Below are 57,671 nucleotides of genomic sequence, written 5' to 3' on the forward strand. Positions count from 1 at the left end.
TTAAATTTAGATGTCAATACTCTGAGTATTATTCTGCCTATAAGTGCGTATGATTCGGGTTACTTTACTTTGACTAATATTAAGAGTGTTTGCTACTTTATAGGAGCTTCTTAACTCATTATATAAGCGAATAATGATGGCCTCCTCATCACTTACTTTCAAGAGATTCTTCCATTTCGATAGCTCATCATCCACAAGATTGTTATTGGAGGGGGGGGTCTGAATCTTGAAAATTTTGCTTGGCAAATGCTCGGGTAGTATTTTGCCTTCTGGGATGGTAACGACTAATCGTTCTGCTAGATGATCCATTTCACGGATATTCCCAGGCCAAGAGTAATTTTGGAGAACATCTAGACACCGTGTATCAAATTCATGAGAGTATTTATATTGAGAATCATATTTTTCTAAAAAATAATGTAATAAAGGGATTATATCTTCGTTTCTTTCTCGTAATGGAGGAGGATCGATCTCAACAACGCTTAACCTATAATACAAATCTTCACGAAACTTACCTTCTTGAATGAGTTGAGGTAAGTCTCGATTGGTAGCGGCAATAATTCGAATGTCAATTGTTTTATGTTCTTTTCCACCGACAGGAAGGAAACGGTGTTCTTGGATAAGCTCTAATAATTTTGCCTGAACTCCTAAAGGAATCTCGCCAATTTCGTCGAGAAATAGAGTGCCACCATGGGCTAATTCCACTAAACCTACCTTACCGTATTTGTCTGCCCCTGTAAATGCACCTCGACAATAACCGAAAAGTTCAGATTCTAAAAGATGTTCTGGAATAGTGGCACCGTTAATGCAGATAAAGGGTCCTTCTTTGCGCGGACTCATTTTGTGAATGTCCAAGGCTAAGACGTTTTTTCCTATTCCGGACTCCCCAAGGATTAAGACCGTTGAATTAACTAAGGCCACTCTCTGAACTAAAGCGAGGCATGACTTCATTTTTTGGTTAGAAAAAGAGTAACCTTTAAAATAGCTGACTTGTTGAATTAATTCGTCAACTTTATCTTTATAATGGTTCACCAGTTTCTTAGTTTTATCTAAATCATGTTTTAATTGCTCGATTTGAGTGATATCCCTACTGTTCATGACAATAAAATCAATCTCGCCATGGCAATTAAAGACAGGAGTAGCGGTTACAACAAGATTAATCCCTGACCTAGTTTTTTGTTCTAAGGTAACAATTTTTTTTTCTCGGAAAACAACGGGGGCCAAAGCAGGTGAGTAATATCCTTCGCTGATTAAATGATCGACAGTTTTCCCGATGACCTCAGAAGGATTTACTCCATAGTGTTTTACACAGGCTTCATTGACGTAGGTGACAATGCTGTTGCGGTCTACGACGAAAATCTCATCAAAGGAGTTGTCTAATATCCTTTTTAAATCCTCCCGATTTAAAGTGCTTTCATCACAATCAGGCAAATTTTACGCCTCCTTTGTCCAATTCGAAAAGATTAGTAAGAGATAAAGTTTCAGTATGGTCAGGTATAGATTATCTATTATAGAAGAATATTCGATATAATATGAAAAAAACCTGCAATTATTGCGAAATGTGTTGTATATTGCAGAACTTAATTCGTTAGATTTAACTAGAGTATTATTTTGGAAAATGTCTTTTATATAAATTATATAGGAAGGACTATAAATGTAAATAGTGTTGACCGTACAATTAGAATATTCGTTTTTAGAGGTTGCCATAGTCTTCAAGTTCTAGCAAGTTTCTTGTGTATGGCATAAGAATTGCAGTATACTTATGTATTCAATGACCTTCGTAAATGGGGTGGAGATCAATCCTAGTTCATTCAGCAAATACTGCGACAATTGACTAATTCTAAGAACGCATTCCGCGAAAAGAACCTTGTGGCCATTTTTGTTATACTAAATTAATGGGTTGAAGTAAGATGGTGCAAGTCGGGGGGACTTAGATAAGTCATAATGACTCATCGAGGCTCAGAGTAAGCTGAAATTTACAGCAAACAAGATCAAATGGGGAGGTCGTTATGAGAGGTATAAAAACTAAACTTGAAGTACTGACTAAAGATGATTTGTTAAGAGTTCATGAAGCCACCCTGAAAATTCTTCGAGAAACTGGTGTCGTGTTTCACAGTGAAGAAGCTCTTAGTATTTTCAAAAAACATGGGGCTAGAGTTGAGAACAAAACGGTATTTATTTCTCGTGAACTAGTCGATCAGGCCTTGAGCACTGCACCCAAAACTTTCCGAATGAGAGCCCGCAACGATAAATACTCCGTGACGGTTGGTGAAGGATTCTTAGTACAGCCTAACGTAGGTCCTGTCTATATTCAGGACCTAGATAGGGGACGGCGCGAGGCAACTCTGGAAGACTATGCTAATATCCAAAAAATGTGTCAAGCCAGCGATGTTGTTGACTTGGTGGGGACCATTCCAGTCGACCCAAGTGATGTTGATACTCATGACAAATATCTGATGATGATGTATGAAGCCCTAAAAAACTCTGATAAACCAGTGATAGGTTTCTGTGCTAACACTCATCAAGTTCGAGAACAGTTGGATATGGTTGAGCTTGCTATGGGGAAGCCTGGTTTTCTGTTGGAAAATCATTGCACCGCTGTGTTAGTTAATTCCCTGAGTCCCTTAGGATATGCGCCTGATACCTTGGAAACAATAATTGAATACGCAAAACGCAATCAGGTGATCATGCTTGCACCTTGTATCATGGCCGGAGTAAGTGGACCAATCTCCCTCTTGGGGACAGCGGTACTCCAAAACACAGAAACCATCGCAGGATTAGTCTTGGTTCAATTGATTAATCCTGGTGCTCCACTGGTCTATGCAACAGCTTCCACCTCGGGATATATGAAGGAGGCTACCTTTGCGGCAGGTACGCCGGAAGCAATGTTGATTAATACTGCTAGCTTACAAATGGGTTTGGATTTTTACCACTTACCCGTGAGAACAATGTCTGGAATTACTCATTCTAAAACAGTGGATTGCCAGGCAGGGTATGAAAGCATGCAGAGCTTAATGATGGGAATGATGAGTGGAGCCCATATGTCTGTTCAGAGTCTTGGAGTTTTGGACGCCATCATGACGACTTCTTACGAGAAATTCGTTATTGATGAAGAACTCGTCAGAAGAGTGAGGCGGATTTCACAGGGTATTGATACTTCTGATGAAGCTTTAGCCGTCGAGGTCATTCAAGAGGTAGGGCATACGGGCACCTACTTGTCCCACATGAGTACCTTTGAAAAGTTCAGAACCTTATGGACTCCATCTGTATCGGATTGGGGAAATTATAGTGATTGGAAAAGCGCCGGCTCAGAAGACGTGACAATCAGGGCAAATCGAAAGTTTAAACAAATTCTTCGAAACGCCCCTGAATCTTTACTCGATCCTGATACAGATAAAGCACTCCAAGCCTATATTGTAAGGGCTAAATCGAGCCGTTAAATTGAGTTTTGGACTGAGTTTTGTGAGTTATACCCGGCATAAAAAGTCGGAATTATACAAAGAAATTGATTTAGACTAAGATTAATCTAAGATTAATTTAGATCTATATATCTTAAGGAGGATGTCAAAATGAGTGATTTTGATCAATTGGCCGATTATGTATTCAAAGGTAATGCTGCTGCCGTAAAAGATTTAACCCAGAAAATGGTGGATGGTGGTGGAGATCCCATGGAAATCATCTCCAAGGGGTTGCTGGTCGGTATGGATATAGTTACCCCAAAATTCAAAGCAGGTGATATGTATGTACCTGAAGTCATGATGTCAGCCAAAGCATTATCGGAAGGCATGAAAATTGTGAAACCTCTTCTCACAGGGTCACAAATCGCTGTCACTAAGACCATCCTTATAGGAACTGTTGCTGGAGACCTTCACGACATTGGCAAGAATCTTGTTGTTATGATTATGGAAAGCGGTGGCTTTAATGTTGTCGATCTAGGAGTGGATGTATCGCCGGAAAAATTTGTGGCTGCGATTAAGGAGCATGATGCCCAGATTGTAGGTTTATCTGCTCTCTTAACGACAACCATGCTCAATATGAAAGCGACCATCGAATTAATCACTGAAGAAGGACTACGTGACAAGGTAAAGATTCTGGTTGGAGGCGCACCAGTTTCTCAAAGCTTTGCTGATGAAATCGGTGCAGATGGTTATTGCGCAGATGCTATGGCTGCCAAAGAAATGGCAACCGCAATTTTGAATTAATTAATAATGCAACAAGCGGAGGTGAAATAATTGAGAAGTGAAGTTAAAGCCGGAGTTTCAAAACATGAGGGCTTCGGACTCAATATATTTTCGAATGATGAGCTTTATGACATCCATAATGGAACATTAGAGGTTTTAGAAAAAACAGGGATCAAAGTAGAATCCAAAGAGGCTTTAGATATTTTCGCCGCTGGTGGATGCGTTGTTGATTACGGAACTAAAGTCGTAAAGATTCCTGGCTATATTGTTGAAGATGCTATCCGTTCAGCCCCGAATACTGTGTTATTAGCTGGTAGAGATCCAAAACATGACATCGTCTTAGGTGGCAAAAGGGTGCACTTTATTAATTTCGGTGAAGGTGTTTCCATCATCGATCCGTACACAAAAGAATATCGGAAGACCACTAAGCAGGATGTTGCTGACATAACTAGATTTTGCGATGCAATGAGTGAGATGGATGCTGTATTGCGGCCTGTTGCACCTCAAGATGTACCTGCTGAGGCGTCCGTGGTTCATAACGCTGAAGTTATTTTTAATAACACTACAAAGCACGTTTTCATCGGCACTGAAGGTGGAAAAAACTTTGAGAAAGTTTTAAGAATGGCCACAATAATTGCTGGTAGCGAGGAAAAGTTCAGAGCACGCCCACTTTTCTCATGCAATGTTTGCCCAACAAGTCCTTTACAATTAGTTGGCCATTGTACTGAAGTTATTATCGCGGGTGCACGTGCTGGCGTGGCAGTGAATGTATTGTCCATGGCTATGGCTGGAGCTACTTCCCCGATTACCTTAGCGGGTTCACTAGTCACGCACAATGCTGAAGTTTTGAGTGGCATTGTCTTAGCCCAACTCACCTGCAAAGGTGCACCATCGATCTATGGTAGTTCTACAACGATCATGGATTTACGGTTTGCCACTGCTCCGGTAGGATCTCCCGAATTGGGAATGATCAATGCTGGAGTGGCAAAACTTGCTCAGTTCTATTTACTGCCTAGCTGGGTAGCTGGTGGCTAGGTAGATAGTAAAGTCCCTGATGGCCAAGCAACTCATGAGTTCACGATTACCGCTATGCTGACTGCGTTGGCAGGGTCCAACCTGATCTATGGTGCGGGAATGTTAGAACTCGGTATCACCTTTGACTATGCGCAAATGGTGATGGATAATGAGATGGCTAGGATGATTAAACAATCTGTTTGTGGAATTAGTGTGACGGATGAAACCTTAGCTGTAGATGTTATTAAGCAGGTAGGTACCGCTGGTAACTTTATTAGCGAAGAGCACACATTCAAACACATGAGGACTCAATCTAAGACTAAAGTCATCGATCGTCGGATGAGAGATGTTTGGCTTGCAGACGGAGGTAAGGATTTCGCGGAGAGGGCGTATGACGAGGCTAGATCCATTTTAGAAAACTACAAGCCTCAGCACCTGTCTGAAAAAGTTCAAGCAGAACTTCGAGAGATAGTTGTTGAGACAGAAAAAGAGTACGGTGTCAGTTCTAAGTAACTCCTCCATGTAATCTAACAGCTAGTTCCAGGGCGAATATTTGTTAGGAACACTTGGCGGTTACTTACACATTGATTTCACTTCTCATTAGATTAAATTGCGAGGGGGACTGGATTTCAGTGCCCCTCGTAACTGCAGATATGATATGTAGTTTCTAGACATACTTAAAAAAATTTCATATTCATTCAAGGCTCAAAACAAAACTCGATATATTATAAATCAAAGGTTAAGTAAAGGAGTGATCACTTAAGTGAAAAGAGATGCATTAACTCAGAAATTATTGGTATTAGGGGTAGACGGGATGGATCCCAAATTATCCCGGAAGTTCATGGACGAAGGAATAATGCCAAACTTACAAAAACTTCTTGCAAAAGGCTCAGCAAGAGAAGACATGGGTCATTTAGGTGCCATGCCAACGATTACTCCTGCATGCTGGACAACTTTAGCAACGGGAGCCTATCCTGGAACACACGGTATTACCTGCTTTTGGCGACAATCACCACATAGCCTTGACGCAGTAGTATATAATATGGATTCCAGAAACTGTGAAGCTGAACAGTTATGGAATATAACTGCTGAGGCCGGTCTGAAAACTTTAGTATGGCATTGGCCCGGTTCTGCTTGGCCTCCCACCAGTGACAACCCAAATTTAAGCGTTGTTGATGGAACACAGCCCGGTTCGGTTAACATGGGTGTGGCACAACTTGATTGGGAAAAAATTATCTTTGCAAGTGAGGAAATTAAAGAATTACAATATGCTCCAAAACTTGAACGTCCTGCTGGTACCGGCTGCATGATTTCCGATCTGAGTGCTATTACTGAAGAAAAAGAACCAACTACCGATATGATGGAATTATGGTATGGTGAAGCTGCCATGACAGGTAGTGAAATCCGTGAATATATCATGGGACCAGAAAATATGGAAATGGTTATTGAATCTATTCCTCATTATGATGTCGTCAATTCCCCGTTGAAAGCGGCAGAAAGATGGGCAGCTGCACCGGCAGATGCCAAAGAATTTACTGTTTTAACGTCTGATGGTATTGTAAGCCGACCCACCCTGATTTTGAAGAATGCTGATGGCATCTATGACCGTGTAGCAATTTATAAAAATAAGAAGGCTGAGAGTCCAATTGTAGTGTTGGAAGTCGGGAAAATGGTTTCCGGTATTGTGGATGACATTAATAAAGAGGGTGTATTAAAACCTGCATGTCGTACTATGAAAGTCTTAGAACTTTCTCCTGATGGCACATCGGTGAAAATGTGGATCAGTAATGCATTGGATATTGCCCAGGACAAATTATGGCATCCCAAAGAGTTGTTAAAAGATATCGTAGAAAACGTTGGACCGGTTCAACCTGTTAGCTTGGTTGGGGGAGAAGACGCTTACCTGGTTGAGAAGGTTTATGAACCAGCCTGGGATACGTATAGTCAATGGCAAGCAAAGGCTTTAAATCATTTAATTAAGAACCGGGATTTCCAGATAGTATTTACTCATTTGCATAATGTTGACTGTGCAGGTCATATGTTTTGGCATTTAGCTAAAAATCTGGAGCGCTGGACCCATTGTGACGCTGAAGTAAATCAAGACTTTATTCGGAAGTTTTACATTCAGACAGACAAATATATCGGTGAATTCTTACACCTGTTAGATGAAGGATGGACAGTGCTGCTTTTAGCTGACCATGGTTTACTGGTCGGGGAAGAATTTCCACCACAAATTGGTGAATATGGTGGTATGAATGTACAAGTAATGCAGGAACTAGGTTATACCGTTATGAAAAAAGATGAAAACGGTAAAAACCTCAAAGAAGTCGATTGGGAAAAGACAACAGCTGTCCAGTCTCGAAGTAACTATATTTATATCAACTTAAAGGGACGTGATGCCCATGGCATTGTTGACCCAGCGGACAAATATGAACTGGAAAGAAAACTTATTTCTGACCTTTACTCCTATAGATATAAAGGACAGCGTGTTATTGGGCTTGCAATGCGGAATAAAGACGCTGTTGTATTAGGAACAAACGGTCCCCAGTGCGGTGATATCACCTTCACTGTTGATGAGGGATTCAGCCGTCTTCATGGTGATGGGTTATCCACTACAGAGGGTGCTTTCGATACTTCTGTTACCCCAATTTTTATAGCAGCAGGTACAGGAATTAAAGAAAACTTTACAACAGTTAGAACCATTAGACAAGTTGATATTGCTCCGACTATTGCAACATTAGTAGGTGTAAGAATGCCTGCCCAGTGCGAGGGTGCACCAATCTATCAGATTTTAACCGAAGAATTCTAATATAAAAAGGCAGGCTAATTCACATAACTTGACTTCGTGGAATAGCCTGCCTTTTATTTGAAGGAGTGGAATCTATGTCCTTAGAACAATTAAATGCATATAAGTTCGAAGAAATTATCTATGATAATCAGGAAGCCTGTCTCGTTATTTTCTCCAGAAAAGCCTGTCATGTTTGTAAAGAGGTCGTTCCTGTTTTGGAGGAACTTCAACCGCAATACCAAAACAGGTTTGGATTCTATTACGTGGATGTAGAAGAAGATAAAAACTTGTACCAAAGATTCTCTTTAAAAGGAGTTCCTCAAATTCTTTTCTTTAAGGAGGGCGAATATCAAGCGAAACTGGCAGGGGCTGTTGACGAAGACAAAGTCATAGATAAAATTGCGGAAGTTCTGGAATCCTAATCACTAAAAGAATCTACAGGGAGGGGGTAAACTAGGAAAATGGGAGATGTGACCTACGATTTAATTATTATCGGCGGTGGCCCCGCAGGACTCACGGCAGCTATTTATGGGGGAAGAGCGAAGCTGAGAACGTTGGTAATCAACAAAGGGACGGTTGGCGGTTTGGTCAATACGACACGAGAAATTGTCAATTATCCAGGCTATGCCCAAATCAGTGGACCCGATCTTATGAAAGACTTTAAAAAGCATGCCGATTCCTTCGGTGTTGAATTTTCACGAGATGAAGTTGTGAGTGTAAATTTTTCTCAAGAAGACAAAATCATCCATACGAAAAAAGGTAAAGAATGCACGGCCAAGGCGGTTATCATAGCTTGTGGCAGTGAGCCGAGACTATTAAATATTCCTGGCGAAAGGCGGCTTCAGGGCAGTGGGGTTGCCTATTGTGCAACCTGTGATGCCGAGTTTTTTGAAGGCGAAGACGTTGTTGTCGTTGGCAGCGGGGATCAAGCTATTGAAGAAGGCATGTACATTACCAAGTTTGCTCGTAAAGTCACTGTGATTGTACTCCATGACGAAGGCGTTCTCGATTGCAATAAAGTGAGTGCGGAAAGGGCCTTCCAAAATAAAAAGATGGAGTTCGTATGGAACTCCACCATTGAAGAAGTCCTGGGTGAGGCTAATGTCGAGGGGGTTAAAATCAAAAACTTAAAAACAGGCCGTTCAAGCGAACTTGCTTGCCAGGGTGTATTTTTCTTTGTCGGGATGATTCCTTCGACCCATTTTCTTAAGGAAAGTGGTATTGGGATGGACAGTAGAGGCTATATTCCCGTTAATGACTTGATGGAAACCGACCTCGGAGGGGTATATGCAGTCGGAGACAATCGGGTTAAATATTTAAGGCAAGTGGTTTCAGCTGCAGGGGATGGGGCAACGGCCGCAGTCGTTGCCGAGCGCTATATTGAGGAACTGAAGGGGTTTAGTACGAGTGTACTTAACAGTAACAAAAAAGTTCTCTTGCTTTTCTTCAATGCCTTAGATAATCAAAGCTTGGAGTTTAGCACTTTATTAGAAGAGGCAAATCACGAACTATCGGAACTCTACAAAGTGGTTAAAATCGATACGGCTACTAAGAAAAATCTTGCTCAAAAGTATGATGTCAAAAACGTGCCATCAGTTGTTGTATTGGACAGAGGGCAAGAGATCAAGCGATTGGACTATTCGATGGATAAAGAAAAACTAAAAGCTCAACTAAGGTAAGACAAATCATTAATAGTAAATAGTAAAACAATAGAAGAGCATATTATAATTCTATAACACAAAACACAAGCGGCCTCACTCCACTTTGATAGTGAATAGAGGACGCTTTTTGATTATTGTATCTAATTAGGAGTGAGTTCACTATCTTGCCACGTAATGGTCTGTCGTCAAATCTTTGGCAAGTTTAACAATAGAATCGGCTAATTTAGATAATTCATTAATAGAAGGAGTAATTTCTGTCAGAGCTACAGCTTGATGATCCGACACTAATGCCATTTCATTGACTGCTGCATTGATCTGTTCTACTGCGCCTTGAATCTTATCTAATGTATCTTTGATACTGGATAAAATTTCTTATTAACAGAGAAAAAGGATATAATGGTATGTAAGCTTAGTATTAAGAACGTAAGAAGTAAACGTCATACATTTATAGATGGGATGGATTATTAATGAATACAACCTTCAATCAGCTTGGGCTGGACGAATCTTTGGTTAAGGCCCTTAAACTACAAGAAATTGTTGAACCGACTGCGATCCAAGAACAAACGATACCTTTCATTTTGGCTTCTAGAGACGTATTAGGTCAATCAGAAACAGGAACCGGTAAAACCTTGGCCTTTCTCCTGCCGATTTTTCAGAAAATCGATACTCTAAAAAAAGAAACTCAAGCGATGATTCTCACGCCGACTCATGAGTTAGCTATTCAAATTCAGCGTGAAATAGAAACTTTAGCCAAAAACTCTGGTCTAGCCGTCACGTCCACGGCTATCATCGGAAACGTTAATATTGCGCGACAAATCGAAAAGCTTAAACAGAAACAACACATTATTGTGGGTTCCAGTGGCAGAATCCTGGAGTTAATTCAAAAGAAAAAGATTGTTGCTCAAACCGTGAAGACGATAGTACTTGATGAGGCTGATCGCTTACTGGATGAAAATAATTCCTCGATTGTTAAGTCGGTGATTAAGACAACCTTAAGTCGAACCCAACTTTTATTATTTTCTGCGACCTTACCTCCAACGACTTATCAACGGGCTTCTGAATTATTAAAGACTCCCGAGATCATTCGTGTTACAGATAAAATTATGATTGCGCCCACTGTTGAACATATGTACTTTTTAGGGGAACAGAGAGATAAAATCGAAATTCTGAGGAAGCTAATTCGGAGCATTATTCCTACCCGGGCCTTGATTTTCATTAACAAAAGCGAAGAAATTGAAAAGATGGTAGAAAACCTTAAATTTCATGGTTTGGAAGCTGAGGGGATATACGGTGGAGCTAATAAAGCTGAGCGAAAAAAAGCTATGGATGATTTTAGAAGCGGTAAAAGCAGTTTACTAGTAGCTTCAGATCTAGCTGCAAGAGGATTAGATATCAAAGGGATTACGCATATCTTTAACCTTGATCTGCCTGAGGATCCTCAACTTTATCTTCATCGAGTTGGGAGAACTGGTAGGGCGGGTAAAAGCGGGATTGCAATTTCCATTGTCAACCTTAAAGAAGTATCCTATTTGAAAAGACTAGAAAGCACCTTTGAAATTAAAATTAATCCTAAGGAGATGCTCCAAGGGAAAATTGTTGATCCCAAAAAAGGGGTGCTCAAGAAAAGATAAAGAAACAACTTGGTGAGTCACTTTGGTCGGATAATCTCACGGTTGAACTTTCATTCAATGGTAGTATAATTAGATTTAACTGAGGAAAATCCAAAGAAATGGGGTTTTCTTGTATGACTATGCATCAGACTGTCTGTCACCTGAGGACGGATAGGTCTCATGAAGTAAGGGTATTTAACAGTATTATAGGCATGTTAGGAACTACGCTTAACGTATATGCTTATATGGTGGACGGCATGCTCATCGATAGCGGTCCTCAAAGGATTAGAAGGGGAATTGTGAATTTTTGTCTGCACAACCGACCTAATAAAATAGTGCATACTCATTTTCACGAAGATCATACTGGCAATACGGCATATTTGGTTAAAAAACTCCAAGTTCCTGCTTATATACATCCTGAATCAATAGGTATTTGCCGTAATAAAGGAGATATACCCATCTATCGTTTAGCTTTTTGGGGGCATAGATTGGGCTTCGAAGCAGAGCCTTTGCCGGAGTTTATCGAAAATGAGCATTCTCGATTTGAAGTGATCCATACTCCTGGACATACTTCAGACCATGTGGTTTTTTTGGACAGAGAGAAGGGCAGGTTGTTTAGCGGAGATCTTTTTCTCCATCATAAGACACGGGTTGTACGGCGCAATGAAAATATACCCCTCCTCATGCAATCCCTACGCACGCTGTTGAAGGAGAGTTTTGACACAGTTTATTGTGCTCATGGAGGGGAGATTGAACACGGGTATCGTTTAGTTGAGCAAAAACTAGGGTACCTTGAAGAATTGCAGGATCAAATCCTGAACCTTCATCAAAAGGGATTTGTGATCAAAGCAATTGTCAAGGAGATGTTTCCTCGAACTCCGATTATCTCCTATTTTAGCCTTGGTGAATTTTCTTCTTTTAACTTGGTTCGTTCGCTGATCGAAGATAAAGTGCAAGATGGACCTTAAGGAATGATAGGGAAATTGTTAGGAGACCTTATTTCAAGATGTGGAGGAAAGTTGAGATTATGCAGACATCTCCCTTGGATTTAGCTCAAGAGCTTGAAGAAGAAGGCTATTTAATAGATCAAGATGCAGCGACCACATTATTTCTTGCGTTAGCTTTAGAAAAACCTTGTCTTATTGAAGGACCTGCCGGTGTCGGAAAGACACAGCTAGCTTTGGCATTAGCACGTGTGAAGAAACGAAAATTGATTCGCTTACAATGTTATGAAGGGCTCGATATAAGTAAGGCATTGTATGATTGGAATTATGCAAAACAGCTCTTACGCTTACAGCTTGCCAAGACTGAAAATTGGAATGACATAAAGGTCGATCTATTTTCCGAAGAGTTTTTACTCTCGCGTCCGCTTCTGGAGGCCATCCTGTCTCCAGAACCCGTATTATTATTGATTGACGAACTTGATAAAAGTGATGAGGAGTTCGAGAGTTTTCTCTTAGAACTCCTGGCAGAAAGACAGGTTTCGATTCCTGAGCTGGGAACAATCACATCTAATACCAAGCCGATAGTCATCTTAACCAGTAATAACTCTCGAGACTTTAGTGATGCCTTAAGACGACGTTGTATACATATCTATCTGACTTATCCAAGCATAGAACGAGAGATTTCAATTCTCAGCTCCCATGCGCCTGACTTGTCAGATCAATTACTTAATGATGTTTGTGAGTTTGTTGCCAAGGTAAGGAAGTTACCCTTACAAAAGCTTCCCAGTGTTTCAGAATCCATCGATTTTGCTCGAGCCTTAAAGGCACTTCAACAAGAGGAATTGAACTATGGAACCCTAATGGGGACGCTTAGTGTATTGCTTAAATATCCCAAAGACATTGCCAAATTGGAAGAACGTCTCAAAAAGTGGGAGACTGAGGCATCCCGGCACCATGGTAATTAGGGTAATTGAACTGACAGAATGGGATTGTTGCACTCGAATTACGTACCTCGTGCCTCGAACCTAGAGTAAGGGGATAGAAACTATGGATGGCTGGGTTTTGCTTAGATTAGTTCACGCTCTGAGGGAGGTTTCTATAGCTATTTCCTCACAAGACATTCTTGACGCCCAGACTTGCCTAGTTCGATATCCAGACCTACCTCGTAAACAGATTTTTAAAGCACTGCTTATTCATCGTCCTCAAGATGTTGCCATCTTTGAAACGGTCTGGAGAATTGTAATAGAAAATACAGAATCCTGCGAAGGAGAATATTCGCCGGATGAACCCCTTAAAAAAGAGAGGGAAGAAACTCAAGATCGTCAGGGAATAGGAGGACAAGGAGTCGGACGGGGGTCTGGGGGAATTAGTCTTACTGCCCAAGGAAATATACTGGACCTTTCACACATCTCTAATCTGATTTCATTTTCGCGCATTGAAGAGTTAGCTGGTGGGTTAGAATTTGAAGAGGGTGTTAAAGCAGTATTGGCTGAAATTGACTATTACACTTGGATCAATTCCTTTGATTTAGCTTATCAGCGGGGTACCCTTTGTGAGGCAGATTGGTATTCCCACCAGAACAATCGGGCCACTATCCTACGTGAAATTCGGCAGCGTTTATTAATGCTCCAAGTTACGCTTGATAACAGTTGGGAACCCCTTGTCCGGCAGCACTGGTTATTTAAGCCGTTAAGTTCGTTATCTGAAGAAGAGAAGGAACTTGTGAAGTCAAGTATTCGAAAATGGGCTCGAAATTTAGCCATCAGACCAGGCTATCGGTGGAAATCTTATCACAAAGGGACGCTAGATATCGCCAGAATCATTCAGCAAAGCGTTCAGCGGGATGGTTTACTTTTCCATTTGTGCTACCGACACAAAATCCCCCGGGCCCCTGAATTGGTGGTGCTTTGCGATGTCTCGAATTCTATGGCCTCCTTTGTGGAATTTTTGATTTACCTTGTGACCTCTCTGAGAGCTCGTTTTCGTAAGATACGGGTATTCTTTTTTATCGATTCAGTCTGGAATGTTACTGATTTTGTTTGGGATGATGATCTCAGCGGAGTAAAACAAGAGATAAGAAGCTGGGGTCATAAGGTAAGTTCAGGGTTTTCGGATTATGGAGAGGTGTTTAAGGAACTCGCTGAACACAAACTTAGAGAAGTGTCATCTCAAGCAATTGTCATCATTCTGGGAGATGGAAAAAACAACTATCGTTCTGCTCAAACGGAGTACATTGCCCAGATCTCAGGAAAAGTACGTAAAGTGATTTGGTTAAATCCACTAGAAGGACAGGCGTGGTCTGAGCCGGATAATGTCATGAAAGACTATCAAAAGTATTGCTCGAAAGTCTATCGATGTCGTTCCGCGAGGGATTTGCATAGAATTGTAAAGGATGTTTTTTAGAGGAGGCTATACTCATTTCAATTTTCTTTACGATCATCTTTATAATTATCCTGATTCAGCTCGTCTTCTTAGGCTCCGTAATTTTCTTAGAAAATAGGGACCCGACGAAAACAATCATCTGGCTTTTGATTCTGGGAGCCTTACCGGTTTTAGGCGCTTTACTTTATGTCCTGTTTGGTCGTGTTGTACGGAAACGGCGACTGTCACGCCACAAGCAAGTGAGACAGGAACAAACTGAGGAACTTCTGATGGACAGGCAAGTCAGACCGAGCGCTGAAGATGTCGACCAAGTGGGAGACAGCCCCATGAACAAGAAGTTGGCCAGACTCTTGCTTAATGATGCCGATGCGCCCTTGACCCTCAATAATCGTTCCGAGGTGCTCACCAATGGCAAGAAGACATTTAGGGCACTATTTTCGGCAATAGAAGAAGCTAAGTATCACATTCATTTAGAATATTATATTTTTCATAATGATGCGATTGGTAGGGATATCCTTAACCTGCTGATGCGTAAAGCGTCTGAAGGAGTCAAGGTACGTGTCCTAGTGGATGGGTTGGGAAATCGGTCCTTAGAGAAACGGTTTGGAGAATTGAGGAAAGCAGGGGTTGAGACTGCGGGGTTCTATCCTGTCCGCTTTCCGTTCTTATCAAAAAGGCTTAACCTGCGCAATCATCGTAAAATCGTTGTGGTCGATGGTCGGATAGGCTTTCTCGGAGGATTAAATGTCGGGGATGAATATTTATCACGCAATAAGAAAATCGGATTTTGGCGAGATACTTTCCTTAAGCTGGAAGGAGATTCGGTTAATTTTCTGCAAACGGTTTTTTTGAATGATTGGAATGTAGTGACTCATGAGGATATTAATGGCCCGCTGTACTATCCGCAACCATTGCAGTTGGGAAGTCAACTCACGCAAATCGCGGCTACTGGTCCCGATTCGGATTGGGGATCTATGTTACAAATCTTCTTTGTGGCCTTGACGAGTGCGGAAAGGACAATTTATATCGAAACTCCTTATTTTATTCCGGATGAAGGGTCAGTTATGGCGCTTAAAACCGCTGCCCTCAGTGGTTTAGACGTCAGAATTATCCTCCAAGGAGTCTCGGATCACAAGCTCACCTATTGGGCGTCGCATTCCTATATTGAAGAATTATTAGAATCAGGCGTGAGAATTTATCGTTATACTAAGGGGATTCTCCATGCCAAAGTACTAATTCTCGATAGCGAAATCGGAGTGGTAGGTTCGACTAATTTTGATATCCGAAGTTTTAGTTTGAATTTTGAAATTAGTGCCTTCATTTACGAAACCGCTTTTGCCCATCGTCTAGAACAAGACTTTCATCAGGACCTTGCCGATAGCAAAGAACTTGTGTTGGAAGAGTACAAATTGCGTCCGTTGTCCGACCGTATTAAAGAATCAAGTGCACGGTTGTTTTCACCGCTCTTATAGTGAGCGGATCAATCCTCAAAAAAGATGTCCGTTTTGTCCTTAAGAAAGGGAACATAGCCATTAAAGCTGAATAGATAACAAGCGAAGCCGAAGTTCAATGAACTCCGGCTTTGCCTGAATAGTCAGACTCCTATGCCGCTAAGCGGCAACACTGAATGTAAACCTCGATTATTTGAGTTGACTTTATTACACTTTATTATTTAACTTTATGGAGCTCCTGAGCAAGTAATGCTGCACCCAAAGCGGCAGTAATGACCGGTTCCTGGGATACAAGCAGGGGATAACCTAGCTGCATAGCCAGGGCGTGTACGACTCCTTGGTTATGGGCTACTCCTCCAGTGAACACAATATCGGGCTCCAATCCGGTTCGTCGAGTCATTGAAGCAACTCGGCTGGCTACAGAATCGCAGACACCGGCTAGAATGTCCGATTTAGGTGCTCCTGCAGAAACCTGGGAAATGACTTCGGATTCGGCAAAGACCGTGCAAAAGGAGGAGATTTTGGTTGGGTTTTTTGAGGAAGAGACTATCTCTCCAATATCCTGCCATTCTACTTCGAGGGCTGAGGCCATTACTTCTAAAAATCGACCAGTGCCAGCTGCACATTTATCATTCATGGCAAAGTCAGCAACTTTACCATTGGAGAGTAATTTTATGACTTTGCTATCTTGTCCGCCTATGTCTATAATGGTGCGAGCACTAGGAAATAGATGGTGGATCCCTTTAGCTTGACAAGTAATTTCCGATACGTCACGATCCGCGGGAAAGGTAACCCGTCCATAACCCGTTGCGACTGTGGCCCTGACTGATTGTTCATTCAAACCGGATTCGTTAAGAAGTTGTTCTTTGAGACGGGTGGCTACGTCTCGCCCACTATAGCCTGCTCTGGTTTTGGCCTGTCCGATAATTTCCTGATGACTATTAAGGAGGACTACTTTAACGGTTAACGAGCCAATATCTACGCCTACAAAATACTGCTGCATAATATTCCCCCCTTATTCAAAGGTTTCCAGGAAAGCCTGAACCCGATTGCGGACGGGCTCTTCAGCATATGCTCTTGGGTCGGCCATGTCTGCTTCGATCATTAGCCCGGGAACCCCAGTTTCACGCATCACTTTTCTACGGATCACTTCTTGAACCAATGAATAGGGTTTACAGGAACGATTGGAATGCATGACGAAACCATTGGCCTTGTAGTCCCTGATCAAACAAATCAATTGATTGGCTCTGAACTCGGGGGAACGATTAAGAAAAACCTCAGTGTAGGTTGCCGCTAAGCTTTCCATGGGAGTACCCGGAGCGTGGTCGGTCGCCCATCCCCCACTGTAGGTGTCAGTAACGAAACATGCCCCTTTTTCAGCAAATAGTTTGTAAAAGGTAAATAATTGAGGCCAAATTGCGATGTTGTCCCAGACTAAGCGAATGCGTTCATCGTTGATAGCGCCCTGGGAGAGGTTGACTCGTTCATTAACTTCTGCTTTCAGCTTGCGGTAATAGTCAATTCCTGCTTGTGATCCTCTCAGCACAACGATCGGTGCCATGTGGATAAAGAGATCGGGCGCATTAAGAGGAGAGGGACTGGCTTGGCAGTACTGTCGGGTTTCTTTCCAGAGTGAGGTGATTTCGGCACTCAGGCGCATCTGCTTGGCAAGGCTTTTCTGATTTAATTTTCGACCCGTAATTTTTTCCAGTTCTGCAGCCATAGAGTTTAGTTGCTCCAAGACATAGTCTTTAGCCTGTGGTGTCAATTCTCCCGTCAGATACGGAGTATCAAGAACTAGTAATGGAACATTAAAATGCCGTGCTAAAACTTCATACCACTTAAGTACGGTTCCACAGATGTTATTACAGGCCACCAAGAGGTCGGGCTTAGGCATCCCTCCCAAAGGTGCGAGATCTGGTCTAAGAACTCCTCCAATATTTGAACGGGCGTAAGAGCAGAGGTCTTGGGAATAACCCGCTGTTTCAGCTACTTCACATAAACTCACGGTTGCTTGGCGAGCACTGTAAATAGCTGCATATTGCTCTGGGTAAGCTGAGTGAATTTTAAAAGCGCGTAAGAGTTCGACAGGGGCACCACTAGTGACCCACGCTAAGGGGCGATGCAAGGGTTTGCCCCAGTAGCGATGGTAATTAGTTAAGGCATAGTAACGTCCCATGGTTTTTTGCAGAGCTTTAGTGCTAACCATTGGACGATAATTTCGTTGTTTCACCATAATCACCCCTCCTTTCACAATCCAGGGTCTTCAATTATGCTTTCTAAAAAGGCCTGGAGCCTTGTTCTTTCCTGTCCCCCCACATTAGCCCCTTCTAGTTCCAGCGTTAGAGTGCGAATTCCGCTATTACGGAAATTCTCGGCTAAAGTTACGGCATCCCAAGCATGGGGGTCGCAGTATTTTCGAATAATGATAATCGCACCTTGGGCTTGCCGTTGCTTAGCAAGTTCAGTTAGATAGGCGATTCGTTCATTTAGACTGCGGTGCTTACACGGACAGGGGGGCATTTCAGAGTAACGCTTTACTATATCGGCAAGAGGGTTATCGGATTCGGTTAGGGTGAGGCCAGAATAATGGCGATAACCTGTACAGGTATCATCCGCAACGACTCTCCCTCCCAAATCTTCAATCATTGTGAAAAGGCTATCATTTTCTAACACCGCGCTGCTAATCAGGACTTTCGCCCGCTGGTGAGGTACTGAAGCCATTTCTTTTAATGTTGGGAGGCATTGCTCAAGGGCTTTAACGTAATCTGAACGCGGCATAAGCTGTCCTGCTCTGAGTATGGAAAATACTAGGGGGGAAGGGAGGCCGGGCCTAAGTTCATCAAGTTCAGTCACTAATTTACGAGTCTGAGTACATAACCTCAAGGCGTCCTGAATGGCTTGTTGATTGATCTCTTGCTGAGTTATGTTCGTTAGTTCTTTTAAGAGTGTATTCAATTCAGCAAGATAGTATCGAGCGGCGCCTTGAGCCGTTAACATGACTGGTGGGACAAGATCGACAGTCTTGCTTCGACTGCTAGCGGCCCAGATTCCACTTAGGCATTGCATTGTGTCACAGGTATGGGTAAACCCGATTCCGACAAGGTCTTGCCATTTCTCTCGGATTTCCATATCGAGTGTTCCTCTTGCCAAAGAACAGCTATAAGCTGGGAGTTCAGCAGGAGTTGAGTTTTCGGAATCAGGAAACAGGCGCAGGGGGTCTAGACCAGCCGCTAGGATAAGTTCTTCTGGAAAATAGGAGCAAAAATAACCGAAGAATTTTCGATGAGGATAACGTTGGAAACGACCAGCACCTTTAAGCGTAGATTCTTCCAGGAGTAGTTCAAGTAAATCGTTGGTATCAGAATTCGTATTGATTGCAGACATTAAGGGACTCCTCTCGTTAGCCTTTTAGGGATTGTCCAGGAACGTATTCGGACTGTTGCGGAGTATCGGTGTGAGGTGGACTGGCTGAACTGGTTTGGTCTTCCTCACGCAGGGAGCGTTTTAAGATTTTACCAATAGCTGTCATGGGAAGTTCGGCGCGAATCTCAACTTGTTGGGGTACTTTATAGGGTAGGAGATACTCCCGACAAAAGGTAATTATGGCTTGTTCTTCGACTGTTTCTGCTTCTCTTAAGGTGATAAACGCCTTAACTCTTTCCCCCTTGTAACCATCTGGTATTCCAATAACGCAGGCCTCTTTTACAGCCGGGTGCTGATAGAGGATATCTTCGACTTCACGCGGATATACATTGAATCCCCCGGTAATAATCATATCCTTTTTACGGTCTACAATATAGAAATAACCGTCTTTGTCCATGTAGCCCAGATCTCCGGTGTAGAGCCAACCATTTCTTATGGCATAAGCTGTTTCTTCGGGACGGTTGTAGTACCCAAGCATAATTTCGGGGCCCGTAAGAACAATTTCTCCAAATTCTTGGGGTGGAAGGTCGATCTCTCCGGTTTCAATATCTCTAATCGCCATCCTGACATCCGAAAAAGGCATACCAATACTACCGGTTTTGTTGATGCCCCGATAGGGATTTGCACAGAGCGCAGTAACCGCTTCTGTAAGGCCATAACCTTCCATGAGTTTACTGTCGGTTAGTTCTTCAAACTGTCGCTTAACTTCTGGAGCTAATGGAGCCGCGCCAACAAAACAACCGCGCAGAGAAGAAAGATTAAAGCGTGACAAACGTGGGTGGTTAATAATGCCAATATACATCGTGGGCACTCCTGCGAAGAGTGTCGCTTGATAGCGGTGTATTCCTTTGAGAATGTCATCTATATTGAAGCGTGGAATAAGAACGCAGGAAGCACCAGAAATCAAGGGTGCATTCATACAGACTGACATGCCGAAGCCATGAAAGATTGGGAGGACGGCAAGCAAACGATCATTTTCGCTCATTTGTACCCAAGCGGCTCCTTGGGTAGCATTGGCGACTAGGGCAGAGTGAGAAAGCATGACCCCTTTAGGTTTGCCAGTTGTTCCTCCAGTATAGATAAGTAAGGCTTCATCTCGGAGAAGGTCAAATTCCCTTGTTACATAAGGTTTTGGTTCGCTTTCCAGTAAGGTTTTTAACCAATTGCAGCGTGGTAAGCGGGATTTAGCTTCAGGCGATAACTTGCGCGTAAATGGGTAAAGGGACTTAATGGGATAAGGCATGAATTCATTAAGAGAGGTGTAAAAAGTATGTTCGAGAAGATGATGTTCGCCCGAGTTATGGCAGGTTTCTCGGACGTTTTCCAACCTACCAGCCAAGAGATCGAGACAAATTGCAGAACTGATCTTTCCATCTCGAAAAATATGTAGGAGTTCTGGTTCAGTGCTCAGAGGATTGACCGGAACGACCACGGCCCCAATACTTAAGATGGCATAATAACTGATGACATATTGAGGACAGTTTGGCAACAAAAGGGCAATCCGGTCTCCTTGCTGAATTCCAATTTCCTTCAGTGCAGAAGCTAAGTGGTTGACATAGCGTCCTAATTGCTCGTAACGAATCACCTTCCCGAAAAAAATTAAGGCGCTTGCCTTGGGATGTTTCTCAACACTCCGGCGGAATAATTCATCCAGAGTGACTTCAGGATACTGGAGTGTGATGGGTACCTCAGGATCATAGTGCGTTGTCCAGGGAACATGTGTTTCGGTGGTCGCGGCTTTGTCCATTTACTTGCCCTCCTTATTAATTAGTGCGAGTAACGTTTAGTTAGCCTGCGTCAAAATTGAACCCTTTTTATAGTATTATAGTAAAAATATTGGTCATAGTATAGCGTTTAATTTTAATATTCTGTTAATTGTTCTGGCAAATCAATAGTTTTATAGTAAAATTACCCTATGTATCATATTCCAGTTCAGGAATATGATACATTCAATGATTTGTTATTTATAGCTTTAATTACAAAAAAAGAATATTTACAAGGAGGAGAATTAGTATTTCTGGAGAATACTAGATTAGGTAAAATAATTTGAAAATGGAGGCATGGTTAATGACAAACCTTAGAGAGCTTTATGTTTGTAGTATTTGTGGCAATGTTGTTGAAGTTGTTCATACGGGTGCGACTGCTTTGGTCTGCTGTAATAAACCGATGGATAAACTTGAAGCAGGGACTAAAGATGCTAGTCTAGAAAAACATGTTCCTGTTATTGAGATAGTCAGCGAAGGAATTAAAGTTAAGGTCGGCAGTGTAGCACATCCAATGGAAGAGAAACATTTTATTCGCTTTATCGAAGTCCTAACTAAGGATCAGGTACTTAGAGCAGAACTCGCACCCAACCAGGCGCCTGAAGCTATTTTTAAGCTCGCTAAATCTGACGATGTCGTAGAGGTTAGAGAATATTGCAATATACATGGTCTCTGGAAAGCTGATCTATAAATTGTGTCGTGGAAATTAAAGGATAGGTAGGATTAAATTCTGCCTATCCTTTATTCATGGGTGATTATGGTCTTGAAATTGGCTATAATTAGGAAATAGGAATCAAACGGGGGGAGAACATATGACGTTAGCGTTAGGAAATACGGTTATTGGTTTTATTGGTACAGGGGTTATGGGTAAAAGTATGGTTGGTCATCTCTTAAAGGCTGGTTATCAAGTAGTTGTTTATAACCGCACAAAAGCAAGTGCAGAAGAATTAATCCAGAAGGGAGCTATATGGCAAGATACCGTTGCCGATTTGGCGGCCCAGAGTAACGTGATCATCTCTATGGTAGGTTATCCTAAAGATGTTGAAGAAGTATATCTGGGAGTTGACGGCATAATTAATCATGCCAAAAGTGGAACTTATTTAGTGGATATGACCACTTCAGATCCTGAGTTAGCTAATAAAATTTATGAAGAGGCTAAAGCCAAGGGAATGTACGCTTTAGATGCTCCTGTATCTGGTGGAGACATTGGTGCCAAAGAAGCACGTTTAGCGATTATGGTGGGTGGGGATGAAGAAGTCTATAATGCTATAGTACCTATTTTCAAAATTGTGGGCAAAAATATTATTCTGCAAGGAAAAGCTGGATCTGGTCAACATACCAAAATGTGTAATCAGATTGCAATTGCTTCCAATATGGTTGGGGTTTGTGAAGCGATGGCCTATGCTCAAAAGTCTGGTTTAGATCCCGAAATAGTTTTGAAAAGTATTGAATCGGGAGCTGCTGGGAGTTTTTCATTAACTAATCTGGCTCCACGAATGCTAGCGAACAATTTCGCGCCGGGTTTCTATGTTAAACATTTTATTAAGGATATGACGATTGCTCTGGAATCTGCTCGAAAAATGGGTTTGATCACCCCGGGTTTGGAACTGGCTAAGTCAATGTACGAACAATTAGCGGAACTAGGGGAAGAAGACAGTGGAACTCAAGTATTGTATAAAATGTATTTGCAAAGAGAAAAACTTAACATTGAGACGAACCATGTTGAAAGTGTCGGTCTTTACTCTTTGAAATGCCTTTAGCTGAATTTGCATACTCTATTCAGAATTACTATGGTCAGATAGCGGACATTTTGAAGAACACCATTAAATTCATTTGTACTATTGGACTTTGTAATAAATGTTGTCTTACCCATATTGAGGGAGTTTAGGTGGAGATATAGGCTAACCATAGGTTATACACAATTCCAAACTAAATCCCGCTATAGTAACAAGGACATGATCAAAGGGACAAGCTTGAATTCAGCAGTTTTCAAGAGATACGGGACGGACTTTTGATGGAATTGGCCATAGGATATGCTAATGATGGCATATTGACTTAATATGCCATCAGTGCTAATCTAATTTTAAGAAGATTGTCGGAATACTTTGTGCAAATAGTTACGTTTCGTAAAACATATAAAACTAGTCTTAATTCGATACATTCTATAGTTACTTATTTTTTTGATTGAATATGTGAAAGAAATCATATTCGCTTATCAGTCCATTTCCTTAACAATACTACGAAAGCAATTATCCTTCTATCATAAAAGTAGAAGGAATGCTATAAGGTTAGAACAAGGTAATCCTTGTTCCAACTGCCTCGGTGAACGCCGAGAGTTTATTGACATATAAGGGAGGTAGAAGGATGGCGCATAAGAGTATTTTAGTGGTCGGAGGGGGAGTAAGCGGACTTACAGCCGCTATTGAAGCTTCCGAAGCAGGAAGCGAGGTCTATCTGGTCGAACAGAAATCCTATCTAGGTGGAAGAGTAACCCAGATGAACCAGTATTTTCCTAAGTTGTGCCCCCCGAACTGCGGGTTGGAGATTAACTTTAAACGGATTAAGCAAAATCCCCGGATCAAATTCTTCACTTTGGCTGAAATTGAAAAGATTGACGGTGTAGAAGGGGATTATACAGTAACTGTTAAATCAAATCCCCGTTATGTAAAACAGAGTTGTACGGCTTGCGGGAAGTGCTCGGAAGTATGTCCAGTTGAGAGATCGAATGAGTTTAATTACGGATTGGATAAAACGAAGGCAATTTATAAAGCACATGAGTTTGCTTTTCCTATGAAGTATGTAATTGATGAAAAGGCTTGTCTGGGAGCGGAATGCGCAAAGTGTGTAACCGCCTGCCAATATGATGCCATTGAGTTAGACATGGCAGCTAAAAGTTTTAATTTGAATGTTGGTGCAATTGTCTATGCTACAGGCTGGGAGCCTTATGATGCCAAGAAAGTTGACTACTATGGTTATGGACAGCATCAAAATGTTATTACCAATGTAATTATGGAGAGATTAGCAGCCTCTAATGGCCCTACGGCTGGCAAAATTGTCCGCCCGTCGGACGGTAAAGAGGTTAAAACTGTTGCTTTTGTCCAGTGCGCTGGTTCCCGTGATGAAAATCATCTGCCCTATTGTTCTGGAGTTTGCTGTATGGCTTCACTCAAGCAAGCCACCTACGTCAAAGCAATGAATCCAGATTCTAAGGTTTATATGTTTTATATAGATGTCAGGGCGATGGGTAAACACGAAGATTTTTATACCAAAGTGCAAGATGATATTACCATGATTAAAGGAAAAGTTGGCGAGATCTCTGAGGATCCGCTAACTAAAGATTTAATCGTTCAAGTAGAGAATCAGTTGACCGGCGAAATTATGAAGGAAACCGTTGACATGGTTGTATTGGCGACAGGAATGGTACCAGCTACTTCGAATGTACCTGAGACAATAGCCATTGATGAGGATGGATTTATTCTTTCCAAACTTGGAATTTATGGCGCAGGATGTGTCAAGAAGCCGTTGGATGTTTCCTCATCGGTTAAAGATTCTACTTCTGCAGCGCTTAAAGCCATTCAATCTACGGTGAGGAGGTAGCCCAATGGATAAAAAAACAGGTGTTTATATCTGTACTGGCTGTAGTATCGGAGAATCTCTAAAAATTGAGAGCCTGTCCAAGGTTGCCACCAAGGAGGGCAAGGTTCCGGTATGTAAAACACACCCTTTTCTCTGTGGACCGGAAGGGGTTGCGCTAATCAAGAGTGACATTGAGAGTGAGGGTGTTAATACACTTCTTATAGCTGCTTGCTCCCCACGTGTCAATTACGATGTTTTTGAATTTGACTCTTCATGTATTATGGAGAGGGTAAACCTTAGAGAACAGGTCATCTGGAGCCAACCTGCTAACGATGAAGATACCCAGATGATGGCAGAGGATTATCTAAGAATGGGTCTTGCTAAGGTGAAGCATATCGATCTGCCAGTACCTTACCAAGGCGAAAATATGGTCAAAACCCTCCTAGTAGTAGGCGGAGGCTTGACAGGTATGACAGCGGCGTTAGAAGCTGCCAAAGCAGGGTACAAAGCTGTTTTAGTTGAGAAAAGCCCAGTGCTTGGTGGATGGATGAATGGCTTATTTAAACAAGCTCCTCGGAAGGCGCCTTTTACAACACCTGAAGCGGTTGATATCGCAGAGTTGGTTAGTCAAGTTGAAGCCAACCCTGATGTTACAGTATACACTGGTGCTGAAATCTTAGAAATCGCTGGTGCACCTGGCATGTTCGATGCTTCCATTAACCAAAATGGTACTACTGTTCAGGAAAGAGTCGGTTCGGTGGTTCTTGCTACAGGTGCCGTGCCCTATGATCCTACAAAGCTAGACTATCTTGGTTACGGTAAATATGAAAACGTAATCACTAGTCAAAAAATGGAAGAATTAGCTTCCAAGGGTAAAATTGTACGCCCTGACGGCAAAGAAGTGCAGAGTATTGCCTTTATCCAATGCGCTGGATCTCGCGATCAGGAACACTTGCCCTACTGCTCTGCAACATGCTGTGTGGAGTCTTTGAAACAAGCGACTTACCTAAAGGAACAAAATCCGGAAGCAAATGTCTTCATTTTCTACAAGGACATGCGAGCATCAGGTCAGTATGAACGTCTGTATCAACAAGTGCAAAAAGATGGAGGTATTTTCGTCAGAGGAGATATCAATGGTATCACCGAAGATGGCGAAAAGAATCTGCTTATTGAAGCAACGGATGTTCTATCTGGAGAAACGATCACAACCGAAGGTGTAGACATGGTTGTTCTGGCAAACGGTATGGTGCCTACCACAGCTTTTGGAGAGGATATCGCCAAGGCTGATACAGAAGAAGTCAGTAAAGAGGATGATGGTCCTAAGCCAGAATTTATTCTCAGGTCGAATCTGCTTAATCTGGCCTATCGCCAAGGACCAGAGATGCCTACATTAAAATACGGTTATGCAGATTCCCATTTTATCTGCTTCCCTTATGAAACCCGCCGGACAGGGATTTATGCTGCAGGTAGCGTTCGAGCTCCGATGGATGAGTTATCTACGATTGAAGATGCTACTGGAGCAGCGTTAAAGGCTATTCAATGTATGGAATCAAGCGCGCAAGGTGTGGCTGTACACCCTCGTGTAGGGGATATGTCTTTCCCGGATTTTGCAATGTCAAGATGCACCCAATGCAAACGCTGTACAGTAGAATGTCCTTTCGGTGCTATTAACGAAGATGAGAAATTCAATCCGTTGCCAAATCCTACGCGTTGTCGGCGATGCGGAATCTGCATGGGCGCTTGTCCAGAACGGATTATCTCCTTTAAGAATTACTCAGTACCTATGATTGGTAACGTCCTCAAATCGATTGAAGTACCTGATGAGGATGAAGAAAAACCAAGAATTCTTATCTTTGCTTGTGAAAATGATGCTTACCCAGCCTTGGATATGGCAGGTATTAATCGGCTCAAATATAATGCTTGGGTTCGCGTTATCCCACTAAGATGCTTAGGCTCCTTGAGCTTAGTTTGGATTGCTGATTCGATGTCACAGGGAATTGATGGAATTTTCCTTCTAGGCTGCAAGCATGGCGATGATTATCAGTGCCACTTCATTAAAGGAAGTGAGTTAGCCGAAATCAGGTTATCAAAAGTGTCGGAAACCTTAAACAGGCTGGATCTCGACTCTGCTCGAGTGCGAATGGATCAAGTCTCCATAACGGATTACGACAAGTTACCTGCTATGTTAGATGACTTTGCCGAGAAACTGAATGAACTGGGCCCCAACCCCTACAAAGGGTTCTAAGTAGATCTAAGGAAATAAGGTAAGGGGACACACCTCCTAATTAGATTAAACTCTAGTTTGGAGGAATGTCCCCAATAGATACACCTCTAAATAAGCCTTAAACTCCGGGTGGGAGGAATGTCCCCAGTTGATAAGGTTAAACTCCGAGTAGGGGGTATGTCCCCCATTAGATAGCAAAGGAGCAGCATTATGGATGAAATAAAAGAAATATCTCTGGAGATGAGAGAATATATTATTTCTTCAGGAGCCGAAACGCTTAACTGGTGTATGCAGTGCGGTCTCTGCACCAATCTATGTCCTTACCGACAGGTTCCCGGCGAGCTTAGCGAAGCATTTAACATTCGTAAAATGCAACGTCAAGGCCAGCTTGGTTTAGAAGGTTTCGATGATGAAGACGTTCTTTTTGCCTGTGTTACCTGTGGCATGTGTCAGTCAAACTGTCCACGGAGCGTTGAAATCATAAAAAACGTACGTTCCATGCGCAATACCATAGTTGGAGCTGGCATCTTGCCTGGACATTTACGCCCTGTAGCAGGAAGTCTTCACGCTAATGGTAACCCATGGACTGGACCTCAAGAAAAGAGAGCGGACTGGCTAGAAGGCTTGAATGTCCCAGCCTATACAGAAGACATGGAATATCTGCTCTATGTTTGCTGTACTTCGTGTTATGACACACGCAGTCAAAAGATTGCCAAGAGCGTAGTCAAACTCTTGCAACAAGCTGGAGTAAGTTTTGGAGTTCTAACGGCTGAAGAGAATTGCTGTGGTGAGACCATCCGGAAAATCGGGGATGAGGATCTCTTCACTAAACTAGCCGAATCAAATATTAAGCTGTTCAATGGAAAAGGCGTCAAGAAAATCATTACAACTTCACCTCATTGTCTATATGCTTTCAAAACGGACTACCCCGAACTGGGCGGGGAGTATGAAGTTATGCATTATTCGGAACTTCTGAGTAATCTTTTGAAAGACGGCAAACTTTCTTTACCGGGAGAACAAGCTAAAAAAATCACCTTCCATGATCCTTGTTACTTAGGACGACACAATTTGGTCTATGATGCCCCAAGAGAACTTCTCCAAGCAGTTCCTGGAGTAGAATTTGTCGAGTTAGATCGAGCTAAGAATAAGAGCCTTTGTTGTTCAGGTGGAGGCGGACGGATTTGGGCAGAAGTACCCTTTGGCGAGCGCTTCGGCGAATTGCGAATCAATGATGCCGTGAAGCAAAATGCCGATGTTATAGTCACTGCTTGCCCTTACTGCATCACGATGCTCGATGACGCCTGTGCTGGCTTAGAAAAGGGCGATGTATTAAAAGTCATGGAAATGTCCGAATTCCTTTGTGAATCAATTAAGTAATATAGATACGACCATATACTGCCTAGTTAACAGGTAGTAAATAAGCATCAGATGTTCAGCTAACCTCATGCTAAAAGTGATCGGAATAATTATGGCTTATAGATCTGGGGTTAGCTAACTGATAACTGATATGGTGAAAAAAGGGTCAAGATTTAGTGAAAGGGGGGATGCCAGAAACAATGTTTATGCAGTGTATCGTCCAGCAAATTATTGTTGGTAGTGAGCAGGATAAACACCAGTTTCTGTAGAAGACTCGCAATCATTATTAAATTAATTGAAGGAGGATAAGACGATGTCAAAACTAGTACCACCGCATGGTGGAAAGTTAACACCGGTATTACTCCCTGAGTCACAAAGAGCAGATGCTTTAGCAAAAGCTAAAACATTGCCTGTGATTCGCATGACTTCTAGAGAAACTTCTGACCTATTAATGATTGGGATGGGTGCATTCAGCCCATTGACAGGGTTCATGGACAAAGCTAATTATGAGAGTGTTGTAGAAACAAAACACTTGACCAATGGTTTAGCATGGCCTCTCCCGATTACATTATCCGTTACTCCTGAACAAGCTGAAACTCTTAAGGTAGGCATGGAAGTAGCTTTAGTGGATGATGAAACCGATACTTATTGCGGTATCTTAACGGTTAGTGATAAATATGAGTATGACAAAGTCAAAGAATGCAAAGCTGTTTTCTTTACAGATGATGCTGCCCATGATGGTGTTGTCAAAGTTATGGCTCAAGGGAGTATCAATGTTGGTGGTGAGTTGGTAACCTTTAGCCAACTCGGCTACGCTTCTAAATACGGCGATTACTACGCTACCCCTGCTCAAACCAGAGCGATCTTTGATGAGAAGGGCTGGGCGACTGTTGCAGCTTTCCAAACACGGAATCCGTTGCACCGTTCTCATGAATTCCTATGCAAGATGGGAAATGAAATCTGTGATGGACTGTTCATTCACCCAATCGTAGGAAAACTTAAAGAGGGCGATATTCCGGCTGAAACACGTCTGGAATGTTATGAAGTTCTCTTGAAAAATTATTTCAATGAGAAAAATGCTGTGATGAAAGTTTATCCGATGGAAATGCGTTATGCAGGACCTAGCGAAGCTATTCTTCACTCCATTTTCCGCCAAAACTTTGGTTGCAGCCACATTCTAGTGGGTCGTGATCACGCAGGTGTAGGCGATTATTATTCCGCATATCAGGCACAAGAAATATTTGACTTATTCAAACCAGGCGAGCTTCTCTGCCAGCCTATTAAAGTGACAGCAGCTATGTTCTGTACAAAATGCGATGGTATGACTACAGAAAAAACCTGCCCGCACGGTAAAGAAGATCATCTGAAAATTAGCGGCACTAAGTTAAGAGCAATGTTAGCAGCTGGCGAACTTCCCCCAGGCAACTTCAGTCGTCCAGAAGTCTTAAAGATTCTGCTCAAATACTACGCTTCAAAGTAAGCTTAAGTTCGGTTGAAAATTAAACAAGAGAGATATCTCTCTTGTTTAATTTCAAAAAAATATATGAATGATGGAGGTAAAACGAATGCCAAGTTTTGTAATTGCAGAAAAGTGTGACGGATGTAAAGGGCAAGACAAAACAGCTTGCATGTATGCATGCCCAAATGACCTGATGATGTTAAACAAAGAAGTAATGAAGGCTACAAACCTTGATCCTAGCCAATGCTGGGAGTGCCTATGCTGTGTTAAGGCTTGCCCTCAGCAAGCAATGGACGTTCGCGGCTATGCTGACTTTGTACCACTAGGAGCATCGGTTACTCCTCTCCGTGGTTCCGACAGCATCATGTGGACTGTTAAATTCCGTAATGGCATGACTAAACGCTTTAAATTCCCAATTCGTACTACCGAAGAAGGTTCCGCAGTTCCCGATGCTGGTTATGAAGTAACCACTGACATTAACAGTCACGAGCTGTATACCGAACCTGCTTCAATGCATATGCCAGTATGGACCTATAAAAAGTAAGCTCTTGAAATAAGGGAATAAATAGGGAGGTTAAAATCAATGCCAATGAACTTTGAAACAGTAGAAGTAACTACCGACCTTCTCATTATTGGAGGCGGAATGGGATCCTGTGGCGCAGCTGTCGAAGCTGCTTACTGGGGCAAAAAACACGGACTTAAAGTAACCTTAGTTGATAAAGCATCAATGCCACGTTCCGGTGCTGTCGGAATGGGATTGTCTGCTATTAACCTATATGTAGGACTTGCCAAAGGCAAAAATACCGTAGAAGATTATGTTAAATACGTAAAAACTGACATGATGGGGATTGCCCGTGATGACTTAGTCGCTAACATTGCGCGTCACGTTGATAGCTCCGTCCACATGTTTGAAAAATGGGGACTTCCTTTATGGAAAGATGAAGATGGCGGATATGTTCACGAGGGTCGCTGGCAATTAATGATCAGTGGAGAATCCTATAAAGTTATCGTTGCTGAAGCAGCTAAGAATGCTTTAGGTGAAGAGAACATTTATGAGAGAGTTTTCATCACTGAGCCACTCCTGAAGGATGGTAAATGCGTAGGAGCAGTCGGATTTAGCGTTCGTGAGAACAAAATCTATGTCTTCAAAGCAAAAGCTACTCTTTGTGCTATGGGTGGTACGGTTGGTGTATTCAAACCTAAATCCACTGGAGAAGGCGCTGGCCGTTCTTGGTATCCTCCGTTCTCCACAGGTTCTTCGGCGTACTTCACCATGAAGGCCGGAGCAGAAATGACCTGTCAAGAAGTTCGTTTCGTACCGATTCGTTTTAAAGATGCTTACGGTCCAGTTGGAGCTTGGTTCTTACTCTTCAAATCTCGCGCCACCAATGCATTGGGCGAAAACTACATGGAAACCCGTGTAAGTGAACTGGATAACTGGGGCAAATACGGCAAACAACGTCCAATTCCTGCTAACCTCCGTAACCACCTCGGCTTGCTTGACATCAAAGAAGGCAAAGGACCTCTCTACATGCGTACTGAGGAAGCTATCGCTAACTTAGCCAAAAAATATGAAGATGATGCTAAAGCCTTCAAGAAAAAGATGAAAGAGCTCGAGAATGAAGCATGGGAAGATTTCCTCGATATGACGATTGCTCAAGCTTTACTCTGGGCCGCTACCAACGTTGAGCCTGAAGTTAGATCTTCTGAAATCGCAGCTACCGAGCCATACTTCATCAGTTCTCACTCCGGTTCTTCCGGTGCCTGGGTATGTGGACCAGAAGACCTTTCCGGTGGAACAGACTATTTCTGGGGTTATGCTCAAATGACCACAGTACCTGCACTCTTTGCTGCTGGAGACGCCACCGGTGCTTGCCCTCACAAGTTCTCGTCAGGAACCCATGCTGAAGGTCGTATCGCAGCTAAATCTGCCTGCAAATATATCTTAGAGAACAACACACTGACTGAAGCTGATCCTGCGGTTATCGAAGCTGTAAAAGCTGAGATCGTCAAGCCGCTCGAAATCTTCGAAGCACACAGTGGCTTCAGCACAGATCCTGAAGTTAACCCCAATTACATTATGCCTAAGCAATTCATGTATCGTTTACAAAAACTCATGGACGAGTATGTTGGTGGAGCTAACGTATTCTTCAACATGAACTCAGCTTCCTTGACTCGTGCAGCAGAACTGTTCGAGTTCCTCAAAGAGGACTCCCAAAAATTAGCTGCTAGAGATCTTTATGAACTGTTGAGAGCTTGGGAAAACAAACACAGATTATGGCAAGCTGAATCTCACCTGCGCGCTGTAACCTTCCGTGAAGAAACACGTTGGCCTGGATACTACTTCAGAACAGACAAGCCAACCCTTGACGAAGAGAACTGGCACTGCTTTGTTAACATGAAGTGGGATCCTAACACAAATGAATGGTCAGTCTTCAAAAAGCCTGTTATCGATATGTTCGGTGTTGACTAATACAAGAGTTTTCATTCAGATATTTAGCAAAATAGTCTATAATAATCTGAAATAGTCTAAAAACTTATTCAATGGGGGATGGATGCCAATTCTAGCTATGTCTACAAATAGGAATTGGTATCCTTCCCCGACTTTGGACATCGTAAGCATGCTTATTAAAAACATAGCAGGCTTACGATGTTTAACTCAAATGTAAATTCTCCTTTAAAATTTTAGGGGTAATAAATGGACAAGATATATTTGTTGGATTACACTTGAACGAATATTATAGTAATTTAAAGGAGGAATATAGTAATGGATAACGAGGAACTCATGCAAAAGAGTATTGAACTTGGTAAAGCAATCGCATTGACTGAAATATACAAGGAATTTAAACAGGCTGAGTATGAACTTTTTCATAACCCTGAAGCTCGCAAATTAGTAGAAGATCTACAAAGAAAGAAACAAGAATACCAAGGTAAGCAAATGGCTGGCATTGAATTAACTGAAGAGGAAAAGAATGCCATGCAAGATCTTGAGAAGTCGTGTATCAGGAATCGTCAGGTACTTCATTCTAATACTGCTAACACAAATTTTCAAGAGTTTATGGAGAAAATCTCGGCTAATATTAAAATCGGAATTAAGAGTGTGGAAAAATAGTTAGATTGTAAAATCTACTACTGACCATGATTCAAGATATGATAATTATATGTTTAAAGAGTGAAATATGAAAGACTCGCAAGGGAGATCGAAAGTAAACGGTAAATAATGAGTACCTGTCTTAAAATTACTTGTCATGTTAACCTTGAATATATGAATCTCTAAAAACTTGAGAACTTCTAACAGTTTTTCAAGTACTAGAAAAACTATAATCAAGGAGCTGTGCGTATGGACAGTAAAGTGAAATCATTAACTGCTCAGTATCGTTATGATAAGTGGGTTGCTATCATTTCAGAACACAATGCCAGTGGATTAGGCATCAGAGATTGGTGCCGGCAGAATAACGTAAAAGAAACATCTTATTATTATTGGCTTAAGAAAATCCGTCACTCTATCGTCGAATCCATTGATCAAGATGATAGAAATGGTGAGGTCTCTTTTGTTCCAATGCTATCACAACCGAAAACAAACGAATTAAGTCATGTTAAAAATGTTAAAGCTAACTCAACAGGTCAACCAGAAGTTATTATCAAACTCGGTGAAATTACCATCGAGTTTGGAAATCAAACATCGCAAGAGCTAATCTTAAATGTGCTCAGGGGCCTTAGAAATGTTTAATAGTGCCTCTGGATTTGATCAAATCTATATCGTCTGTGGTTACACCGATTTGAGAAGTGGAATAGATGGGCTAAGCGCCCTTATTCAGCAGAAGTTTCAGCTTAATCCCTTCCAAAATGTACTTTTTCTGTTTTGCGGAAGAAGAACCGATCGAATCAAGGGACTGGTATGGGAAAATGACGGTTTTCTAATGCTCTATAAACGTCTTGAGAACGGACAATTCCAGTGGCCACGTACTGAAGAAGCTGCTCGAAACATTACCTTACAACAATTTCGTTGGTTGACAGAAGGTCTCACACTTGACCCCAAGAAAAAGGTTCATCAATCTTCTCCAAAACGCGCAATTTAGCCAAAATACCTGTGGATAAAACGATTTAAAAATGTTAAATTTTAAACTTTTCCACAATTTTAAAAGCAAGCTCATTCCTTCTGTACACTGCATCTTCCGTGTGATAAAGTGAAATCATGGAGAAAAAATTGACCGAAAAACAACTAACTGACTATAGTAAGGAAACCATCGTAACCATGTACATGGCACTTCAGGAAATCACAGAATCCTTAAAGAAAACCAGTGACATGCAGCAGGAGCAGATGAATGTCCTTAACAAAAAGATCGATTTGTTACTGGAACAAGTCGCCCTGGCCAATCAACGACGTTTTGGCAGATCGAGTGAGAAGATCGTTTTAGATGGTCAAATGGAGCTTTACTTCAACGAAGCTGAAGCCATTGTTGACGCTAACGAATCGATCACTGAGCCTGAGCTAGACGAGGTTTATTCAAAACCGACTAAGCGCAAAAAGCAAAAGGGAAAACGCGAAGCAGATCTTAAAGACTTACCTATCAAGGTCCTCCATCATGAAATGAGTGAACTTGAACTAAAAGAGATCTTTGGTGACAAATGGCGTAGGCTACCAGACGAAGTTTATAAAAGACTTGCTTTTCATCCAGCGACTTTTGAAGTGGAAGAACACCACGTCGCTGTTTATTGTGGCGCAGATAATCAGACCATTGTGCGTGCGAAACGCGATAAAGATCTTCTTAGAAACAGCATCGTGACGCCGTCGCTACAGGCGGCGATCTTTAACAGCAAGTATATCAATGCACTACCGCTTTATCGATTGGAGCAAGAATTCAAGCGACATGATGTGAACATTTCTAGGCAGAACATGGCAAACTGGACGATCCAGTGCAGTGAGCGATACCTTTCTTTACTTTATGACAGAATGCATCAGGAATTACTTGAGAGTCCTGTTCTACAAGCGGATGAAACGCCCGTGAAAGTGAGTAAAGATGGCAGAGCTGCAGGAAGTAAAAGTTATATGTGGGTCTATCGCACAGGCAAAATGTACGATAAACAACCAATCATCTTGTATGAATACCAGCGAACCAGAAAGGCAGACCATCCCCGAACGTTCTTAAAGGATTACTCTGGGGTGCTCGTGACAGACGGATATCAGGTTTATCACACGCTGGAAAGTGAACGTGAAAATCTGACGGTTGCAGGTTGCTGGAGTCATGCTCGAAGGCGCTTTGCAGAAGTTGTGAAAGCCCAAGGCGAAGAAAAAGCCAAAGGCACCCTAGCCTATGAGGCTTTAAAGCAGATAGCTGCCATCTATAAACTTGACAATGACCTTTCAGAGTGCTCAAATGAGGAGCGCGTACGGCAAAGGCATCTCATCGTGAAGCCTCAGGTGGAGGCCTTCTTTGCATGGACAAAATCACAGGTTAATGAAGTCCCTGAAAAATCTGAAACGGGCAAAGGTCTTTTATACTGCCTTAATCAAGAGCGCTATTTAAAAGTATTTCTTGATCATGGGGATGTACCACTTGATAACAATGCTACGGAATCGGTGATAAGAGGCTTTTGCATTGGAAAACATAACTGGCACTTAATTGACACGATCAATGGTGCTAAAGCGAGTGCCATCGCTTACAGCATTGCTGAGACTGCTAAGGCCAATAATCTTAAGCCGTATCAGTACTTCAAACATCTACTGAGTGAGATCCCAAAGCATGAAGATGATACAAACTTATCTTTTCTTGAAGATTTGTTGCCTTGGTCAGGTAAGCTACCGGAGGAATGTAAAAAACAGACTAATCTATAATTCACAACGGACCGTCATTTGACGGTTTTTGTTTACTCTATGACGCACTATTTACCGTTTACGATCGAAACCTACTTGTGAGTCTTTTTTATGTGTTCAGATCACTAATGTGTTTGGTCGTGAACCTAATAAATTAAGAGAATGCCTATTAATGGGCTTGAAGATATTTTTCGGGTATGCACTTATATAATTATGTCTTGCACTTAAAACTGTGATTGTACTATTACTTACTATTGAATTACGAGGGATTGATTCTCTCATAGTGGCGTTAATGAACGAAGAATGGCAACTATTGTAGAAACTGATTGTGCGACGATAGGATTGTTTAATGGTTACCATATTGACTAGGAATAACATCAGTGCTACTCTAAATTTAGAGAAATAACATTTATATACTACTAGGATAGATTGTGCATTATGTTACGTACAAGACTGAATCAATTGATGTTCTATCTGTCCAAGAGGGGTAGTAACTAAGTAATATGAGCAGTTAGCAGCTGGAGGTGGTGCCAGATCATCCGATTATATTACAATAGTTTGAGAGGAATGTCTCATAGTCCCGCTAGAGAGGTAGATAATTTAAGGACTGAAAGTACAAAAGAATTATGGGATAATTAGTGAAAAGAATTTCTTTCATTTAATCCAATGCATTCTGTACTTTATTGTTCTTTCAGATGAATATCGGGTGAATGAGTGTTTTGTTCTCTAATGGTTGTCTTTCATTCGTAGCTATTAAATTCGGTAATGAAAATATATATGTTCAATGTTAATGTTAGCCATAGATAAATATTGTAGCAAACATTGATTCTGAAAGGTGGGGTTCAATTGTACTTAACAAGATTTAAATATATTCCTTTAATTGGGACTTTGGGGAACTATAAAAAGGAGTATTTTAGTAAAGACTTAATTGCGGCATTGACAGTGGCTGTAGTAGTTATTCCACAGTCTATGGCTTATGCACTGATTGCGGGTGTTAACCCAGTTTATGGTCTCTATACTGCAATCGTATCCACAATTATTGCCTCAGCCTTCGGAAGCTCGAAACACGCGATTGCTGGTCCAACTAATGCTATCGCTTTGCTCGTTGCTGGTAACATGAGTAAATATATGGGACTAGATAATGCCTATGAAATGCTTTTTCTGATGACTTTTATGGTGGGTGTTTTGCAAATCCTTTTTGGAGTCATAAAGCTCGGTAAAGTAATTAACTTTGTGTCGCACTCAGTCGTTATTGGTTTTACAGCTGGTGCTGGTGTCTTAATTGGGCTTGGACAGCTGAGTACACTTTTGAGTATATCAATTAAAGATTCTTCGCATATGTCCACAATGCAGAAGTTTTATTATGTAATTACCCATTTAAGTGAAACTAATTATTACGCACTCGGAATAGGTCTGATAACTATGGCTATAATCATAGTCTGTAAAAAAATTAGTAAGAGTCTGCCTGGTGCATTAATAGGAATTATTGTTACAATATTACTCATTGTCACTTTTTCACTGGAACAGAAGGGTGTTAAACTTACGGGTTTTATTCCTTCCTCTCTACCTCCCTTTAAAATGATACAATTCGATTTTGTTGCCATGCAAAATCTTTTCGGAGGAGCTTTAGCTATAGCGATCATAGGACTTGTAGAAGCTATCGCAATCTCAAAATCAATTGCCACTACTTCACGGCAAAAAATTGATGCTAATCAAGAATTTATTGCCCAGGGCCTTGCCAATGCAGGTGGCTCATTCTTCCAAGCTTTTGCTGGTTCTGGTTCATTTACGCGTTCAGCCATCAATTATCAAAGTGGTGCAGTTACTAGAATCGCTGGAATGTTGTCAGGTGTGATTGTTGCCCTTGTCCTATTGTTTTTCGCCCCATTTGCCAAATTTATTCCTAATCCTGCCCTAGCGGGTGTGATCCTAGTCATTGCCTATAACATGGTTGATAAAAAAGAAATCAAGCATATTGTAAAAGCAGGTAAATTTAAGTCTGATTCCATTGCTATGTGGGCAACCTGTTTTGCTACAATCTTAATGCCGCACCTTGATCTTGCAATATATTCCGGAATTGCATTATCCATTGCTTTATATCTGAAAGACACTAATAAAGCTCCTATGAAAATTTTAATCCCATCCCAGGTGAATACCTCTCAAATTATTGAGAAGGAAATTAAATCGGTTAAGTCAAAAGTAGATATTTTAATTATCCAATTGGAAGGAAATCTTTACTTTGGCTCATCCGAGGATCTTCAAAGTAAGCTTGACGATTTAGTGGATAAATCGAAAGTGTTCATCCTCAGGATGAAGTATGTTGCTTCTATGGATTTAACGGCCCTGAGTTCAATTAAGATTTTTATCAGGACTGTAAAAGAAGCTGGGGGAATAGTTATCATATGTGGTGTGAAGTCAGAGCTTAACTCATTGCTTACCAATTCAAACGTTATCGCAGATGTTGGTGAGGAGAATATTTTCATGTCAGAAAATGAGATCTTCGCTTCTTCCACCAATGCCTTAGAGAAGGCAAGAGCCGCCCTTAATTGTGATGATAACGGAGAAAAATCTGCTGCATGTACTTTACTTGAGTCAGTTACCAATTTTAATGGAGGTAATAGTACAACGAACAAGAACTCCGCTTCATTATAAAACTGGATTATGAACAATTTAATAGTGGATTGTAGTGATAATCTTATAAAAAAGTGTTAAAATATTGCAATATACAGCATAGGCTGTTACCACAGTTCTAAGACTATATAAGTTAAGTAATTTTGGGAGGGGGTATTGGACATGTTAGAATCAAAGTTTAACGTTCTTCTCTATTCAGATGGATCACAACAGGCTTTGTCGGCGGCCGTTTACACTGCTAATTTGCTTAAGAACATGCCGAATATGCATCTAACTGTTGTACAAGTACAAGAAAGTGATGAAGGTTCAACGGGGGTAGAATATAATTGGAAAGATACTTGGCCAGTTAGCCCTACCACAGAGTGGATGAAACGCGTCATCGATGAATCCGACCCGGTAGCTAATAAATTATATGAGAAGATACTTACGAAAACAAATAAATTATTTCTAGAGCGCTCTGAGGATGTTGGCCACCAAGTTATATATAGCAATCCGAGTATTTCTGATTCGGTAGACGCTTTACTTGAGTATGCAGAGAAGAAACGATTTCAGTTAATAATTATGGGTACAAGAGGATTAACAACTCTAAAAGGCTTGATTTTCGGTTGTTTAGCGCATAATGTGCTGAATAGGTCCCCAATACCAGTCTTATTAGTTAAGAAGCTTCCTCAAGAATTTATTGATGAATATATCTCAGAAACTTAATTTGTAACACTTATAACTTGAATAATTTTGAATTGCGTTGAGATGCCCCATGGATAAATCCATGGGGCATCTCAGCGCAATAGGTACAATATTAACCTAGTAATAATCTCTTATTGTGGATAATGACCCAGACATCAAGAGCAGAGGGAGATATTCATAAACTCCGTCATCAGTATGGGATTAGTTTGAAGTCAAATACCCAAGTATCACTTTGGAAGAAGATTGACACAAGGGTATTTGACTTTAGACTAACATCCTCAAATTGAGCTATAATTTTAGGCCATGTTTATTCATGCGATATAGTAGGGTTGGACGAGAAATTCCAAGATATTTAGCAGCCTTGGTCTGGTTATAATTATGCTTTTCTAATGCCTTAATAAAAAGATGTTTCTCCAACTCTTCTAAGGAGAAGCCACTCTCGGGAAGATTAATAATTGGTGAAGTCTCTTCAACGATATCTAATAATTCCTTAGGCAAGTGTACGGGTTGAATCTCATTACTCTGGCAAACAATAAGGGGTCTTTCAATTGCGTTTTGAAGCTCTCTTATGTTACCGGGCCAGTCGTAGCGAGTTAAAATTTTCATTGCTTCGGCAGAAATTTTTTTACTATGAGAAGGATCAAATTTTCCTAGGAAATGATTTACGAGCAGAGGAATATCTTCCTTTCGTGATCTTAGTGGAGGCATTTTAATATGCATGACATTTAAGCGATAATAGAGGTCCTCTCTAAAGGTTCCGTTAGAGATGGCTGTGGAAAGCTCAGAATTAGTGGTGGCAATAACCCGAACATCTACCTGGATGGTTTGAGTTCCGCCGACTCTTTCAAAGCATCTTTCCTGCAGAACTCGCAATAATTTCACCTGCATACTTATTGGCATATCTCCAATCTCATCTAAAAAAATAGTGCCTTTATCAGCCATTTCAAAACGGCCCTTCTTCTTAATGGTAGCACCGGTGAAGGCCCCCTTTTCATGGCCAAATAGCTCGCTTTCCAATAATTGTTCCGGAAGTGCAGCACAGTTTACCGCCACAAAGGGCATGAAAGCACGGTTACTGGCTTTATGTATTTCAACAGCAGCCACTTCTTTACCTGTTCCACTTTCACCTGTTATCAAAACTGTGGCATTTGTTTTTGCAACCTGCTGAATTAGGAGAGCAACCTCTTTAATGGCCTCACTTTGTCCAATCATTTTACCGTATTTTTTGCCTAATTCTTGACGTAAAAAATTAAGCTCGTTCTCTAAATTAGACAAATGTAAGGCCTGTTTAACTTGGAACTTTAATTCATCAAGTTTAAAGGGCTTGGTAATATAATCTGTTGCTCCAATTTTCATGGCTTCAATCGCAGTTTCGATGGATCCGTGGGCGGTAATCATAATGACAGGAATATTTGGGTAAATACTTTTTAGTTTTCTTAGTACCTCAATGCCATCACTATCAGGTATTTTCAAATCCAATATCACTGTCGAGGGTTCAGTTTCTAGGGCCATTTCAATCCCTTGTAAACCTCTTGTTGCTGTAACAACTTGATATCCCTCATGACTTAACGCCCGCTCTAGGGCCCAGCACATTCTTTCTTCATCATCAATTACCAGAATTCTTGGTATCATAATTATCACTCCTATAGGAAAATTATGAAATAATAGGTAGCTTAATAATAAAGGCCGCTCCTTTATTAGGGAGGCTATCCACTTCGATCATTCCGCCATGTAACTTTATACTTTGATAAGAGATTGATAGTCCTAGACCAGTTCCAGCTTCTTTGGTTGTGTAGAAGGGGTCAAATATTTTCAGCATTTCTTCTTCTGAGATACCTTCGCCAGTATCAGACATATTGATAATGATCATCTCATCCGTTTGGTTTGTTGTAATGTCTAAACGGCCGCCTGAAGGCATAGCTTCGGCAGCATTGACAATAATATTTACAAATACCTGTTTAAGTTTTTCGGTATCAGCAAGGATCTTGGGGAGTTTATTATCCAGCTGCAATTGAACCTTTACCTTTTGTTTTCGTAACATCGCAGCCGAAAAGGAAAGGACTCCCATTATTAAATCATTGATTGAACATTCTTTAATCGATACTTTGGTAGGACGTCCAAAATCTAATAGCTCTTGAATTACCATATCCTGTCTTTCCACTTGCTCATCTATGGCTCTTGTAAATTCTTCAATACCAGTCATTTGGGAGTATTCCTGCTTCATAAGTTCGACTAAGGTCTTGATAATGCCGATGGGGTTACGCAATTCGTGCGCTACCCCCGTAACTAAACGACCTAGTGCAATAAGATGTTCAGATTGCCTAAGTTGATCTTCTAACTTTTCCTTTTGGGTTAGGCTTACGGCCATCCGGTTCACTGCTCGGGATACTTGACCTAGTTCTCCTGACATTTCTGGTAACAAATGATGGATATCGTTTTCCATGCGATGCAATCCCTGCTTTAATCTGTCCACTCCGCTGGTGATATTCTTAATTGTCCTTAAAGTAGCAATCATAACCAATGCCAGAACGCCTAAGGTGAAGTAACGTAACAATTTTCGATAGAAACTACTTTGATAAAAAAATGGGTTAAGCCTTTCTCCCGCCCACATAACGGCTACCACTTTTCCTTTTATTACAACAGGTGAAATGTACTCAACTACTTGGTCATCTAAAGAACCGGAAATTCGAAAGAGTGGTTCATTGCCCATCTCAGCGGCTACAAGACCGGATTTCGTATTGTCAAATATCTCTCTCTCTCTCAGAGTTTCTTCTTCTGGTGAGAGATTACGATAGTTATGCAGGAACCCTAAGACCGTAATCTTATCTGTCAGGGGAACATATAAACCGAAGCGAATACCAGAGTTTGACGGTATGTAGGGTTCTACAACCTGAGTAAACTCATTGTGCAGAAGGGTTGATGAGATATGTTCTGGCTCAAGCCCTAAAGAATCTAGCTTTATCGAGAGTTCTTGATTTGTACTTTTTACTAGGGCTGCCAGTCTCTGCTCTTTGTCTAAAAAGATAACTTGATCCGTCTGTGAAGCGAAAAAGATATCATACATCAAGGCCAATAATGGTACAAGCATGATAACTGCAAAAATTATAACTAACTGATTCGTAAGACTTTTTCTCTTGAACGACAATAGTAAATCCTTATAGCTCATCAAATCACCTCCATATAGTGCGAGGATGATAATTGATCAATAGAATTATATACTACAGATTATTGTAGGAAAAGATACATATGCCATAATTCCCTAGAAGACTCTAAAAATGGAAGCATGAAGAATAAATCAGCCTAAATAAGGGATATCTACAGAGATTTGAAACTGAGAAGTGTAGCATTTGATACACTTATTTTATTACGAAACTATAAAAACCCGAATTTTTAGGTAATTAAAGCTGGCATGATAGTTGCTATTCAATATAGAGAATTATATCACAAACAAAGGAGGGAAGATATCTCTTTTATAGCACCTTTTTTAACAAACAAACAAAGGAGAGATGGCATATGAGCGGAGCACCCAAAGTAACCTTATCAAAAACAATTCTATTCTTAGGTTTATCTGCTTGTGCTTATTCGGTTATTTTCTTTAATATTGAGCAGTTGAATCAATTTTTCTTAAGTAAAGCAGTAATTCCTGCTTTCTGCCTTCTAGGTACCGTAATTGGCATCGCATTTCTGTACGGGACTGCAGTATCTACTGTTTTAAGTATACTCCGCTTAGACAGCGATCATTAGAAAGGGGGACGTATTAATGGCAGGCGAAACGATAAATCTAATTGGAGAAGTTATGACATTCATAGATATCACCCCGAAAGCAGCATTTTCTATCGCAGGACTTGGATTTTTAGGGGGGATGTTAAGTGGTTTTATTGGTAGCGGGGGTGCCTTTATAATGACCCCAGGTATGATGGCCCTTGGGGTTCCAGGCATCGTTGCGGTAAGTTCAAACCTGGCCCACAAATTTGGCAAGGCAATGGTTGGGGCAAGAAAACACTCCAAAATGGGGAATGTGGATGCACGGTTGGGAATTTTCATGGTTGCTTTTCTTTTAATAGGCGTTAAGTTAGCAGTCTTCCTTAACGAGCATATATTTAACACTTTAGGTAAAGCTGGCTCTAACCTGTATATAAGTTTGGTATTTGTTGTTCTCTTATCGGGTCTTTCCCTCTTTATTTTGAGAGATATTTTTAATCCTAATCAAAAAAAGGGAGCAAATAAACCCACGGGATTTGCTGAAAAACTTGCAAAAATTTATATCCCACCGATGATTAATTTTAAAGTAGCTAATGTTCGAGTATCCTTATGGTTCGTTGCAATCATTGGATTGGCAACCGGATGGTTAGCAGGTACTGTGGGTGTGGGCGGATTTATTGGAGTTCCTGCCATGATATATGTCTTAGGTATTCCGACAATGGTGGCTGCAGGGACAGAATTATTCTTAGCAATTTTCTCAGGGGCCTTTGGAGCCTTTAACTATGCCTTGAATGGTTTTGTGGACATTCGTTTAGTCTTACTACTTTACTTAGGTTCACTGTTAGGCTTGCATATTGGGGCTAATGCTACTAAAATGGTTTCTGAAATGCAAATTAAATTTGTAATGGCAGTTGTTATCGGTATGTCAGCTGTAAGCAGGGCCTTCGCCATTCCCAAATATTTAGTGGATCTCCAGATGGCTAATTTTTCTGTAGGAGTTGCCCGTGTTCTTGATTTGGCTGCTACGGTTACTTTGTATGGTGGTGCTATAGTTGGAGTAATAATGATTTGCCGTTATATTATGCGTTTTAAACAGGGCCAAAAGTTGAAGACTCATACTATTCATCTCAAAGAACATTCAAATCGAGATTCAGCATAAGGAATTTATTTAGACTCCATATGAGCTTCTTACAATTGGAAATTAATTTATAACTAAGAATGGTATAGTTACTTAAACTAGAATGAGGTGATGTTAATATGGAAGATGGTAAGTTATTAAAGGTGCTTCTTTATTTTGATGGTTCACAGCATTCCTTTTCCGCAGCAGTTTATGCTGCCAACCTATTTAATATGATGCCCAATATGTCTTTAACTGTCTTGCATGTCCGAGAAAATGTTGAAGGGTCTATACAGGATGATTGTAATTTGATGGAAATTTGGTCGACTGATCCTAACTCGGATTGGGCAAGAAGCTTATTAGAAAAGGTAGAAGTGAGTCAACGCAGCCAATATTCTAAAATAATAGCCAAGACGAACGAAGTATTTTCAGAGAGAGGGCATTACGTCAATCAACAGATCATCTATGCCAATACTAATATCCCCGATACGGTAGATGCGATTATCGATTATGCAACCAACAAGGGATTTGAACTAATTATTATGGGTACACGAGGGCTAACTAGCCTAAAAGGTTTAATATATGGTAGTCTAGCGCATAGTGTGCTCAATAAATCGGATATACCAGTTTTGTTAATCAAGAAACTTCCTCAAGAGTTTGTCGATGGTTTTTGCTCTTCCCCTTCAGGGAAATCTTCATCCGCTCGTATTAAAGAACGGAGCGATCATTTGCATCTGGCAAAATCAGTGTAATTCAGAAGGAAAAAGAATTAGTCCAGGAGAGAAAATACCTCTCCTGGACTTTAGTTTATAGTCAGATCCTATGCCACTTCGCTGTATCACTGATGAATGCAAATTGGCTATTTACAGGTTTCTTTATATCCATCAGTGGAAATGTTCTTTAAGTTCTAAAGGCAAAGTTACCATCTTTAAAGATGGGGACTTCTTCTTCATCAACAGTTAATCCAATGATATCAAGATCGCTAGTCCCAATCATAAAGTCAACGTGTACGAGTGAATCATTGACTCCCGCTTGCTCTAATTCTTTTGGTGTTAAATTTTCGCCATTTTTAAGGCAGACAGGGTAGGCTTTGCCAATCGCTAAATGGCAGGACGCGTTTTCATCAAAGAGGGTATTAAAGAACAAAATCTTTGAGTTTGAAATCGGAGAATCAAACGGAACAAGGGCTACCTCGCCGAGATAATGTGAGCCCTCGTCAGTTTCAATAATGTTCTTAAGTGTTTCAAATCCTTTCTTGGCACTGAAGTCAATAATTCTGCCGTCCTTGAATGTTAAGGAAAATTGTTCAATTAGGTTTCCATTGTAATTCAAGGGCATAGAAGAAACGACAATACCATTAACCCCTGTTTTTTCTGGTAATGTAAACACCTCTTCAGTGGGCAGATTAGCGATAAATTCTAACCCATCAGGTGTATACTCCGAACCACCAAGCCAAGTATGGTTATCCGGGAGGTTAATTCTCAAGTCAGTACCCCGTGAATTTTTATAGTAAAGAGATTTTAAGGCAGAGGAATTCAAAAAGTCTAGTCTAGTTTTAAGATTCGCTTTGTGCTCCTGCCAAGAAGTAGCGGGATTCTGAGTGTCGACGCGCACCGTTTTCAAGACGACCTCCCATAGCTGCTCAATCGACTTCTCTTCAGAAAGGTGAGGAAAGACTTTCATAGCCCAAGCTGCAGTCGGTATTGAAACAACGCACCAAACATTTTTATTGCTCATTAGCCGTTCCCTATAGTCTTTGAGAGCTGTACTGCTAGCTTTTTGAGCCTTTGTCATTCTTTCAGGGTTGACATCCTTCATAAGCTCAGGGTCTGAAGCAGAGATGCTTAAGAAAGCTGCTCCTTGGTGAACATAAGAAAGATAAAATTCCTTCTGCCAATCTGGGAACTCTTCAAAAACTTCATCTGGAGCGTGTAAAAAGCGAATTTTAGAAAACAGTTCATCTTTCCATTGGATCACGACATCTCGTGCACCAGCCGCATAAGCCATTTGAGAAACCAAACGTGTAAAGGGCGCACATTCGATCGGAGAAGTAATGACTAGCGTTTGCTTAGGCTGAAGGTTTAAACCTGTTTTTACAATAAGGTGAGCATATTTTCTGAGTAAATCGTTATCCATAAAGGCTCCTTTCAATATTCAAGGATACTTGAACCCAGCAAGAGTAAATTAAATTTTAACCTTGATTTAAGCTAGATCGAGTATCTAAGATGAGAAATTATACCATATTATACAGGGTAGATACAAAATTAGCCATATCGGCCGAAAGGTAATGTGGGAAGATATAGATATCGAGATATTTTCATTAGGAATTATGATATAATTTATAAAAATTTATTCTGAAGGAGCAATATAAAGTGATAAAACATTTAGAAGATTTGAGACAAGATACGGTATCTGAATTTCGTGGGGGGAAAGGCGTAATCCAGATGACACACTTTCTGGAAGTTGAAAAAGACGAATTTAAAGGCAAAGGTCGGTTATTTGCTAAAAATGTCTTAAAACCTGGCACATCTATTGGTCTGCATGAACACGTTGGAGATTCTGAAACCTATGTGATTCTAAGTGGAGAAGGTCTGGTCAATGATAATGGAGACCAAAAGGTTGTTAAACCTGGAGATGTGATCATTACTAGAAATGGAGAAAAACACTCTATTGCAAATACCGGAACTTTTGACTTGGAATTTCTGGCCTTAATCTTATTTGATTAGAAAGTCTTGCCAGTATGGCTGTACTCAGGTCCTTTGGATTTATTGGAAAATCTATAGATAGGTGATATAATTCCCTTGTTGAGAAAATTGTCAGAGGGATAATAGTTCTTGGACGTTACAGTTCGGAGCCTTGGAGTATGAAAATATTAGAAAGGTAGGATTAAATAATGGCGGTAAGACTTAGTAAAGGGCAGAAAATTGACCTCACGAAAAGTAATCCGAACTTGAAGGAAATTATCGTTGGGTTAGGCTGGGATTCGAACCAAGCTTCAAGTAGTTATAGCTTTGACTTAGACGCCTCGGCTTTTTTAATCGGATCGAACGGTAAAGTGAAAGATGAAAATGATCTTGTCTTTTACAACAATCCTTCAGGTGGACAAGGTTCTGTAAAGCACAGTGGGGATAACAAGAAAGGCTCCGGCGAGGGTGACGACGAGCAGATTCATATAAATCTCACGGCAGTGCCTACATATATCGAGCGGATTGCTTTTACAATAACAATTAATGACGCTCAAATGAAACGGCAGAGTTTTGGAGATATCAAAAATGCTTATGTGCGTATTTTGAACGGTGGCACGAACGAATTACTTCTTAAATACGAGCTAGGGCAGGAATTTTCCGTGGAAACCGCTATTGTCGCTGCAGAAATTTATCGACATTCTGGAGAGTGGAAATTTAACGCGATTGGGAGCGGGTTCCAGGGCGGATTGGCTGCCCTCTGTGGCAATTTCGGGTTAGAGGTAGAGGAAGAACAACCATCAACCAACGCTAATAGATCGGTGAGTAATAGTTACGGAAACACAGGAAATACGAACTTTGGAACCAGTACATCAGCTGTGCCTTACAGTGGTACCCAAAACCAAAATCAAAGTCAGTATAATAACGCACAGTCGTATGGACAAACACAAACTAACTCCCAGCCCTATGGTCAAACGAATTATAGTGGTCAATCGGCGAATCAGGGTGGTATGGCCTGCCCACGTTGCCATTCAAATCAGGTGACTGCCGGTAAAAAAGGATTTGGTATTGGCAAAGCTGCAATCGGCGGTATTTTGTTAGGCCCAGTTGGGTTATTGGCTGGATTTATTGGCAGTAAAAATATGGAATTTGTTTGTATGAGCTGTAAAGAGCGTTGGAATTCTGGAAGTAACACGAATACCGCAGAGTGGCTACAGAAGCAAACCGAAAATGCCCGTAGTATCGTGAACAAGTATATGGGGAAAGACCTTACAGAGGCCTTGGTCGCTGGTAGCGCTTTAGTAGCTATAGCAGACGGGTTTATAGACTCTTCGGAAAGGGAGAAGCTCATTGATTATTTCCGCACTAGTCAGGAAATGAAAGGGATTAATATTAATGAAGTAGATTCCCGATTTAATTACTTTGTCCAGAGAATTCAGAATGACCGTATGCTAGGTAAGGCTGAAGCTCTGCGGACAATTGGTAAGTTAGCGAGTAAACCGGAAGCTGCGCGTTTGGTGGTTCGCTTGTGCTGTGCAATCGGTTTTGCTGACGGGGAATTTGCTCCAGTAGAAAAGCAGGTTGTAGAGGAAATTTGCCGCGAGGTTCACTTGGACCCTAGGGAGTTCATTTTTTAAGTATTTGTTATTCTGAGCAGTTGCATAGTTGATACAATATACAAATACCCAGCCGAAATTTGAGGTTCTTATGCAAACTTACTATTGGAGTCGCTTGTAAAACAATTGGAAATGGGTTAAGCAGTAGTGAACTCGTTCAACTTCAGTTGAACGAGTTCACTTTGTGTTTATTCACTAATTAAGGAAAAATGAAGGAAAAATTTATAATTAGATAGAATATATCAATAGATTAAATATTCAGCAAAGTGTGACTTCTGGCTTTCTTTGCATTAACCCCTCTAAATTTCCATGTTATGTGTATTGTCAACTGGGCAGTAAAAAAACGGTATGTTTAAGGTTCTGCCACTTCTACTGGAAGGAGGATTAATTTGTTCTCTAACACTAGTGACCAAGAGAAAAGTATTTGGGAGAAGTTTATCGGTGGCGAGGATATTGATACCACGAAATTACAGTTAGAAGTTTTAGATTCATGGCAAAGGTGTAGAAGTATATTGAATCCGTACAAGGAAAAAAATAGCGATATATTAGCCCCTGAAGATTATGACCGAATAAAGTTTAAATATAGAGAATTAATAAATATTGCTGTCCCGGCTATGGAAAACTTCTACAATTTCGTCAGAGGTTCGGAATTTTCCATCACATTGGCGACAGTCGATAACGGTGATCAATTTTTGCTTGAAGTTATAGGAGATCCAGGGCAATTGGCCGCACATGAACTGAGCAATGCGATTCCGAGAAGCAATTGGTCAGAATCTGTGATGGGAACCAGTGCAGCCGTCTTAGCTGTCTATCATGATCGACCTTTTCAGGTTCATCCCGATGAGCATTGGTGCGTGTGTCTCAAGGAAGTCACTACCTGCGCCGCCCCTATTCACGACCCCGATACACATGCAATAATTGGCTCTCTGACAGTAGCAGCTAGTTATATTAAGGTTCAATCTCATACTTTGGGGATGGTAGTAGCTGCGGTTGACTCTATCGAGAAACAACTGGCAGTCCGCCGCCTAGCTAAAAAATTCGAGATTGCTAATCACTTTAAAACCGTAATCATGGAATGTTTTTCCGACGGATTAATTGCTATAGATGAATTCGGCTCAGTCATACATGTAAACCAAAAGGCTTTAGATATTTTGGGTTTTGAACAAGATCCTATTGGCCAAAATATCTTCGGCGTTTTGAATCGAACTTTTGGAACGATTAATCGCTACCGAGACCTTGCAGGTGTTATTAATTCCCAAGAAAGTGTTATGGATCGGTTCGTAAACATCCAAAACTCTGGGGGAATTATCAGGTGCGTGGTTTCAACGCGTTTTTTAGAATCAAACGGGGAGCTTCTCGGTAAGGTCTTGATTATTCAACAGATGTCCCGAGCTGCGAAGTTCGTTACCAGTGCCTTGGGAAATTATGCTCGCTTTACTTTCTCTGATCTCATTGGACAAGAGCAAAAATTTCTTGACTGTATCAAAATCGGCCTAAAAGTAGCAAAAACTTATTCGAATGTTTTGATTTTGGGGAAAAGTGGAACTGGTAAAGAATTGTTCGCCCAAGCAATCCATAATGCAAGTTCGCGGAAAGATCAACCTTTCTTTGCCATTAATTGTGCTGCTATTCCCCGAGACTTGTTGGGTAGTGAACTTTTCGGATATGTGGAAGGCGCCTTTACCGGGGCCAAAAAAGGAGGCAGCCCTGGAAAATTTGAACTGGCTGATGGAGGCACTATTTTTCTCGATGAGATTGGGGAAATGCCCTTAGACATGCAGACATCCCTTTTGCGTGTTCTTGAGGAAAAGGCGGTGACCCGGGTCGGGGATAAAGGTGCCATTCCTGTCAATGTACGTGTCGTTGTGGCTACAAATAGGAATTTAGAAAAAGAGGTAGAAAAAGGAGATTTCCGAGCGGATTTGTACTACCGCATCAACGTTGTCAGCATTGAACTTCCGCCCTTGCGAGACAGAACAGGGGATATCCCTCTATTAATAGCTCACTTTGTCAAAAAGATGTCAGAACGAATGGAAAAGAAAATAGAGATTATCACCCCGGATGTTTTTCTGAACTGTGCACTGTATGATTGGCCAGGGAATGTACGAGAATTGCAGAACATAATAGAACGGGCCGTGACCTTGGTAGAGGGAAATACAATAAGTTCGCATTTATTCCCGGAAAGATTGGCTAAATTATCGGATGATTTTCCTCATACCCCAGAGGCGCGCAGACTAAGAGATTTTAGGAAGACATTAGAGCATGACGTGATTCAAGCGTGCATTGAAACATGTGGAGGAAATATGACCCAGGTGGCCAAAGAACTCGGTATTTCCCGCCCCACGCTTTACCGTAAAATTAAGGAGTTTAGTTAAAAATCAAAATTGTTAAACAAATGAGACACGTGCCAATTTGGCGTGTCTCATTTGTTTAACACAGGTAAAATCGAGGTTATTAAATCATGGAGTTGAATGATATAACTATATTCCAAATAGGCAGGGGATGAAATGGTACATCTTACGAATGTATGCTAATCATTAACTTTAAAGGAATAAACTTTTTTCTATCAAACACTTGAGTTTTAAATATCAAGTGTTTCTTTTTTATTACACATATAGTTATGCATTACAGAAAACCTTGAATTTTCATAACTTTCTGAATTGGCATGGGTCTTGCAATATTTCTGTGTTAACTAGAGAAGTTTTTGTGCTTGCATAAATGACTTTTCAAGCAAGATTTAAGGTGGTGGATTTACAAAAATAATAAAACAAAAACTATAATAGTTAAATTAATTTTTGAGGAGAGTGGAATTTCAATGTCAGAAAAGTTTAAAAATCTTATGTCACCTTTAAAAATTGGTCCTGTAGAACTAAAGAATCGTGTGGTTCTCGCCCCTATGAATGAGACAATGTCAGGCTACCAAGGGCAGGCGACGGAGGAGATGAATTCTTACTTTGCCGCCAGAGCGAAGGGTGGGGCCGGACTTATTACCACAGGTGCGATCATGGGGACGAGGCTGGCGGCTAAATATGTGTGGCAGCGTAACCTTAACCTTTATGAATTAGGCCATGTTCAAGGACTTCATCAACTAACCGAGCGAGTCCATCATTTTGGCGCTCAGATTTCGGCTCAGATGACCATTGGTTTTGGCCGGCAAGGTCATTCAAATGATCACCATGACCTTGCGCCGGCAGCTACGGGAGGCCTTCCCTATGAAATGTCTTTGGATATGCAGCCGGTTGCGGTTGCAGCAGGTTGCCGAAAGTTTGAAAGTCCCCGTGCGAATTTAATAGGTCAGAATACACGGGAGATGACAATAGATGAGATTAGAAGCGAACAGAAAGAGTTTGCTCATAGTTGTCAGTTAGCCGGGATAGCTGGCTTTGATGCAGTAGAGCTTCATGGGCCTCATGGCTACCTGGAGCATCAGTTTCTTTCGCCATTGACTAATAAGAGAACCGATATGTATGGCGGTTCTTGGAGAAACCGCAAGCGTTTCCTGCTCGAGGTTAGTGAACAAGTGCGTTATGCCATGGGTTCTGGTGTAGCGGTTGGTTGCCGCATAAGTGCTGAGGAACACGTAGAAGGAGGTCTTACCCGCGAGGAGATGATAGACGTTGCCCTAGACCTGCAAGCCCTTGGTATAGACTACATCAGTTTATCTGATGGCGGCGGATATGAGGACGCTGGGCATTTGGTTCCTGAAGCTAACCGTGCAGAGCATTTCCCGGATCAAGCGGCCGAGTTCAAAAGGGCTTTGAAGGTCCCTGTGATCTGCACTTCGATACATGATCCGTTACTTGCTGAGTCAATGTTGGTAGAGGGTAAAGCAGACCTAATAGCTATGGGAAGGCAGCTTTTCTGTGATCCGGAGTGGGTTAATAAAGTTGCCGAGGATCGTATTCAGGACATCGTTCGCTGCAAGCGTTGTAATATATGCCTTACAAGATGCTTAGCCGGAGTCCCCCCCCGCTGCCCCTTTAACCCTAATCTTGGTAGGGAATGGGCGATGGATGAGTACAAGATTGGTCCACGTAGGAAGGACGAGCCTATGATGCCAAGGGCTTTAGGAGCAGGAATGCCGGCCTTGGATCGCCCCTGGTGGAAGAAGGAACTATCGTATATGGAAGATAGTCAGTATGTTTTCCGTGGTCCTGGTCCTCGGTAATCGATGGTAGGGTAGGAGTCTGTTCCTATTTGGTAGTTCCCATCCGGGAACTACCAAAGTCTCATAGAAAGTTACTGATAATTCTATAGCTAGTAACAACTAGAAGCACTTTTACTGTGGAAAGAGTAACTGTCATATGACTCTTTTCTAAATGAAAGTAACAAGGCTATCTAGGATATCAAAATTTCTGTTTCAAACGGGGAGAGGGTCTCAAGATGAAAAGGATTTTAGGGTTAGTTGCTTCCCAACGCAAAACGGCCAATGGTGAAATACTGCTTAAAGAGGCAGCAGCCGAAGCAGGGGGTGAATATGAACTAGAATTGATCCGGTTGGCTGAATGGCGATTCGAACTTTGCAGGGGGTGTTTTACCTGCCTTGTTCCAGATAAATCTTGTCCTATTGAGGATGATCTTTATCCCTTGGTTGAAAAAATTAAGACCGCTGACGGGATAATCTTGGCTGCACCCTGCTATGCTTTAGGGCCCGCTGCCGTTACCAAACTTATCGGGGATAGAATCATAGCGTTGAACCAATTGCTTGGGGATTTCTGGGGAAAACGCTGTGTCATTATCGCTACTGCCGGGAATCAAGGCTGGGAGGGCTATACCCTTTCTGCATTGATTGCCACAGCTAGAAATATGGGGTTAGCAGTAAAAGATGCCTGTATGTTCATAGGGGCACTGCCCGGTGAAGCCGTTTTGGCAGAAGGGGTTCGGGAACGAGTAAGGCTGTTAGGCAGCCGGTTGTTTAATGAAACTCGTCCACCCGAGGATGGTGAGTGTCCAACCTGCTGGTCGGATATTTGGAAGTTTCCTCAGCCTGGAATAGCTATTTGTTCCTTGTGCGGCCAAACAGCTGACCTCATTGCAGGGGAAGATGGGGTTAGATGGATTTTTGGACCACCTAGCGACAGACATAGCAAAGAGGGGCTTGTGCATCATACCCAGGAGTTGAAGGGTAAGGTTAATGATTATCTTTCCCGCCGTGAAGAACTGACAGTTGTCCGAAAGGCTTATAAAGGGGAAGACAACTGGATTAAACCGTGAACAAAAGGAGCTGTTCCTTGGATTCTGATGAATAAGGTCGTTGAAGAGCATCCTATTGGTCCTGAAATTACTAAAGTGTAATATTGAAAAGATCAATTATCTATAATTTTTAGATTCAGAATATTTAAACTATTATGCCTAACATAATAGGAGGTATGAGTAAAAACTAAATAATGTCTTGATTGTATTTTTATTTTTAATCATAGAAAGAACTAATATAAAGGAGGAACCAAAGAATGAATGCAAATAAGGCTGTTGTATATTTAAAGTATCGCTGGTTTGTCATGGTAACGATGATAATTGGGGTTATAGCTCAAGGGGTAATTATGATTGCACCTTCCCCGTTAATTGGCGAGGTGGCAAAATATCTGGGTCGCGATCTGGGCGTGGTAACATTTACAGTGATGGGCTTATGGACCGTTACTGTCTGTATCGGAGGCATTATCGGCGGGGCCGTTGTTGATAGAGTAGGTATAGTCAAAGTGTATTTAGTCTGTAGTGTGTTGCTGATTTTGTCAGCTGTCTTAATACCAGTGGTTGGCCCAAATCTACCTGCAATTATTGTTCTCCGACTAATTGGGGGACTTGGTACCGGACCGATCCTTACAACTATATCCCGCATGGCGGCAGAATGGTTCCCAGTAAAAGAGCGCGGGCTTATAACCGGGGTTAATGGCATGGCTACTGCGTTGGGAATATTCATAGGCTTTGGAGCCGCACCTGCTGTCTTCAGTGCAAACCAATCCTGGCCGGTAACAATGGTTTGGATGGCTAGCCCGGCTTGTATCTTTTTAGTTTTTGCGGTCATGATGGCTTTTGGCCCTAAGGCGCCAGAATTGATAGCGGAAGAGCATGAAGACGTTCATGCCGCCAAAAACGATTTTAAGTTGGCTTTAGGGGAGCCTATCATTTACCTGGTAGTGGTCTATGTGTTTTTATTCAACTGGTTAATCCAAGGAATTAATGACCTGACTCCAGGGTATTTTGCGATTCCGGCACCGGTGGGCGTTGGTTGGGGGCCTATGGTAGCCGGGCAATTAATGATGATATTCCAGTTTGTGTTTATGGTTGGTTCGCTGGTAAGCGGGTGGCTCAATGACAAGGTTTACAAAGGCAATTCTAAGTTGCAGATCATGTTGGCTTATATTCTGACGGGCGTTTATTTCTTTGTCAAATTCTCAGGGGTGACTGGACAAGGACCTAATCCTTTATTACTGGTCGTCATGTTGGTAACAGCATTTTTTATGGGTCAGGGTATTGCCACGATTATGGCGTTTATCGCCAAGAGTTATCCAGAGCACATTACGGGTAAAGTGGGCGGAATGGCGATGGGATTAGGCTTAATTGGTGGTACAGTAGGCGTTGGTATGGGTTCAAGTGCCCTAACTGCAACAAATACTTATCAGGTTTCAATCCTCATCGTAACCATCGTTGCTATCGTAGGTTTCTTCGCAGCGATGGCATTTAAAAAGCCTAAAGCGTTTGCACATCTACATGAGAACTCGGCAATGATTAATAATAATAATTCGAAAACATTGAATTAGTTTCCAATAGACTCTTAGGGTGTGGTCATGGTGCTATTTAAATAACCCATGACCAAAATACCTCCCAATAAATTAATTTTGATATGTAGCCATTTATGGTAAACAATTGTAATTGCGTTTTTGGGCCAACCTCTGCCATCACCCAGATTGGCGCTTGCAGGTTATGTGTAGTTAAGATCGAAGGCTTGCCTGATATACTCACTGCCTGTACCACCCAGGCTGAAACGGGAATGGTCGCTTGATTCAGTCAGGATGGTTGAGTAAAGAGAGGAGAATGATATCAATGGAAATGACGAAGCTAGACAATAAACAGAACAGTGGGGCAAAGCGAGTCAGTCTCACCGTCAATAACCAAACCCATGAGCTAGAGGTAGGGGACAGACCCGACCAGGTCAATGTGACGCACACCCTAGCTCATACACTTAGAGAAACTCTTGATCTTACGGGTACCAAAATATCTTGTAATCAAGGTGCCTGTGGATGTTGTAATGTCATCTTGGCTGGGAAGGCAGTTCCCTCTTGTACGCTCCTCACCGTTGAATGCGTGGGAAAAACCATTACCACAATTGAAGGGCTATCAGACAAGGTTACTGGGGCTATCGATCCCCTTCAACAGGCTTTTATAGACCACACGGCCTTCCAGTGCGGTTTTTGCACACCGGGCATTATTATAAGTGCCAAAGCCTTGCTCAATGAAAATCCTTCGCCCAGCAAAGAAGAGATTCAAGAGAGCCTTTCGGGGAATTTCTGCCGTTGTATCAGCCATTATCAGGTAGTGGAGGCTGTAAAGGATGCTTCTGGAAAGTTGAGGTGAAGGAAAATGGTCAACAAATATAGGCACATCGGTCAAGTTGCGGCTAGAAAAGATGCACTCGATATAGTAACAGGAAAGACTAAATATGTGGACGATATCAGATTTCCCAAGGACATGCTTCACGCCAAGGTCCTGAGAAGTCCACATGCTCACGCAATTATAAAAAAGATTGATAAGAAAAAGGCCGAGCAACTAAAAGGGGTAGAAGCGGTACTGACTTGGGAAGATGTACCTGACTGGAGAGGGGGCATACCCCCAATTTGCCGCATTCTTGATAAGAAGGTCAGATATGTGGGGGACGCAGTAGCTATTGTTGCGGCAACAACAGAAGAGATCGCGGATGAAGCTCTCAAACTTATCGACGTAGAGTATGAGGTACTGCCGGCCGTTTATGATGTGGAGGAAGCCTTGAAACCGGATGCCCCGCAACTGTTTGATGAGTTGCCTGGGAACGTTGTACCTCCGGAAGCACCCATTTTTCTTGGTCCCAACGGTCTTACGAAAATTGTCATGGGCGATGTGGATGAAGGTTTTGCAGAGGCTGATGTCATAACGGAAGGGACCTTCAGCTATGAAGGCACGCCGAACCCCATCCCCGCTGAGCTTCCCGGTGCCGTTGTACTTTGGGAAGAGCCCAACAAGGTTACTATCTGGGCAATATCCCAGCATCCATATAATGATGGCCTCTTCTTTAAAGGGGGGACTAATGGTGAGGTGGATGCCAGGGTCCTCGGCAATCCCTGCGGAGGAGGTTTCGGGTCCCGGGGTATGAGCTGGCATTTGCAGATGTATGCCGCACTTCTAAGTCGTGCCACTGGAAAACGTGTAAAGATTATGTATACCCGCGAAGAGCATTTGGCAGCCTTTTCTGTGAGACTCGGGTCCCGCATGAAGGCAAAGGTGGGCATGAAGAAAGACGGAACTATCACGGCCTTGCGAGCAAGATGGTTCGTTGATACCGGCTATTATTCAACCTTTACGCAGTTTATGGTTGCCGTTGGATGCGGTGAGGCCCAGATCATAACAAAATGTCGCAATTGGGATCTGAGACCGGTTATCGTCTGTACTAATCGGAACGCCTCATGTGCTGTGAGGGGCTTTGGCGGCCTGGAACTGAAGAGTGCCCTTACGCCGCTTCTCTGTCTGGCAATGGCTAAGGCCGACCTTGACCCTGTAGAATTTTTTAAGAAGAATATTGTACAGCCCGGTGAGGGATATTTCTGGCGAGATGGAAAATGGTACGTATTCAGAGGGGTAGACTACACAAAGGCCATGGATAAAGGTGCAGAAAAATTTGGTTGGCAAGAAAAGTGGAAGGGTTGGTTAAAACCGACATCCGTGTCAGGAACAAAGCGTATAGGTGTTGGTGTTGGTGTCCATGGCAATGCCGATGTAGGCGAAGATGTGTCTGAGACTTATGTTCGGCTCCTCTCCAACGGTACAGCTGTCATTAATTCCAGCGTGATTGAGCATGGAACAGGACAGCGGAGCAACTACATGAAGATGGTTGCAGAGGTCCTCCAGTTGCCCTTGGATGCTGTATCGATGTCGCCCTCGGATAGCGAGTTTAATCCATATGAGTTTGGACCCGCTGGCTCCAGGGGAACATTCGCCATCGGAAGCGCTATGATTAACGCAGCAGAGGATGCCCGGAATAAGCTCTTGGAGATTGCTGCTCCGGTGCTGGGCGAAAAACTGGAAGACCTTGACACAGTAGATGGATTTATCTTTGTAAAACATAACCCAGACAAAAGAATCCCTTGGATTGCGGCGACTGGATTTGACCGTGTCATCACAGGTCTGGGCCGTTTTGAACCCGACTATTCGTTGTGTAATTTCATGATGACTTACGTAGAAGTCGAAGTCGATACGGAAACAGGGAAAGTCACTATACTGCGAGTGCTGAATGCTACCGATGTGGGAACGGTTATCGATCCTCAGGGGTTGCGTGGACAGTTGAATGGCTGTTTCAGCGCTGCTGGTATTGATACCGCCATCTTTGAAGAAACCATTATGGA

The 57,671-nt window shown here is 41.8% G+C and carries 45 protein-coding genes and 1 pseudogene (1 of these 46 running past the window's edge); 37 read left to right on the forward strand and 9 right to left on the reverse strand.

Annotation, left to right across the window (positions count from 1 at the left end; all coding sequences use genetic code 11):
- Positions 1–6 precede the first annotated feature (6 nt).
- Positions 7–1,428, reverse strand: coding sequence for a sigma-54 interaction domain-containing protein (locus tag ACYQ3Q_RS26160; RefSeq protein ID WP_459931353.1), 1,422 nt, complete (start codon positions 1,426–1,428; stop codon positions 7–9).
- Between the two features lie 578 nt (positions 1,429–2,006).
- On the opposite strand from ACYQ3Q_RS26160, the gene ACYQ3Q_RS26165 reads away from it, so the two are divergent.
- The 6 genes and pseudogenes from ACYQ3Q_RS26165 to ACYQ3Q_RS26190 all read left to right on the forward strand — a co-directional run bounded on the left by ACYQ3Q_RS26165 (position 2,007) and on the right by ACYQ3Q_RS26190 (position 9,659).
- Complete coding sequence (locus ACYQ3Q_RS26165; protein ID WP_459931354.1) at positions 2,007–3,437, forward strand: trimethylamine methyltransferase family protein; 1,431 nt, start codon at positions 2,007–2,009, stop codon at positions 3,435–3,437.
- 129 nt (positions 3,438–3,566) lie between these two features.
- Positions 3,567–4,199: a cobalamin B12-binding domain-containing protein gene (locus ACYQ3Q_RS26170; protein ID WP_459931355.1), complete on the forward strand. Its 633-nt coding sequence runs from the start codon at positions 3,567–3,569 to the stop codon at positions 4,197–4,199.
- A gap of 30 nt (positions 4,200–4,229) precedes the next feature.
- Positions 4,230–5,705: pseudogene (gene mttB, locus ACYQ3Q_RS26175) on the forward strand ([trimethylamine--corrinoid protein] Co-methyltransferase).
- Positions 5,706–5,955: 250 nt separating this feature from the next.
- Positions 5,956–8,001 (forward strand): alkaline phosphatase family protein, encoded by a 2,046-nt coding sequence (locus ACYQ3Q_RS26180; protein WP_459931356.1) that lies wholly within the window; start codon positions 5,956–5,958, stop codon positions 7,999–8,001.
- A gap of 74 nt (positions 8,002–8,075) precedes the next feature.
- The gene (locus ACYQ3Q_RS26185) at positions 8,076–8,402 is read left to right on the forward strand and encodes a thioredoxin family protein (protein ID WP_459931357.1); all 327 of its coding nucleotides are present in this window, start codon (positions 8,076–8,078) and stop codon (positions 8,400–8,402) included.
- A gap of 39 nt (positions 8,403–8,441) precedes the next feature.
- Positions 8,442–9,659 carry an FAD-dependent oxidoreductase gene (locus ACYQ3Q_RS26190; RefSeq protein WP_459931358.1) on the forward strand — a complete coding sequence of 406 codons (1,218 nt, stop codon included), beginning with the start codon at positions 8,442–8,444 and terminating at the stop codon, positions 9,657–9,659.
- 141 nt (positions 9,660–9,800) lie between these two features.
- Here ACYQ3Q_RS26190 and ACYQ3Q_RS26195 read toward each other — a convergent pair whose 3' ends face one another.
- The gene (locus ACYQ3Q_RS26195; RefSeq protein WP_459931359.1) at positions 9,801–9,935 is read right to left on the reverse strand and encodes a hypothetical protein; all 135 of its coding nucleotides are present in this window, start codon (positions 9,933–9,935) and stop codon (positions 9,801–9,803) included.
- Positions 9,936–10,108: 173 nt separating this feature from the next.
- On the opposite strand from ACYQ3Q_RS26195, the gene ACYQ3Q_RS26200 reads away from it, so the two are divergent.
- The 5 genes from ACYQ3Q_RS26200 to cls all read left to right on the forward strand — a co-directional run bounded on the left by ACYQ3Q_RS26200 (position 10,109) and on the right by cls (position 16,049).
- Positions 10,109–11,272, forward strand: a complete 1,164-nt coding sequence (locus ACYQ3Q_RS26200; RefSeq protein WP_459931360.1) for a DEAD/DEAH box helicase — start codon at positions 10,109–10,111, stop codon at positions 11,270–11,272.
- Positions 11,273–11,385: 113 nt separating this feature from the next.
- Entirely contained in the window at positions 11,386–12,219 is an 834-nt protein-coding gene (locus ACYQ3Q_RS26205) for an MBL fold metallo-hydrolase (protein ID WP_459931361.1), read from the forward strand.
- 59 nt (positions 12,220–12,278) lie between these two features.
- Positions 12,279–13,160, forward strand: coding sequence for an AAA family ATPase (locus ACYQ3Q_RS26210; protein ID WP_459931407.1), 882 nt, complete (start codon positions 12,279–12,281; stop codon positions 13,158–13,160).
- 82 nt (positions 13,161–13,242) lie between these two features.
- Positions 13,243–14,598, forward strand: coding sequence for a VWA domain-containing protein (locus tag ACYQ3Q_RS26215; RefSeq protein ID WP_459931362.1), 1,356 nt, complete (start codon positions 13,243–13,245; stop codon positions 14,596–14,598).
- Positions 14,599–14,633: 35 nt separating this feature from the next.
- Entirely contained in the window at positions 14,634–16,049 is a 1,416-nt protein-coding gene (cls, locus tag ACYQ3Q_RS26220; RefSeq protein WP_459931408.1) for a cardiolipin synthase, read from the forward strand.
- 196 nt (positions 16,050–16,245) lie between these two features.
- On the opposite strand, the gene ACYQ3Q_RS26225 is transcribed toward cls, so the two are convergent.
- Genes ACYQ3Q_RS26225 through ACYQ3Q_RS26240 form a run of 4 tightly spaced genes read right to left on the reverse strand, consistent with a single transcriptional unit; the run spans position 16,246 to position 21,201 of the window.
- Entirely contained in the window at positions 16,246–17,031 is a 786-nt protein-coding gene (locus tag ACYQ3Q_RS26225; RefSeq protein ID WP_459931363.1) for an acyl-CoA dehydratase activase, read from the reverse strand.
- Between the two features lie 12 nt (positions 17,032–17,043).
- A complete protein-coding gene (locus tag ACYQ3Q_RS26230; protein WP_459931364.1) occupies positions 17,044–18,264 on the reverse strand; it encodes a 2-hydroxyacyl-CoA dehydratase subunit D in 1,221 nt (406 codons plus the stop codon).
- Positions 18,265–18,278: 14 nt separating this feature from the next.
- Positions 18,279–19,415 (reverse strand): 2-hydroxyacyl-CoA dehydratase subunit D, encoded by a 1,137-nt coding sequence (locus ACYQ3Q_RS26235; RefSeq protein ID WP_459931365.1) that lies wholly within the window; start codon positions 19,413–19,415, stop codon positions 18,279–18,281.
- A 16-nt stretch (positions 19,416–19,431) separates the two neighbouring features.
- Positions 19,432–21,201, reverse strand: a complete 1,770-nt coding sequence (locus tag ACYQ3Q_RS26240; protein ID WP_459931366.1) for a long-chain-fatty-acid--CoA ligase — start codon at positions 21,199–21,201, stop codon at positions 19,432–19,434.
- Between the two features lie 320 nt (positions 21,202–21,521).
- On the opposite strand from ACYQ3Q_RS26240, the gene ACYQ3Q_RS26245 reads away from it, so the two are divergent.
- From ACYQ3Q_RS26245 to ACYQ3Q_RS26310, 14 genes are all read left to right on the forward strand, one after another.
- Complete coding sequence (locus tag ACYQ3Q_RS26245) at positions 21,522–21,908, forward strand: desulfoferrodoxin (RefSeq protein WP_034141692.1); 387 nt, start codon at positions 21,522–21,524, stop codon at positions 21,906–21,908.
- A 121-nt stretch (positions 21,909–22,029) separates the two neighbouring features.
- Entirely contained in the window at positions 22,030–22,977 is a 948-nt protein-coding gene (locus ACYQ3Q_RS26250; RefSeq protein WP_459931367.1) for an NAD(P)-dependent oxidoreductase, read from the forward strand.
- 604 nt (positions 22,978–23,581) lie between these two features.
- Positions 23,582–24,814: an FAD-dependent oxidoreductase gene (locus tag ACYQ3Q_RS26255; protein ID WP_459931368.1), complete on the forward strand. Its 1,233-nt coding sequence runs from the start codon at positions 23,582–23,584 to the stop codon at positions 24,812–24,814.
- A 4-nt stretch (positions 24,815–24,818) separates the two neighbouring features.
- On the forward strand, positions 24,819–27,038 hold the full coding sequence (locus ACYQ3Q_RS26260) for a hydrogenase iron-sulfur subunit (RefSeq protein WP_459931369.1): 2,220 nt from the start codon (positions 24,819–24,821) through the stop codon (positions 27,036–27,038).
- Between the two features lie 189 nt (positions 27,039–27,227).
- Positions 27,228–28,394, forward strand: coding sequence for a (Fe-S)-binding protein (locus tag ACYQ3Q_RS26265; RefSeq protein WP_459931370.1), 1,167 nt, complete (start codon positions 27,228–27,230; stop codon positions 28,392–28,394).
- A 292-nt stretch (positions 28,395–28,686) separates the two neighbouring features.
- Complete coding sequence (gene sat / locus ACYQ3Q_RS26270) at positions 28,687–29,853, forward strand: sulfate adenylyltransferase (protein WP_459931371.1); 1,167 nt, start codon at positions 28,687–28,689, stop codon at positions 29,851–29,853.
- 85 nt (positions 29,854–29,938) lie between these two features.
- Positions 29,939–30,376, forward strand: a complete 438-nt coding sequence (aprB, locus tag ACYQ3Q_RS26275; RefSeq protein ID WP_459931372.1) for an adenylyl-sulfate reductase subunit beta — start codon at positions 29,939–29,941, stop codon at positions 30,374–30,376.
- 39 nt (positions 30,377–30,415) lie between these two features.
- Entirely contained in the window at positions 30,416–32,305 is a 1,890-nt protein-coding gene (aprA, locus tag ACYQ3Q_RS26280) for an adenylyl-sulfate reductase subunit alpha (RefSeq protein WP_459931373.1), read from the forward strand.
- Between the two features lie 294 nt (positions 32,306–32,599).
- Positions 32,600–32,944 carry a YlbF/YmcA family competence regulator gene (locus ACYQ3Q_RS26285; RefSeq protein ID WP_459931374.1) on the forward strand — a complete coding sequence of 115 codons (345 nt, stop codon included), beginning with the start codon at positions 32,600–32,602 and terminating at the stop codon, positions 32,942–32,944.
- Positions 32,945–33,172: 228 nt separating this feature from the next.
- Complete coding sequence (gene tnpA / locus ACYQ3Q_RS26290) at positions 33,173–33,562, forward strand: IS66 family insertion sequence element accessory protein TnpA (RefSeq protein WP_459929449.1); 390 nt, start codon at positions 33,173–33,175, stop codon at positions 33,560–33,562.
- Positions 33,555–33,911 (forward strand): IS66 family insertion sequence element accessory protein TnpB, encoded by a 357-nt coding sequence (gene tnpB, locus ACYQ3Q_RS26295; protein ID WP_459929448.1) that lies wholly within the window; start codon positions 33,555–33,557, stop codon positions 33,909–33,911. Before tnpA ends, tnpB begins: the two co-directional genes overlap by 8 nt.
- 116 nt (positions 33,912–34,027) lie before the next feature.
- Positions 34,028–35,668: an IS66 family transposase gene (gene tnpC, locus ACYQ3Q_RS26300; protein WP_459929447.1), complete on the forward strand. Its 1,641-nt coding sequence runs from the start codon at positions 34,028–34,030 to the stop codon at positions 35,666–35,668.
- 825 nt (positions 35,669–36,493) lie between these two features.
- Positions 36,494–38,299: a SulP family inorganic anion transporter gene (locus tag ACYQ3Q_RS26305; protein WP_459931375.1), complete on the forward strand. Its 1,806-nt coding sequence runs from the start codon at positions 36,494–36,496 to the stop codon at positions 38,297–38,299.
- A gap of 141 nt (positions 38,300–38,440) precedes the next feature.
- Entirely contained in the window at positions 38,441–38,983 is a 543-nt protein-coding gene (locus ACYQ3Q_RS26310) for a universal stress protein (RefSeq protein WP_459931376.1), read from the forward strand.
- Positions 38,984–39,250: 267 nt separating this feature from the next.
- Here ACYQ3Q_RS26310 and ACYQ3Q_RS26315 read toward each other — a convergent pair whose 3' ends face one another.
- Together ACYQ3Q_RS26315 and ACYQ3Q_RS26320 are read right to left on the reverse strand one after the other, a co-directional pair.
- The gene (locus tag ACYQ3Q_RS26315) at positions 39,251–40,594 is read right to left on the reverse strand and encodes a sigma-54-dependent transcriptional regulator (RefSeq protein WP_459931377.1); all 1,344 of its coding nucleotides are present in this window, start codon (positions 40,592–40,594) and stop codon (positions 39,251–39,253) included.
- Positions 40,595–40,616: 22 nt separating this feature from the next.
- Positions 40,617–42,128, reverse strand: a complete 1,512-nt coding sequence (locus ACYQ3Q_RS26320; RefSeq protein ID WP_459931378.1) for an ATP-binding protein — start codon at positions 42,126–42,128, stop codon at positions 40,617–40,619.
- A 347-nt stretch (positions 42,129–42,475) separates the two neighbouring features.
- Between ACYQ3Q_RS26320 and ACYQ3Q_RS26325 the strand changes: the two genes are divergently transcribed.
- The 3 genes from ACYQ3Q_RS26325 (at position 42,476) to ACYQ3Q_RS26335 (ending at position 44,533) form a co-directional block, all read left to right on the forward strand.
- On the forward strand, positions 42,476–42,706 hold the full coding sequence (locus ACYQ3Q_RS26325; RefSeq protein ID WP_459931379.1) for a hypothetical protein: 231 nt from the start codon (positions 42,476–42,478) through the stop codon (positions 42,704–42,706).
- 16 nt (positions 42,707–42,722) lie between these two features.
- Positions 42,723–43,823: a sulfite exporter TauE/SafE family protein gene (locus ACYQ3Q_RS26330; RefSeq protein ID WP_459931380.1), complete on the forward strand. Its 1,101-nt coding sequence runs from the start codon at positions 42,723–42,725 to the stop codon at positions 43,821–43,823.
- 98 nt (positions 43,824–43,921) lie between these two features.
- Positions 43,922–44,533 carry a universal stress protein gene (locus ACYQ3Q_RS26335; RefSeq protein ID WP_459931381.1) on the forward strand — a complete coding sequence of 204 codons (612 nt, stop codon included), beginning with the start codon at positions 43,922–43,924 and terminating at the stop codon, positions 44,531–44,533.
- 148 nt (positions 44,534–44,681) lie between these two features.
- Here the strand turns inward: ACYQ3Q_RS26335 and ACYQ3Q_RS26340 are convergent, their stop codons facing one another.
- On the reverse strand, positions 44,682–45,917 hold the full coding sequence (locus ACYQ3Q_RS26340) for an aminopeptidase (protein ID WP_459931382.1): 1,236 nt from the start codon (positions 45,915–45,917) through the stop codon (positions 44,682–44,684).
- 236 nt (positions 45,918–46,153) lie between these two features.
- On the opposite strand from ACYQ3Q_RS26340, the gene ACYQ3Q_RS26345 reads away from it, so the two are divergent.
- From ACYQ3Q_RS26345 to ACYQ3Q_RS26385, 9 genes are all read left to right on the forward strand, one after another.
- On the forward strand, positions 46,154–46,507 hold the full coding sequence (locus tag ACYQ3Q_RS26345) for a cupin domain-containing protein (protein ID WP_459931383.1): 354 nt from the start codon (positions 46,154–46,156) through the stop codon (positions 46,505–46,507).
- A 167-nt stretch (positions 46,508–46,674) separates the two neighbouring features.
- Positions 46,675–48,102, forward strand: a complete 1,428-nt coding sequence (locus ACYQ3Q_RS26350; RefSeq protein WP_459931384.1) for a TerD family protein — start codon at positions 46,675–46,677, stop codon at positions 48,100–48,102.
- Between the two features lie 368 nt (positions 48,103–48,470).
- The gene (locus ACYQ3Q_RS26355) at positions 48,471–50,456 is read left to right on the forward strand and encodes a sigma-54-dependent Fis family transcriptional regulator (RefSeq protein ID WP_459931385.1); all 1,986 of its coding nucleotides are present in this window, start codon (positions 48,471–48,473) and stop codon (positions 50,454–50,456) included.
- Positions 50,457–50,896: 440 nt separating this feature from the next.
- Positions 50,897–52,249, forward strand: a complete 1,353-nt coding sequence (locus tag ACYQ3Q_RS26360) for an oxidoreductase (RefSeq protein ID WP_459931386.1) — start codon at positions 50,897–50,899, stop codon at positions 52,247–52,249.
- A gap of 215 nt (positions 52,250–52,464) precedes the next feature.
- On the forward strand, positions 52,465–53,295 hold the full coding sequence (locus tag ACYQ3Q_RS26365; RefSeq protein WP_459931387.1) for a flavodoxin family protein: 831 nt from the start codon (positions 52,465–52,467) through the stop codon (positions 53,293–53,295).
- Positions 53,296–53,531: 236 nt separating this feature from the next.
- On the forward strand, positions 53,532–54,839 hold the full coding sequence (locus ACYQ3Q_RS26370) for an MFS transporter (protein WP_459931388.1): 1,308 nt from the start codon (positions 53,532–53,534) through the stop codon (positions 54,837–54,839).
- 95 nt (positions 54,840–54,934) lie between these two features.
- The gene (locus ACYQ3Q_RS26375; RefSeq protein ID WP_459931389.1) at positions 54,935–55,081 is read left to right on the forward strand and encodes a 2Fe-2S iron-sulfur cluster-binding protein; all 147 of its coding nucleotides are present in this window, start codon (positions 54,935–54,937) and stop codon (positions 55,079–55,081) included.
- A gap of 41 nt (positions 55,082–55,122) precedes the next feature.
- On the forward strand, positions 55,123–55,653 hold the full coding sequence (locus ACYQ3Q_RS26380; protein WP_459931390.1) for a (2Fe-2S)-binding protein: 531 nt from the start codon (positions 55,123–55,125) through the stop codon (positions 55,651–55,653).
- A 6-nt stretch (positions 55,654–55,659) separates the two neighbouring features.
- Positions 55,660–57,671, forward strand: partial view of a xanthine dehydrogenase family protein molybdopterin-binding subunit gene (locus ACYQ3Q_RS26385; RefSeq protein WP_459931391.1) — the 5' portion only. The gene runs 280 nt beyond the window's last position; the window shows 2,012 of its 2,292 coding nt (coding positions 1–2,012); its start codon is at positions 55,660–55,662; its stop codon lies beyond the right edge, outside the window.

Source organism: Desulfosporosinus burensis, assembly GCF_054657535.1.

Bases quoted from the DNA above. Each gene is read 5' to 3' on its own strand.
- ACYQ3Q_RS26285 (WP_459931374.1), top strand. From the start codon at position 32,600: ATGGATAACGAGGAACTCATGCAAAAGAGTATTGAACTTGGTAAAGCA.
- ACYQ3Q_RS26230 (WP_459931364.1), bottom strand. From the start codon at position 18,264: ATGGTGAAACAACGAAATTATCGTCCAATGGTTAGCACTAAAGCTCTG.
- ACYQ3Q_RS26240 (WP_459931366.1), bottom strand. From the start codon at position 21,201: ATGGACAAAGCCGCGACCACCGAAACACATGTTCCCTGGACAACGCAC.
- aprB (WP_459931372.1), top strand. From the start codon at position 29,939: ATGCCAAGTTTTGTAATTGCAGAAAAGTGTGACGGATGTAAAGGGCAA.
- ACYQ3Q_RS26250 (WP_459931367.1), top strand. From the start codon at position 22,030: ATGACGTTAGCGTTAGGAAATACGGTTATTGGTTTTATTGGTACAGGG.
- ACYQ3Q_RS26335 (WP_459931381.1), top strand. From the start codon at position 43,922: ATGGAAGATGGTAAGTTATTAAAGGTGCTTCTTTATTTTGATGGTTCA.
- ACYQ3Q_RS26205 (WP_459931361.1), top strand. From the start codon at position 11,386: ATGACTATGCATCAGACTGTCTGTCACCTGAGGACGGATAGGTCTCAT.
- ACYQ3Q_RS26195 (WP_459931359.1), bottom strand. From the start codon at position 9,935: ATGGCATTAGTGTCGGATCATCAAGCTGTAGCTCTGACAGAAATTACT.
- ACYQ3Q_RS26360 (WP_459931386.1), top strand. From the start codon at position 50,897: ATGTCAGAAAAGTTTAAAAATCTTATGTCACCTTTAAAAATTGGTCCT.
- sat (WP_459931371.1), top strand. From the start codon at position 28,687: ATGTCAAAACTAGTACCACCGCATGGTGGAAAGTTAACACCGGTATTA.
- ACYQ3Q_RS26190 (WP_459931358.1), top strand. From the start codon at position 8,442: ATGGGAGATGTGACCTACGATTTAATTATTATCGGCGGTGGCCCCGCA.
- ACYQ3Q_RS26380 (WP_459931390.1), top strand. From the start codon at position 55,123: ATGGAAATGACGAAGCTAGACAATAAACAGAACAGTGGGGCAAAGCGA.
- ACYQ3Q_RS26185 (WP_459931357.1), top strand. From the start codon at position 8,076: ATGTCCTTAGAACAATTAAATGCATATAAGTTCGAAGAAATTATCTAT.
- ACYQ3Q_RS26235 (WP_459931365.1), bottom strand. From the start codon at position 19,415: ATGTCTGCAATCAATACGAATTCTGATACCAACGATTTACTTGAACTA.
- tnpB (WP_459929448.1), top strand. From the start codon at position 33,555: ATGTTTAATAGTGCCTCTGGATTTGATCAAATCTATATCGTCTGTGGT.
- ACYQ3Q_RS26340 (WP_459931382.1), bottom strand. From the start codon at position 45,917: ATGGATAACGATTTACTCAGAAAATATGCTCACCTTATTGTAAAAACA.
- ACYQ3Q_RS26210 (WP_459931407.1), top strand. From the start codon at position 12,279: ATGCAGACATCTCCCTTGGATTTAGCTCAAGAGCTTGAAGAAGAAGGC.
- ACYQ3Q_RS26165 (WP_459931354.1), top strand. From the start codon at position 2,007: ATGAGAGGTATAAAAACTAAACTTGAAGTACTGACTAAAGATGATTTG.
- tnpA (WP_459929449.1), top strand. From the start codon at position 33,173: ATGGACAGTAAAGTGAAATCATTAACTGCTCAGTATCGTTATGATAAG.
- ACYQ3Q_RS26225 (WP_459931363.1), bottom strand. From the start codon at position 17,031: ATGCAGCAGTATTTTGTAGGCGTAGATATTGGCTCGTTAACCGTTAAA.
- ACYQ3Q_RS26365 (WP_459931387.1), top strand. From the start codon at position 52,465: ATGAAAAGGATTTTAGGGTTAGTTGCTTCCCAACGCAAAACGGCCAAT.
- ACYQ3Q_RS26215 (WP_459931362.1), top strand. From the start codon at position 13,243: ATGGATGGCTGGGTTTTGCTTAGATTAGTTCACGCTCTGAGGGAGGTT.
- ACYQ3Q_RS26200 (WP_459931360.1), top strand. From the start codon at position 10,109: ATGAATACAACCTTCAATCAGCTTGGGCTGGACGAATCTTTGGTTAAG.
- ACYQ3Q_RS26325 (WP_459931379.1), top strand. From the start codon at position 42,476: ATGAGCGGAGCACCCAAAGTAACCTTATCAAAAACAATTCTATTCTTA.
- ACYQ3Q_RS26375 (WP_459931389.1), top strand. From the start codon at position 54,935: ATGGTAAACAATTGTAATTGCGTTTTTGGGCCAACCTCTGCCATCACC.
- ACYQ3Q_RS26265 (WP_459931370.1), top strand. From the start codon at position 27,228: ATGGATGAAATAAAAGAAATATCTCTGGAGATGAGAGAATATATTATT.
- ACYQ3Q_RS26330 (WP_459931380.1), top strand. From the start codon at position 42,723: ATGGCAGGCGAAACGATAAATCTAATTGGAGAAGTTATGACATTCATA.
- aprA (WP_459931373.1), top strand. From the start codon at position 30,416: ATGCCAATGAACTTTGAAACAGTAGAAGTAACTACCGACCTTCTCATT.
- ACYQ3Q_RS26170 (WP_459931355.1), top strand. From the start codon at position 3,567: ATGAGTGATTTTGATCAATTGGCCGATTATGTATTCAAAGGTAATGCT.
- ACYQ3Q_RS26255 (WP_459931368.1), top strand. From the start codon at position 23,582: ATGGCGCATAAGAGTATTTTAGTGGTCGGAGGGGGAGTAAGCGGACTT.
- ACYQ3Q_RS26310 (WP_459931376.1), top strand. From the start codon at position 38,441: ATGTTAGAATCAAAGTTTAACGTTCTTCTCTATTCAGATGGATCACAA.
- tnpC (WP_459929447.1), top strand. From the start codon at position 34,028: ATGGAGAAAAAATTGACCGAAAAACAACTAACTGACTATAGTAAGGAA.
- ACYQ3Q_RS26315 (WP_459931377.1), bottom strand. From the start codon at position 40,594: ATGATACCAAGAATTCTGGTAATTGATGATGAAGAAAGAATGTGCTGG.
- ACYQ3Q_RS26320 (WP_459931378.1), bottom strand. From the start codon at position 42,128: ATGAGCTATAAGGATTTACTATTGTCGTTCAAGAGAAAAAGTCTTACG.
- ACYQ3Q_RS26370 (WP_459931388.1), top strand. From the start codon at position 53,532: ATGAATGCAAATAAGGCTGTTGTATATTTAAAGTATCGCTGGTTTGTC.
- ACYQ3Q_RS26350 (WP_459931384.1), top strand. From the start codon at position 46,675: ATGGCGGTAAGACTTAGTAAAGGGCAGAAAATTGACCTCACGAAAAGT.
- ACYQ3Q_RS26260 (WP_459931369.1), top strand. From the start codon at position 24,819: ATGGATAAAAAAACAGGTGTTTATATCTGTACTGGCTGTAGTATCGGA.
- ACYQ3Q_RS26245 (WP_034141692.1), top strand. From the start codon at position 21,522: ATGACAAACCTTAGAGAGCTTTATGTTTGTAGTATTTGTGGCAATGTT.